The organism is Pseudooctadecabacter sp. (assembly GCF_020627745.1).
In the GTDB taxonomy this organism is placed as follows: Bacteria; Pseudomonadota; Alphaproteobacteria; order Rhodobacterales; family Rhodobacteraceae; genus Octadecabacter.
On sequence record NZ_JAHDGE010000020.1, the window covers coordinates 1 to 54,543 of the forward strand.

Genomic DNA, 54,543 nt, shown 5'->3' on the forward strand with positions numbered 1-54,543 from the left:
CCATAGGCTATCCTTCCTTCGCGCCGAACAATCCCGTCAGGCTGCGTTGCACCAATGACGTAATGCGCGGTTTGCGTTCGGCCACAAAGGGCAGCGGGCGGCAGACCTCCATGGCGGCGACGCCCACGCGGGCGGTCAGCGCGCCGTTGATGATGCCTTCCCCGAACCGGCGCGATACTTTCGACAGAACCCCGCCACCGGCCACCGAACTGATCAGGTCATCGCCCACGGCCACAGCGCCGGTTGCCACAAGATGCGACAGCACCTGACGGGTCAACCGCCATGACCCCAGCGTGCCGGACCGCCCGCCATAGATTTCCGCCACGCGACGGATCATGCGCATATTCGCGGTCAGCGCCGTGAAGACATCCGCAAGGGCCAGTGGCACCACAGCCGTGACCATGGCGACCTGTCGGGCAGCGCCTTCGACCTCTGCGCGGGCGCGGGCATCAAGCGGGGCAAGGATCGTGGTTTCGGCCAGCCCCAGCAGCCCGTCGGCGTCAAAGACATCGGCCTGCCGTTCGGCAAAAGCCTCGCGTCCCCAGCGGGTGTCGTCGCGGCTGCGATAAAGCGCGTCGATCTGTGCGACCGTGGTCCGCGCGGCGGCAAGGTTACGGTCCGCCAGTGCAATGGCCGCCCCGGACTGGATACGGTCCACACGGCGCAACCGACCGAAAGCGGCAAGTTCGCGGACAGTGATCAACAACAAGACAAGGCAGAACAGCGCCACGAGACCTGTGGCGATCCAGCCCAGCACAGGTGAGCGTGCGATCAGACCCGTGACAAATTCCCAAGCGGCGATCCCCGCAAAGAAGACGGTGATTGACGCAAGAAGCCCCCAGAACCACCGCGCCAGCCGGTTGGGACGCCCCGCCGCCAGTGCAGCGGCCTGTTGCATCGCCGCGGGGGCTGCGGCGGCGTCAAGGTCCGGCACGGGGGGGGCCGTGTCGGGACCGGGGGCTGCGGTGTCCTCCAGATCAAACAGGACCGGTCCTTTGGGCGCGTCGGTCATAACAGATCCCCCAGCAGGAATTGCGCGGCCTTATCAAGGCGGATGTGCGGCGGCCCTTCACCCGGTTTGAGGGTCAATGGGGCGGGGGCGAATGACATGATTTCATAATCGGCACCCAACCAGTCGTCGGCACCGGCACGGGCCGGCCCAAGAAGATGCGCGGGGTCCACAGGCAGCGCGCCGGGGTAAAATGCGGCCTGTCTGTCCGCGCCCAGAAGTTGTCCGCGCACCACGCCAATTTCCGCGCCACCATGGGCGCGGCGTTCTTCAACCGTGGTGCGCAGCGCCGCGATTGACATCGCCTGCGTCTGCGCGCCGGAAAAGTCGGCGCGGTCCTTGGCGTCGCGCAACAGCGCCTGGGTAATTGCGGTCAGCTGCGGGTGCTGTTCATGATGCAAATGATCGGCCTTGGTCGCGGCAAACAGGATTTTGTCGATCCTGCGCCCCTGAAACAACCGCGTCAGGAAGGCATTCCGACCGGGACGGAAGGCCTGTAGAATATCGCCCATGGCACGGCGCATGTCCTCGACCGCTTGGGGGCCGCCATGGATCGCGCCCAGCACGTCGACCAACACGATCTGACGGTCAAGCTTTGCGAAATGGTCGCGAAAGAACGGGCGCACCACATTGCGTTTGTAGCTTTCATACCGGCGTTCGAATTCCCGCCACAGGGACTTTCGGCCCGGTTTGTCGATGGGTCCAAGCGGCGCAAAGGTCAGCACGGGCGATCCTTCCAGATCACCGGGCAACAGGAACCGCCCCGGTGTGCAATCGGAAAAGCCTGCCTCGCGCGCAGACGTCAGATGGTCGGTAAAGGTCGCAGCCAGAGCTTGCGCATGCGGCTCGTCCAGTGCAGCCGCAGGGTCCACCCCTTCAAGGGCGCCCAAATAGGCCGCCCCGCCGGGGCGCCCTGCAATGCGCGACAGGACCTCACCCGACCAGGTCGCGAAATCCTTGTCCATCAGCGACAGATCCAGCAGCCATTCCCCCGGATAATCCACGATATCCAGATGCACGGTGCGCGGTCCCTGAAAGGTGCCCATCAGCCCCGAGGGCTGGATCTTGAGCGACAGGCGCAATTCGGACACACGCCGCGTGCCTTGGGGCCAGTGGGGCCGCGTCGCCGTGAGCGCGGCCAGATGGTTTTCATAGTCGAACCGCGCGATGGTATCATCGGGCTGGGGTTGCAGATAAGCGGTCTGTATTTGTCCCGACGCCGCGGCCCTGAATTGCGGCATCCGCCCGCGGTTCAGCAGATTGGCGACAAGCGACGTGATGAACACCGTCTTGCCCGCACGGCTGAGGCCGGTGACGCCCAGACGGATCACCTGATCGGTAAAGGGGGCCGTGATCGTATCGGCCACCGCGCCCACACGCCGGCTGATCCCGTCTGCTAATGTCGTGATGACCAAGGCGCGGCCCTTTCGTTACGTCTGGTGCAAAGATAGGGGCGCATGGTGCCAAAGGGTAGGGATTGATTTTGCCCCCCCTTCCCCCTAAGCCGCGCCCATGCCCCGTTTTGCCCTGAAAATCGAATACGATGGTGCGCCGTTTGTGGGCTGGCAACGCCAACGGGCGCTGACGTCCGTGCAAGGCGCGATTGAGGCGGCTTTGGTCAAACTCGACCCCCGCGACCATACCATTGCGGCCGCAGGGCGCACGGATGCGGGTGTGCACGCCTTGGGTCAGGTGGCCCATTGCGATCTGGCCAAGGACTGGGACCCGTTCCGTCTGTCCGAGGCCCTGAATTACCACCTCAAGCCGCTGCCCGTGTCGATCATCGCATGCGCGCGGGTCGCCGACGACTGGCACGCCCGGTTTTCCGCAACCGAGAGGCGCTATCTGTTCCGTCTGGTCAGCCGCCGCGCGCCGCTGGTCCTTGAGGCCGGAAAGGTCTGGCAGATCGGTCATGATCTGGACACAGGCGCGCTGCAGGCCGGCGCGGACAGGCTGCTGGGACGGCATGATTTCACGACCTTCCGGTCCTCGATCTGTCAGGCCGACAGCCCGCTTCGGACGCTGGATGAATTGCGCGTTGAAACGGTGCCGCGCCGCGACGGCGCACAAGAGATCAATTTCCACGTTCGCGCGCGGTCGTTTTTGCACAATCAGGTACGCAGCTTTGTGGGCACCCTGGAACGGGTCGGCGCAGGCGCGTGGTCGCCCGATGATGTGACCGCAGCACTGCAGGCGCGCAACCGCGCGGCCTGCGGCCCGGTTTGCCCGCCCCATGGCCTGTATCTGGCCGGTGTCACCTATCCGGATGATCCGTTCGACTAGTCATTGTCCGTAAGCCCCGCACCAGCCCCCGCCACACGCGAGGCTTCGGTTTCCGGCACAAGCGTTCTTGCAGCCATGTCCTGAAGATGCGCCAGAAGGTCGGGCCGCAGAACGCGGCGCCCCAAGGGGCGCGGATCGGTGGCCGGCGGCAAAGCCGCACGCGCCATCGTCACCGTCCCGTCGTGTGCGTCTTCGACCGCAACCGTGCCGATTTGCCGGCTGAAGGCTGCCACATATCCTGCAACAAGCGCCGGATCGGCCCTTAACTTCTGGGCCGTTCCGTCCGTGACCAAACGGTCCAGCGCCGAAGGGATCGCCTCAACGGCGCCACTGTCGCACGGACAGCGTGACAGTTCCTCAAGATCGACAAAACCGATTGCCACAGCCAGATCCTCGGCCAGTCCCAGCGGACACCCGCCTCCGCGTGCGGCTTTCAGCACCAGCATTTCGATCTCGTTCGCTGACATTTCCATCACGCTCATCCTGCAAAGGTGGGCAGCCACCAATCGTCCGCCGCGTCAAGTTCGTCAGCCAGAGGTGCGCCCTGACACAGGGTGATCCGCGTCCACCGGTCGGATTTCGGATCAAACTTGGCCGCGCCGAAAAACGCCAGTTTGCAGCGCAACATGTCAATCGGCAGACAGTCCCGCCCGATCAGATTGTCTCTTATTTCTCCATAGGGGGCCGTGACCACCGATTGCACGCGCCGCACAGCCGCACGGTGTTCGGGGTGACGGACCAGAAAGTCTGCGACCGTTTCATCCACTTTGATATCTGCCGCCATCCGGCACACCTGCCGCGCGACATCTAGGGGGCTTTCCCGCTCCGCCCCCGGCTCGGCGTGACGCGTTCCCAATCGCGGCTCTGCTTTGGCCTGCGACACATACCAGAACTGATGACACGCGTCGGGGTCCTCATAATCGCAAATCGCCCAGGCCCAGTGCTGATCCACCAAAGCCCGCAAGGCCCGCCCTGTCATCGCAGGATCAAGATGCGGGCGCCGTTCTGTCGCCATGGCGTCGGTCAGGTCGTCAACACACTCTCCGAAGGGTTCAATCAGCAGCGCAGACAGCAATTCCTGCGTATCCACGGAAAATTCTTCGACGGTGCGGACCAACCGGTCCAGCGGACGTGCCCCCGTCATCACCTCCGGCGTCATCAGCGCGGCCACCTGCGGCCAGTCCTGACGCATCCTCTCGATCCGCGCCTGCCCGATCGCATCGGGGACTTCCCATTCGGCCAAATGCTGGGCCGCGCGCATGGTCAGCCGGTAAATCGCCTCGATCTGCTTTGCGCTCAACGCCTCAATCGCACGCACCCGCGCGAGGGCGGTCTCCCGCGCGGTGATCCACGCGTTCAGCAACATCGGGTGGGACACAAGAAAGGGTGCCATGCCCAGCCCCGTGGAATTGCCGATGCCAAGATGACGTTTCAAACGGGCGTCCAGCGGCGTGCCACCGATGTGGTCCACCAGATCATGGGTGAACCCACGGATCAGCCAGACGGTCAGCATCTCCGCCATGAAGGGCCCGCCAAGGCCGGGACGGTGCGCAAATTCCGCGCGGTCCGCAATGCCGAACTTGCCATTGCCGTAAACCGCCGTGGTGCGCATCAGATAGCCCGTCTGGCGCACCAGATCGGCATCCGGCTGACGGCCTTCGCGCAGGGCCGCAACCACGTGAGCAAACAAGCGCACGGATTTATTGGCGCGGCTTAACACCAAATCGCGCTTGGTATAGCGCGACGCCTCCTGCCTGGGCGCGTCCCTCACGATCCGCGCGACCTCAGCCTCGGATGGCACCCCGTCATAAAGCACATAAGCCGTGTCCCATGCTGTCGCGATCACCCGGTCTGTGCGCATCTCGGGCGGCAAGTCGGTCGATACTGCAACGAGCGAATAGGTATGCCCGCCCAAATCCACCGAATAGACCGCATGCCCGAAACCTTCCGCGTCCACCTCCCAAACCGGCCGCGTAACCTGCGCCTTCTCGGCCGACAAACGACGCAACAAGGTCCGCAAAAACGACAACCGCGTGGGAAACGACGCCCCCATGCGCCGCAGCCGCATCACGACCTCAGGTGCGCGCAGGGGCACCTGTGGCCCCTCTCGACGTTCATCCAACATGACCGGCCTCCTGTCTTGATCCGACCTTTCGCTTCTCTGGTTCAAAAATACCTATAATCCGAACCATCCCTCCACCCCCAACCTTCACCGGCTGGACGCCCCTCAAAACATCATGCGCGCCGCAGGCGCCCATTTTGGTCACGTATCAACCGGGCCGAAGTTTTCGGCGTAAAACCGGTACCAGTTGTCCCCCATGATCCCGTCAACCTCTGCCTCGGACAAGCCCGTGGCGCGCAACCCGTCGCGCAGATTGCCGAAATCACGGTTGTCCTGAAACCAGTCCGGCATGGGCGGGAACCCCGGCGCGTCGGCGGACCCTTCGCCGTAATCCATGGCCTTCGACCACCGCCCCACCCGCATCCATTCGACGATGCTGTCGGGCTGGTCCTGACACAGGTCCGTCCCGATCCCCAGATGTTGCGCCCCGTAGCGGCCCGCCGCCTCGGCCACCATCGCGCAGAATCCGTCAAGCGTGCAGGCGGACCCGTCTTTCAGATGATGCGGATAGACCGAAAACCCCAACATCCCGCCCCGCGCCACCAGGGCGCGCAACACATCATCCCCGAAATTGCGTCGCGCAGGGTGCCACCATGACGGGTTGGCGTGGGTGATGGCGATGGGCCGGGCGGAGGCGTCGATGGCCTCCAACGTCGATCTGTCCCCCGAATGGCTCATGTCGATGACCAGACCCACGCGGTTCATCTCAGCCACGGCCTGTTTGCCGAACCGCGTGAGGCCGGTGTCGTCGTCTTCATAGCACCCCGTCGCCAGCAGGGACTGGTTGTTGTAGGTCAGTTGCATGAACCGCACGCCCAGCTGGTGCACGATCTCGATCAACCCGATGTCGTCCTCGATGGGGCTGGGGTTCTGGAAACCGAAGAAAATCGCGGTGCGCCCGCTGGCTTTGGCCGCGTCAATGTCGGCCGCCGTGGTGGCCCGCATGATCAGATCGGGGAACGCCTCAAACCGGCGGTTCCAGGCCTCAAGCTGCAGTACCATCTCGCGAAAGCTTTCATGGTACGCGATGGTGACATGCACGGCATCCACCCCGCCGGTCCGCATCTGGCGAAAGATTTTCTCGGACCAGTTGGCATATTGCAGGTTGTCGATCAGATAGGTCATGGCGGCACCCTGCCTTTCAAATTGGCCAAACGCCAGAAAAAGTGATCGGCGAAGGAACGCCTGCGTCACTTCAGGCGTTTCGCCTCCGGCGGTTGTTCGTTATCACGATGGACATGGGGATAGAGGTGCCATCGAACATGCGGAAATTACTAACTGTTCTGGCACTGGCTTTTTTACCGCTTCCGGCCTTGTCCCAAAACGTCACTTTGAACGTCACCGGCGGCGATGATGCGCTTGAGACGCGGTTGCAGACAGCGTCACTGACCCTCGCGCTTGAGGACGACGGCGCGCAGGCCCCGCAAGATTACGTGGCCGCCGCCCGTGCCGATTACCGCCGCCTTCTGACGGGGCTTTATGCCGAAGGGTATTACGGTGGCACGATTTCCATTCTCGTGGACGGGATCGAAGCCGCGCGCCTTGATCCTCTGGTGCGACGCGGGTCCGTGTCGCAGGTGGATTTGCGGGTGACGGCAGGCCCGCGCTTTACCTTCGGGCGCGCAGATGTTGCCCCGCTGGCCCCCGGAACGCTTCTGCCCGAGGCTTTCTCGCGCGGCCAAACCGCCGAAGCGCAGGTCATCTCCGATGCCGCCCGTGCGGCGGTGGACGGCTGGCGCGATGCAGGACGCCCCCTGGCCGATGTCACAGGTCAGGACATTGTCGCGCGACATCCCCAGACCGAACTGGACGTCACTGTCAGCGTTGATCCCGGTCCCCGCCTGACCTTTGGCGACGTGCAGGTCGACGGCAACGAAAACGTCAAAACCGACCGCATTCTGGCCATCGCGGGCATAAGGCCAAACCTGTTCAGCCCCGCCGAGATCGCCGAGGCGGAGGCAAACCTGCGGCGCACGGGGGCCTTTGCCTCCGCCACTGTGATCGAGGGGGACAGGGCCGTGAACGGGACCTTGCCGATCACCATTTCAGTGGTCGAACAGCAACCCCGCCGCGTCGGCGCGGGTATCGAATTTTCAACCGTTTCCGGCCTGACCCTGTCGGGCTTCTGGATGCATCGCAATCTGCTGGGCGGCGCGGAACGGTTCCGCGTGGATGGCGAAGTCACAGGGCTGTCGGGGGGCACCGGCGGAATTGACTACAGCCTTGGCGCGACGTTCCTGCGACCGGCGACGTTCCGGTCCGACACGGACCTTTACGCGAATGCGAGCATTGCCCAACTGGACGAGCCTTCGTTTTTCCAGCGCGACATCACCGCCGAGGCCGGGATCATCCGCCGGATCGGCACAGATGTGGAACTTCAATTCGGGCTCGGTCTTGCGGCGGGTGAGGTTTCGGACGATCTGGGGGACCGGTCCTACGCGCTGGTGTCCCTCCCTCTTGAGGGGACGGTGGATCGTCGCAGCGATCCGTTCAATCCCACATCTGGATATTACGCCAACCTGTCCATTGCGCCCTTCGTCGGTCTGGACGGCACCGACAGCGGGGCGCGGATCGTGGGGGACGGACGCATCTACCGCAGCTTTGGCGAGGATGACCGCGTCACACTGGCCTTCCGCACACAGATCGGATCCATCATCGGGGCTGAGGCCGACTCCGTCCCGGCGAGTTATCTGTTCTTCTCGGGCGGGGGCGGCACGGTGCGGGGGCAACCCTATCAGTCCCTTGCGGTTGATCTGGGGGGCGGCAACGAAGTCGGCGGCACATCCTTCTTCGGCGCCCAGATGGAGGCGCGCGTCGGCGTCACCGACACAATCGGCCTTGTCGGGTTTTACGACACGGGCTTTATCGGCACCGATGAGGTTCCTTTTGACAACGGCGAATGGCACGCCGGTGCCGGAATCGGGCTGCGCTACAACACCGGGATCGGGCCGATCCGCCTTGATGTTGCCACCCCGACCACAGGCGACGACGCCGGTGAACGGATCGAAGTTTACATCGGGATTGGGCAGGCGTTTTGATGCGGTATATTTTCCTTTGGGCGGCTGTGATCTGGGCTGCTCTTGCCCCGCCGAATGCCAGTGCACAAACCAATGAAGACGACCGGTCCTTTATCACCGGACTGATCGAAGACGCGATCAACAACGATGAACTGACGGTGCGTCTGATCGGGTTCGAGGGCGCGCTGAGTTCGCAGGCCACCGCTCAGGCGATCACCATTGCCGACCCTGATGGCGTGTGGCTGCGGATGGAGGATCTGGTATTTGACTGGAACCGCTCTGCGCTGTTGGCCGGACGGGTCGAGATTGAAACACTCAGCGCCGAGGTGATCGACCTGATCCGCCTGCCGACGGCACAGCCCGGTGATGAGGCCCCGACCGCCGAGGCCACCCCCTTTGCGCTGCCCGAACTGCCGGTGTCGGTCGACATCCGCGAGGTTCTGGCCAGTGAGATCATCCTGACCGAGGCGCTGTTGGGCGAACCTGTGCGCGCCCGCTTCGAAGGGTCCCTCACCCTCAAGGACGGTGTGGGCGATGCGGACATTTTGCTGGAACGGATCGACGCCAAGACAGGCTTTTTCGACATCGAGGCGCGCTTTGCCTCGGACACACGCGAACTTGCGTTGCTGTTGCGGGCTGAGGAGGGCGAAAACGGGATCGCTGCACGACTTCTCAACTTGCCCGACCGGCCATCGGTCGCGCTGACCATCACCGGCGATGCACCGCTGGACGATTTTGTGGGCAACATCGCGTTGGCGACCGACGGGATCGACCGTGTGACCGGCACGGCGCAGCTTTCGCGCCCGTCCGGCACGGTGGATCAGGTCTTCAAACTGGACCTGAGCGGCGATTTGCAGCCTCTGCTCGCTGACCAGTACGACCGGTTCTTCGGGGTCGAGACGCGCCTGACCGTCGAAGGCACGGCTTTCGGGACCGGCGGGCTGCGCCTGTCCGATCTGACCATCGCGTCCGACCAGCTGAACCTGCAAGGCTCGGCCCAGTTGGATGCCCAGAACTGGCCTGAACGGATCGACCTGCGCGGCCGGCTGGGTACGGCGGATGGCACCCGCGTGCTTCTGCCCGTTTCCGGCCCCTCAACCGAAGTCAGCGGCATGTCCCTGAATGTCCAGTACGACGTGAACGAGGGCAACGCTTGGACGGGATCCTTTGACATCACCTCCCTGCGGCGTGAAGGCCTCGCGATTGATACGCTGGCGCTGTCCGGTGGGGGCATCATCGAACCCGGCGCAGGTGCGGCACAAGGCCGGTTCAGCGCCGATCTGACCTATGCGGCACGGGGACTGGCGCTGGATGATCCGGCACTGGAACAGGCGATTGGCCGTGACATCGAAGGTACCATTGATCTGGGTCGCATCGAAAACGAACCTTTCGTGGTCAATGCACTGACCCTGGTTGGTGCCGGGATCGAGGCTGCGGGCACCGCGATCATCGACGGGCCGGACAACCGGTTTGCCACACGCGCCGACCTGACCATTTCGGCGCAGGATTTCAGCCGTTTTGCGGCCCTGTCCGGTCTTGATCTGCGCGGCGAGGGAACGATTGACCTTGAAGGCACGGCGCAACCCTTTGATGGTATTTTCGACTTTGATTTGCGCGCACAGACCCGCAATCTGGCCTTGGGGCTGGATCAGGTGGACCCCCTTCTGACAGGGCTGACGCAACTGTCGGTGCAGGCACAGCGTGACACGACGGGGATCACCCTGCGGGGCATTGATCTGTCGGGCGACGCCCTGAAGGCCACGGGCCGTGCAGCGGTATCATCCAACGGCGCGACCGCGACCTTTGATGCACAAATCAGCGACATCGGCCTGATCGTGCCGGACCTGTCGGGCGCTGTGACGCTGGATGCGGATGTGGCCACCGATGCAGCCGGGGTCATTTCGCTGACGACCACAGCGCAGGCGCCGGATGCGGATGCCCGCATCAATGCACAGGCGCGTCCGGTTGACGGCGGCTATGATGTGACGTCCACCGCAAGCGTGTCTCTTGCGGAATTGGGAACCTATGATGATCTGGCCGGACGCCCTCTTTCGGGGGGGGCGTCGGTCGATCTGGACGGACGCTACAACACCGCAACCGGTGCCTTTCTGGCCGATGTCGACGCGCGAACCGATGATGTGACCCTTGGCATGCCTCAGGTCGATCCCCTGCTTGCGGGGACGGCCCGTCTGACAGCCGTGGTGGAAGGTGACGAAGATGCCATCACCCTCCGGCAGGTTGATCTGGACGGCGATGCGGTGCAGGCCACTGGAAACGGGACCGTGACCACCGCAGGACAGGCGACAGCCACCTTCGTGGCCCGGTTGACCGATCTGGGCCTGATTGCCCCGCAACTGTCCGGCCCCGCCGTGATCGAGGCCGATGTCTCCACCGACGAGGAGGGAACTATCACGCTGAGCGCCGATGCCGATGCGCCTCAAGCGCAGGCGACGGTCAATGCAGTGGCCCGCCAGATCGACGGCGGGTATGACGTGAACGGGGACGCCGATCTGTCCGTGAACGACCTTCGGCCCTATGGCGCGCTGGCCGGACAGTCCCTTTCAGGTGGGGTGTCCGTGGACGTTGACGGCCGATACAATACCGTCACAGGCGCGTTGCAGGCCGATGTTGACAGCCGGACACGCGACATCGGGGTGGGCACTCCGGTTGTGGACCGCATCCTTGCCGGGCTGGGCCGCGTCAACGCCGACGTCAGCCTGAGCGAAGCCGGACGTCTGCGCCTCGACGCCCTGGATGCTGTGTTTCCCAATCTGACAGTTCGCGGCGATCTTGCGTCCTCCGGTGCCGACACGCAGGCAGACCTGTCCGTGCGATTGCGCGATGTGGCCCTTCTGGCGTCCGACTTTTCCGGACCCTTGGTTGCAGATATCACTGCCCGTCAGGATGCTGGCGGATGGACAGTGTCGGGCACAGCGGACGGGCCGGCGGGCACGTCGGCGCGGGCATCGGGCCGGGTCTCCAACTCCGGTCAGTTGGACCTTGATGTCTCCGGTTCGGCGCCCTTGGCGCTTGCCAACCTCTATATCGCCCCGCGCCAGATCAACGGGCGGGCGAACTTTGACCTGTCCGTCAACGGACCGCCTGCCCTATCGTCCGTGCGCGGCCCGGTGCGTATTGTCGATGCGCGACTGGCGGCCCCGACCCTTGGACAGGCGATTGAAAATCTTAACGGTGCGCTGACACTGGCGGGCGGAACCCTGCGCATTGACCTTGCCGGCCAAAGCAGCGCGGGCGGGGATGTGACCGTCACCGGCCCTGTCGATCTGGCATCCCCGTTTCAGGCCGCCCTGCGGGTCGGACTGTCCGGTATCGTGTTGCGTGATCCCAATCTGTACCGCACCACAGCGGACGGCGCGATCACCGTGGATGGCCCCTTGGCCGGCGGAGCGCGCATTGCCGGACGGATTGATCTGGGGGCCGCCGAGATACAGGTGCCCACCACGGGGGCAAGTGCTTTGGGCAGCCTGCCACAGGTCACGCATCTTGGGCCCCGCACCGATGTGCGGACGACCTTGCAGAGGGCGGGTGTCGGGGTGCAGGCCGACAGCGGCGGACGCGCCGCAGCCGCGGGCCCTGCCTACCCCCTTGATCTGCTGATCCGCGCCCCAAGCCAGATATTTGTGCGCGGACGGGGCCTTGATGCGGAACTGGGGGGTCAGTTGCGGCTGACCGGGACGACCAACGCCGTCATCCCGGTTGGACGATTCGATCTGGTACGCGGACGGCTTAGCATTCTGGGTCAGCGGTTCGAACTTGACGAAGGTTTCGCGCAGCTGCAGGGGGATTTTTCACCCTTCCTCCGGCTGGTCGCGCGGACCGAAACACAAACCGGTACGATCGTCAGCATCGTGGTGGAAGGCGAGCCGGACACCATTGATGTGCGGTTTGAAAGCACACCCGATCTGCCGCAGGACGAGGTGCTGGCGCAGCTGCTGTTCGGTCGTGATCTGTCGTCAATCTCTCCGCTGCAGGCCGTGCAGCTGGCCTCTGCCGTGGCAACGCTGGCGGGATCGGGCAACGGGGGTGTCATCAATTCCTTCCGGCAGGATCTGGATCTGGACGATCTGGACATCATCACCGACGAAGAGGGCAATGCAGCCGTGCGGGCCGGTAAGTACCTGTCCGAGAACGTGTACACGGATGTGACCGTGGGCGCGGGCGGCACGTCCGAGATCAACCTCAACATCGACATCGACCGCAATTTCACCGCACGTGGAACGGTGACGTCGGACGGGGAAACATCTGTCGGGATCTTTTTCGAACGCGACTACTGATAAATTCGAATGGGCTGCGCCCATCCGATCCGGGCGCGCGCTGCGCGCGCGCCCGTTTTTCAGGTATTTGAGAACCAGAGAATTAAAGCCGTGCTAAGCCGTCAAGCCGGGTGATCCAAGGGCGGGATCGTGTTCGGCCACAAAATGACCCGGCGCGATTTCAACCATGCGCGGGCGGTATTGATCCGCGTCGGGGTCATCCACCAGTCTGGACGGCATGAACCGCAACTGGGCACGGCTGTCGAGGGGGCTGGGCAAATCCCCTTCGAGGATGAGCCGGTCTTTCGCCCGTTCAATCTTCGGATCGGGGGTCGGGACCGCCGAAATCAAGGCTTTTGTATAGGGATGCGTCGCATTTTCATAAATCTGGTCGCGGCCTGCATATTCGACCACGCGCCCCAGATAGAGGACCATGATGCGGTGGCTGACCTCCCGGACCACGCTGAGGTCGTGAGAGATGAACATCATCGTCAGGTCCATCTTCTTTTGCAGTTCGATCAACAGGTCGATGACCTGCGCCTGGACGGACACATCAAGCGCCGACACCGCCTCATCGCAAATCACCAGTTTGGGTTCGGTGATGATGGCGCGGGCGATGCCCACACGTTGGTTTTGGCCACCTGAGAGTTCGTGCGGGTATCGGTTGATCATGTCAGGGTCGAGGTCGACCTGCGCCAGCATTTCACGCACCCGGGCGGTGCGGTCGCTCCGGTTCATGTCGGGACGGTGAAGTTGCAGCGGTTCGGCAATCGACGCGCCGATGGTCATGCGCGGGTTGAGGGACGCCAGCGGGTCCTGAAACACGATTTGCAGGTCCTTGCGCAGGCTCCGCATCTGGCCACGTTCCCAACCGGAGATGTCCTGGCCCAGCCATGCGACCGTCCCGTCTGTGGGCGGGATCAGGTTCAGCACCCCGCGTGCAAGGGTGGATTTGCCGCAGCCACTTTCCCCCACAACACCCAGTGTTTCGCCGGGGCGCAGGTCAAACGACACGCCGTCCACAGCCCGAAGCATCTTTGTGCGCCCGAACAATCCGCCTGACATGCGGATCGGAAAATGGACCTTCATGTCGTCGACCTTGAGGATCGGGTCCTGAGGGGCGATGGGTTCAATCGACGGGCGACCGCCGCGGTCCAACTGGTCAATGCGCGGAACGGAGGACAGCAGCATCTTGGTATAGTCGTGCTGGGGGTCATAGAAAATCTGGTCGACCGGTCCGGCCTCGACAATCTCACCTTTGCGCATGACGATGATGCGCTGGCACATGCGGGCAACGACGCCCATGTCGTGGGTGATCAGCGCGATGCCGGTGTTGGTCTCACGCCGCAGATCGTCCATCAGTTCGAGGACTTGCGCCTGCACCGTCACATCAAGCGCCGTCGTAGGTTCATCGGCCAACAAAAGCTCTGGTTCGCAAAGCATCGCCATGGCGATCATCACGCGCTGACGCATCCCGCCGGAGAGTTCATGCGGGTACTGGCGCATCCGGCGCGCGGCCTCGGGGATGCGGACCTTTTCGAGCCAAGCGATGCATTTTTCGTCCGCCGCGCGGCCGGTCAGGCCTTTGTGGATTTGCAGGATTTCGCGCATCTGCTGGCCGATTTTCATTTGCGGTGTCAGGGCCGTCAGCGGGTCCTGAAAGATCATCGACATCTTGGCACCGCGGATTTTTTCAAGCTGGCGCGTGGGCATCGACAGCATGTCCTGGCCGTCAAATTCGATCATCCCCTCTGCACGGCCATTGCGCGCCAGAAGCTGCATGGCCGACAGGGCCGATTGGCTTTTGCCGGACCCGGATTCGCCGACAATGCCCAGACACTCGCCCGGAGCCACGTCAAAGGTTACGCCTTTGACGGCGTCGACCGTGCCGTCGGGGGTTTCGAATTTTACAGTCAGGTCTTTGACCGACAAAATGGGTTTGGTCATATCAACGATCCTTCGGATCGAGTGCGTCGCGCAGGCCGTCGCCCACAAAGAAGAACGCGAAAAGGGTGATGAGGAAGAACGCCAGCGGGAACAGCAGCATCCACAATGTGCCGTTGTTCATCTGCCGCGCGCCCAAGTTGATCAATGCGCCAAGGGACGTGTTGGGTTCCTGCACGCCGAGGCCAAGATAGCTGACGAAACTTTCGAACAGGATAATCTCGGGGATCAGCAGGGTCGCATAGACGATGACGATGCCCGCCAGATTGGGCACGATGTGGCGCAGGATGATGGTGAAGGTCGGCACGCCGGAGGCCACGGCGGCCTCGACGAATTCCTTGTTCTTGATGGTCAGGGTCTGGCCCCGCGCGATCCGCGCCATGTTGAGCCATGAAATCAGGCCGATGCCGATGAACAGCATCAGCAGCGATTGGCCGAAGATCACCAGCATCAGGATCAGAACAAACATGAACGGGATGGACAGCAGGATATCGACTGTCCGCATCATGATGTTGTCCACCCGCCCCCCGACATAGCCCGACACAGCGCCGTAAAGCGTGCCGATAAACACGGCCACAAAGGACCCGACCACGCCGACCAGCAGCGAAATTCCGGTGCCCTGCACCACGCGGGCATACAGGTCGCGCCCGTCCTGATCGACGCCAAAGTAGTGGCCGGTTTCAATGGACGGCACACCGCGATAGGCGTTGGCCCCCATCAACGAAAAGTCCACGAAATCAGGTTCATATTGCGCGATCAACCCGCCGAAGACGGCGAAGACCGTCATCAGGATCAAGGTGATCAATCCCAGCACGGCGGCCTTGTTGCGCAAGAACCGCGCACGGGCGTCCTGCCACAGCGACCGGCCTTTGACGGGGGCGTCAGGCAGTTCCGCAAGAACATCGACTTGTCTGGCTCCGAACATGTTATGCCCCTCAATACCGGATTTTCGGGTCAAGCCACGCGTAGAGGATATCGACCACAAGGTTGAACAGGATGGTCAGCGCGCCGACCAATACGGTGATGCCCATGATGACGGCATAGTCGCGGTTGAAGGCGGAGTTCACGAAGAACTGCCCGATGCCACCGGTTGAAAAGGCCACGTCCACAACGACGGACCCGGTGATCATTCCGACGACGGCCACGCCCACGTATGAGATCACGGGCAACATCGCCGGCTTCATCGCGTGCCGCCACACAACGCGCCGCATGGGCAGGCCTTTGGCGCGGGCGGTGCGGATAAAATTGGAATTCAACGTCTCCAACATCGACGACCGCGTGATCCGTGCAATAGACGCCATGTAAGACGTACTCAGCGCGATGACGGGCATGATCACGTGATCCCATTGCCCGCCGTTCCAGCCGCCGCCGGGCAACCACGGCCCGCCAAAATAAAGCGCAGGCATCAGGGTAAAAAACAGCACCAGCAGTGGTGCCATGACGAAATTGGGCAGGGCCTGTGCGCCGATGGTTATGCCGACGGCCAGATAATCCAGCCACGTGTTCTGGCGCAATGCCGCCGCCACGCCAAGGCTGACACCGACAACCACAGCCACCAGCGCGGACCACGCGCCATAGGTCAACGTCACAGGAAAGCCTTGCGCGATGACGTCATTCACCGTGCGGTCGCGGTACTGGAATGAGGGGCCGAAATCGAAATAAAGGACCACGTTTTTGACGTAGTCGAACATCTGTTTCCAATAGGGCTGATCCAGCCCGTAGCGTTCCAGCACGTTGGCCATGACTTCGGGCGGCAGCGGGCGTTCACTGTCGAAGGGGCCGCCGGGGGCCGCAAACATCAACACGAACGAAAATACGACAAGGATCAACAACGTCGGCACGGCAATGGCCAGACGTCGGACGATATAGGCAAACATGGATCAGTCCCCCAAAAACGACATCCGCGCCGCACCCGATGACGGGCGCGACGCGGTTTCATGCGGTCTAGACCTTATTCACCAGCGGTGATGTAGAGGTCTTTGGAGTACCAGTTCTGAAGGAAGTTTTCCGTGGGCCAGTTGGCCAGGTTCTCGTCCTTCATGCGCACGGAGGCGTAGTGATAGATCGGCAGGATCGCGGTCTCTTCCGAGGCGATCTGTTCGATCTGCTGATAGATCGGCATTGCGTCTTCGGCGGTTTTTGCCTCAGTCAGAAGGGCGTCGATCTCTTCGTTGACGAACTTGCCGTCGTTGTAGGACGAGGCAGAGTTGAAGAGGTCAAGGTAGGTGCTTGGCTCGTTGTAATCCGCACACCAGCCCGCACGCGCGACCTGATAGTTCTGCTCGGACCGGGTATCGAGGTAGGTCGCCCATTCCTGATTGGCCAGTTCGGTTTCGACACCCAAGGTCTGTTTCCACATCTGACCAATCGCAACAGCGATGGACCGGTGGCTGTCGGATGTGTTGTAGAGAATTTCAACCGTCAGCGGTTCACCATCGGTGCCATATCCAGCACCAGCGATCAGTTCTTGCGCTTTGGCGTTCCGCTCCTCTTGGGTCATGTTGGCGATGTCGATGTCGGGGGTTTCCCAACCGGCCACAGCCCAGTGCGTAAAGGTGTAGGCCTCTTTCTGACCACCGGCCAGAATGTTGTCCACGATAACCCCACGGTCAATCGCCAGCGACAGCGCCTCGCGCACGTCGGCGTTTTGCAGTGCCGGGTTGCCGCTGTCGGTGTGGTTGATCAGGTAGTAGTAGGAACACGAGGACGGGAAGCTCAGCGCCTCATCGGGGTATTCCTCGCTCAGACGCGGGAACTGGCCTGCGGGCACATCCATCACCAGATCAAGTTCACCGGCCAGATAGCGGGTCAGGGCCTGATTGCTGTCGTTGATGATCAGGGCGGTGACTTCGTCGATGATGGTGTTTTCATTGTCCCAATACATCTCGTTGCGCACGCGGGTCAGCTTTTCACCGGGCACGTATTCGGACAGCACGTAGGCGCCGTTTGAGACAAAGTTTTCGGGCGACGTGTAATCCTCACCACCGGCCTCAACCGCGGCGCGGTTTGCGGGGAACGTGGTCGGGAAGGTCGTCATCTGCGGGAAATAGGGACGCGGTGCGTCGATCTGATAGACCACCGTGCGGTCATCGGGGGCAGAGATGCCCAGTTCCTCAACAGGCATTTCACCGGCCACAACAGCCGCAGCGTTCAGCACGCCCATCACTTCGACATACCAGGAATACGGGGATGCGGTTTCAGGATCAGCCGCACGCTGCAGACCGTAGACAAAATCACCAGCCACAACCGGATCACCATTGGACCAGACGGCATTTTCACGCAGCGTGAATGTATAGGTCATCCCGTCGTCGGACACCTCGAAGGATTCAGCGACACCCGGCACGGCTTCACCGGCGGCGTTTTCGACCATCAGACCTTCGAACAGGTCGCGCGCCACGGAGGACCCTTCGACGTCTTCAACCAGCTGCGGGTCGATGGAGGGAAAATCGTCGATGATGGAATAGGAGAAACTTTGTTCAGACGCCAGCGGCTCACCTGTTTCGGGGTGTGTGGCATGGCCGTCCGCCCAAGCGGCGCCAGCGCCGGCGATCATCAAGGCGGCGGTCGATGCCAGAAGTTTTGAATGCAGTGTCATTGATATGCTCCCTGTTGTGGACATCCCGCCATCCAGGCTGCGGTGTCCGTTTGCGTTCCTGTGATGCTCACAAGATTGCGTTCAATCCTTGAGGGAGTCGCATAAGGATGCAAGGGGCGCATCAAATTTACCAAACGGTAAATAGCCAAATTGTTTGCAAAAGCGCAAAGGTTGACCAGATTGATCAGTCCAAACCGCCTAATTTCTGGGCAAGTGACGCAATTTCATCAACGCCTTTGCTATGTCGTAGGACACTGAACACAAACGGCAATTCCCCGCGCATCCGTTTGGCATCGCGTTCCATCACGCCCAGATCGGCCCCCACATGGGGCGCAAGGTCGGTTTTGTTGATGATCAAAATGTCCGATTTGGTAATGGCAGGCCCGCCTTTGCGGGGGATTTCCTCGCCCGCTGCCACGTCAATCACATAAAGGGTAATATCCGCGAGTTCCGGCGAAAAGGTCGCCGATAGGTTGTCCCCGCCGCTTTCGATCAGGATGACATCAAGGTCCGGATGGCGCGCACGCATCTCGGCCACGGCGGCCAGATTGATCGACGCATCTTCGCGGATCGCAGTGTGCGGACAGCCCCCCGTTTCCACCCCGATGATACGATCAGAGGGCAGCACCTGCTGGCGCACCAGTTCTTCCGCGTCTTCTTGGGTGTAGATGTCGTTGGTGATCACGCCGACGGAAAAGGCATCCGCCCAATGCCGCGCCAGCTGCGCCGTCAGTGTGGTCTTGCCCGCACCGACGGGGCCGCCAATGCCGATCCGAAGGGGGCCGTTTGGTTTTGTCATGTGCGAAATACTCTCGACGTCAGGGTTTCATGGCGCATCGCGGCGATATCGCTGAGAAAAGCGGTTGCGGACAGGTCCGACAGATCACCGCCTTCAGTGTCACGGGCGATCTGTTGGCAATCGGCCGCCAGTGCCGCGATGATGGTCTGCCCGTCGGTCTGGCCAATGGGGATCAACCGCTGCCCAACCGATACCAGCGAGGTTACAAACGCCTGTAAGAACATCGCCGTCGTCACAGGAAGGGGCAGACCCACCAGTGCCGCCGCCCGCCCCACGGCCACGGGATAGGCCAGATTGCTCAGGTCATGTCCTGTCAAAGATGCGGTGATGTCCGCAAAGGCGCGGCCCAGCAAATCAGCCTCCATCAGGCGTTCCTTGGACGACGCAAATGCGCGCAAATGGGCGTCAATCGGCGCGGCGTCTGGCCCATGATAGGCTGCGGCCAAAAACAGCGCATCATTAAGCCCTGCCCCGTGGTGCAAGACATCCTCGATCCACGTCTGCAACGAAGCCGCATCGGTCACATCGCCGTCCGCAATCGCCTGTTCCAGCCCGTGCGAATAGGCAAAAGCCCCCACCGGATAGGCCGGTGAAAACCACTGGGCGAGGGTCAGAACCGGATCAATGGCCATGATCGCCCCCATGGCTGGCCCCGTGATCATGGCCATGGGTGCGCCCGTGCCCGTAGGCCCCGCCCTCCGGCGTGAATGGCATGGTCACATCCTCCACCTGCGCGCCCAGCTTGCCCAACATATCGCGCATGACTTTGTTGGTCTGGATCAACAGATGATCCGCTTCGATCTGGCAGGGCGTGTGCCGGTTGCCGATGTGCCAAGCCAGCCGCACCAGATCACCGGTGACCTTCATCAACGCCTCATCGGCGGCTTGGATTTCAACGAACGTCCCGTCTGTGGTCCGCAAGGCGTCCCCGTGATCCAACGACGTGGTATGGGCAAAATCCACCAGCACCGACAAACCACCCACGGTTTGCACCACTTTGCGCCGCAAAAACCTTTCATCATAGGTCATCACGCAGACATCCACGGGGTCCGCCCACGCGCCTTGATGCGCGTGATCTTGTGCCGTCATATCCGCCATCAGAACAGGAAATACCGCTGTGCCATGGGCAGGACCTCAGCCGGTTGGCAGGTCAACAGCTCCCCGTCCGCACGGACCTCATAGGTTTCAGGGTTCACCTCAACCACCGGCAACGCATCGTTCAGGATCAGATCCTTTTTGCCGATGTTGCGTGTGTTTTCCACCGCGATGGTCTGCTTGGACAGCCCAAGCCTGTCGCGCAGACCGGCATCCTGCGCAGCCCCCGAAATGAAGCTGACAGAGGTCTGCGGCAAAGCCCCGCCCATCGCGCCGAACATGGAACGCGTGTAAACCGGCTGCGGTGTGGGGATCGACGCATTGGGATCACCCATCTGCGCCACCACAATCGTGCCCGCCATCAAAACCAGTTCAGGCTTCACCCCAAACATCGCCGTATCCCAAAGGACCAGATCGGCGCGCTTGCCTTCCTCGATCGACCCGATGTGCTTGGAAATACCATGGGCAATCGCCGGATTGATCGTGTATTTGGCGATGTAGCGGCGCACCCGCATGTTGTCGTTGTCGCCGGTCTCCTCCGCCAGCCGCCCGCGTTGTTTCTTCATCTTGTCGGCGGTCTGCCACGTGCGGATCAACACCTCACCCACACGGCCCATGGCCTGACTGTCGGACGCGATAATGGAAAACGCCCCCATGTCGTGCAGGATATCTTCGGCGGCAATCGTCTCACGGCGGATACGGCTTTCGGCAAAGGCCACATCCTCGGGAATAGATTTATCGAGGTGGTGACACACCATCAGCATATCCAGATGTTCCTCCAACGTGTTGACCGTGAAGGGCCGCGTGGGGTTGGTGGAACTGGGCAGCACATTGGCATCGCCGCAAATCTTGATGATATCCGGCGCGTGGCCGCCCCCCGCCCCTTCGGTGTGGAAGGCATGGATCGTGCGGCCCTTGATGGCAGCCACCGTGTTTTCCACAAAGCCGCTTTCGTTCAGCGTGTCGGTGTGGATCATCACCTGCACATCCATGTCGTCCGCCACGGACAAACAGCAATCAATGGCACCGGGCGTGGTGCCCCAATCCTCATGCAGTTTCAGGCTGCACGCACCGGCATTGACCATTTCCACAAGCGCCGCCGGCTGGGAGGCATTGCCCTTACCCGACAGGCCGATGTTCATGGGGATGCCGTCAAAGCTTTGCAACATGCGGCCAATATGCCAAGGCCCCGGCGTGCAGGTGGTGGCAAGCGTTCCGTGCGCGGGCCCTGTGCCGCCGCCGAAACAGGTGGTCACGCCGGAATGGAGGCTGTCCTCCATCTGTTGCGGGCAAATGAAATGGATATGGCTGTCCATGCCGCCCGCAGTCAGGATGCGGCCCTCACCGGCGATGGCCTCCGTGCCGGGGCCGACGATGATGTCGACACCGTCCTGCGTGTCGGGATTGCCCGCCTTGCCGATCTTGTGAATCAGCCCGTCGCGCAGCCCCACGTCGGCTTTGTAGATGCCTGTGTGGTCCACGATCAGCGCATTGGTGATGACCGTATCAACGGCCCCCTCGGCGCGGGTGGTCTGTGCCTGCCCCATACCGTCGCGAATAACCTTTCCGCCGCCAAACTTGACCTCTTCCCCGTAGGTCGTGAGGTCACGTTCGACCTCAATAATCAAATCCGTATCCGCCAGACGCACCTTGTCGCCCGTCGTCGGGCCAAACATCGCTGCGTAATCGTGCCGTGAAATCCGTGTCGCCATCCTACAAATCCCCCATCACGGCCTGATTGAACCCGAAAATACGCCGCGCGCCGCCAATGGCGATCAGCTGCACCTCGCGCCGCTGGCCGGGTTCAAACCGCACGGCGGTTCCGGCGGCAATATCCAGACGCATCCCGCGCGCGGCATCGCGGTCAAAGTCCAGCGCGCCATTGGCCTCGGCAAAGTGGTAATGCGATCCGACCTGAACCGGTCTGTCGCCCGTATTGGCCACCATTAAGGTTAACGCCTCGCGCCCGTCGTTGAGCACCAAATCGCCCGCTGCGGGCATCACTTCTCCGGGGATCATTGCGCACCCTCCTGTTTCGTTTTGCCAAAAATACTCAAATCCATCACCGGATCGGATTGTGGACGGTCACCAGCTTGGTGCCATCTGGAAAGGTCGCTTCGACTTGCACGTCATGGATCATCTCCGGCACACCTTCCATGCATTGGTCACGGGTGATGACATGTGCACCGGCCTCCATCATATCGGCCACGGACCGGCCATCGCGGGCCCCTTCGACAACCGCGTCGGTGATCAGGGCAATCGCCTCGGGGTGGTTCAATTTCACACCACGGGCCAGCCGTTTGCGGGCCACCTCTGCCGCCATTGAGATCAGCAATTTATCTTTCTCTCGGGGGGTCAACTGCATTTCAAATCCTCCAGACGCGGGGCAGTGGGTCCGTGCTGAGCCGTTCCAGCACGGGGATCAGGGTTTTACGCAACAAAAAGCTGTCAGCGGCCAGCACCCGCACATGCAGCAGATCGCGCGACATCAGGCTGGCGCCCGCCGTGGACGGAAGCAAGGCGCGAATATCGCCCAGCACGGCCTGCGCATCGGGCGCAAGATAAAGAACCGACGCCAGCGCCACAGCCCCGCCCGCACGGCGCTCCATCTGGCTGGACACATCGCCGGATAAACGGACCGCATCGCAGAACAGCGGAATGCCGTCCTGATACAAGGTGACCCGATCGTCAAAAAGTGCCTGTTGCAGAACCTCCCCCGCCGAATGGCGTCCGAACACCACCGGCTCGACAAACAAAAGCCGACCGGAGGGGGCCACATCGACGGTCATGCGCCGCGAAAACGCCGCGCCGTCAAACAGGATTGTTTCTTGCGGAAGCCAGGACAGGCGCGCCTCAGCGGCCACCGAAAGGCGGGTCGTCACCTGCCCCGGCTGTGCCGACCCCGCGCGGTAGGCCCGTTCCGCAGCCTGGGTGGTTACGGTCAGGTCCGTCCCGTCCCCCGCGCTGAATTCTCCGTCAAACCGGTCCCCACTGGTCACGCCGCCTGCGGTGTTGACCGTGACAGCCTGAAGGGCGCGCCCTTCATGTCGGGGAAAGACCGCCTTGAACGATCCGGCCTGATGCAACCCGTCGATCACAGAGACCCCGCCGCGCAATTTGGCAGACGCCCGAACCACGCCGCGCGCACGCGGCGGGTCGTGCACCGCGGCTGTCGGGCCAAGATCGGGGGAATGCAACATAGGGCAATGGTCTCATCAGTGGCCTAGGGTGTAGCGTGGACCCGCACGGGTCGCCACGATACAGACTGCCCCAATGGGTCCATCCGGTAAAGCCATGATGGCCAGACGCTTGCGTCGCGCAAAATCAAGTCGGTATGCCCGAAAAACGGGCGGTTTCTGGACGCGTATTTGCCGCGACGGCGATGTCAGGATCCGGTGCGCCGTTCGGCCTTGAACGCAACCATCGCTGCCAAATGGTCTGTCAGGTCGGACAGAGCGAAAGGTTTGTCGAGAAAGGAAAACCCTTCGGCCCGCAAATCACGTCCCGCACCGCTGTTGCCGGATGCGAAAATGACCGTCGTGCCGCCTTTGGCCAGCCTGCGTCCAAGGTCCAGACTGGTCTGACCGCCGTCGACGTTGATGTCCAGAAGCGCAAAATCGAAGGTATGTTTTTCTACCAGCTTCTGCGCGCTGGCCAGTCTGTAGGCGATATCTACGCGCGAAAACCCCAAATCTTCGAGGTGATCACCCGTGTCCATCGCTATCAAAGGTTCGTCTTCAAGATAAAGTATCGTACTGTTTTCAAACAATTTTTAGTCCTGCGTCGCGACAGATATTGCCTCATAATCCATTTCCATAACGACTTTGAGGCCCGAAGGTTCCCAAGAATTGTTAACTTTTCCTTCAAGATTTCCCTCAATGGTTAATCCGACCAGACGCGTGCCGAATCCGGATTGGGTGGGGGGCGTCACTTCCGGCCCGCCGGTTTCCTTCCACTCGATGACCAGACGATCGCTGCGGGCGTCCGCAATACGGGTCCACGAAATGTCCACATGCCCGTCCGGTTCGGACAGCGCGCCATATTTCGCAGCGTTGGTCGCAAGTTCGTGGATCGCCATACCGATGGACAACGTCGCTTCGGAACTGACGCGCACCGGCGGGCCCGACAATGTCACACGGTCCTCGCCGTAAACATCGACCGTCTCAAGCCGGAACAACTGGCCTATCGGTGCGGACGACCATGCCTCAGCCGTCAACAAGGAATGGGTCTGCGACAGCCCCTGTATGCGTTTGTTCAGTGTCTCAAAGACTGACCGGTCCGTCGTTGCGTCCCGTGCCGCGCGATTGACCAGCGCTTTGACGTTGGACAACATATTTTTCACACGGTGTTCAAGCTCGTGCATGATATCGCGCAGGGTGTCGGATGTGCGGACCTGATCCGTGATATCCCGTACCGTCACGGACACCGCCGCAATCTCGTCGTTTACTCTGAACGGCACCCAATCGCTTTCCCATTCATGGATGGTCTCTGGGTCGTTGATGGTATGCCCCGTCACCCTTTCGCCGGTGATCGCCTCACCGGTCTGGACGACCTTGCGGACGATGTCTTCGGTCTGGTCCGCCACATTGGGAATGACCTGCCGGATCGTTTTGCCCACGTGCCCTTCAAGGGGCACACCGTTGATATCGGCCAGCTTCTGGTTCAGCCGCGCATACTTCATATCCGGCGTGATCAGCCCCATCGCCAGCGGGCTGTTGGCATAGATCTGGTTGACCTCATGGCTTTGTTCTTCGGCCGCAGCCCGCGCTTCGACGGCCTCGTCAATCGCCTCGCGCAGGGGGGTGATATCCTGAAACGTAAACACCACGCCGCGTTGTTTCTGACCATCCGGAGAGAATGGCATGATCCGAACACGGTAAATGACGGTGCCGTCATCGCTGCGAAATTCTTCCTGAAGTTCCTTTTGTGTGGATATGGACTGGTCGCACAGCGCCAGCAGACGTTTTTGATCTATGCGCGCGCTCAAATCCTTGAGGGGCCGGCCAAGATCGGCCTCTGAAAAACTGAAAATCTGGTCGGTTTCCGGGGTATACCGCAGAAGCGTCAGATTGGACGTCAGGAATACGGTCGGCACCCGTGTGCTGACCACAAAGTTGTCCAGATCAATATTGACCTGATTGAGTTCGCGCAGCTTTTCCTGCAGCTCGTCATTGATCGTCGTCAATTCTTCGTTGGCTGACTGCAGTTCCTCGTTCATCGACATCATTTCCTCGTTGGAGCTTTTCAGCTCCTCGTTTGATGTCTCAAGTTCCTCAACCGTGGTGCGCACGGCCTGCTTGGCCTCGTCCAGTTCGATTTCAAGCTGGCGCAAATAGGTGTCCTGTTTCGACCCCAGTTCGGTGGTCCCGCCCGGCCGGCTTTCCAGCAGCTTCAGATTGTCGTCTAGAACGTACAGGATGGTTCCGTCATTCAACCGGCGGGTTGAAATGATGACCCGTTCCTCCTGCCCGTTGATTGACCCCTGAAATTCGAATTCGGACGTGGTGCCGATCTGGGTATTGGATCGCGACACACGGCGGAATGTAGGTTCAAGTTCGGGGGCGATCACCTCGAACACATTGGTGGTGGTCTTTCCCGGTCGCAACGTCAGATAGCGCGTGGCATTGGGCGACGAATACATCAGCTTGTTGTCGGCATCCGTGTGAAGATAGGCGGGAATGAAATTGTCCAGAATGACACGTTCGACGTCTGTAAAGGCTTCCTGCCGACCCAATCTTTCCTGTTCGGCCGCCTTGCGCTTCATCACGGCACCGGACAACGCCCCAAGGCTCAGCGGTTTGGCCTGCCCCGGACGGCGGCGGAAAATCCGCGCGCGGTTGCTGGTCTCGACGAAATAGCTTGCCAATGCGCTGGGGTTCTCGCTTGGTCCCAAAAACAGATAACCGCCCCCGCGCAGGGCATAATGGAACACGCGCGACGTCAGTTCCTGAAGCGGCTCCTTCAGGTAGATCAGCACATTGCGGCAGGACACCAGATCAAGCCGCGAAAAGGGCGGATCCTTGATAAAGCTGTGCCGCGAAAACCGGACCATCTCGCGCAGTTGCGGGCCGACTTCGTAGCCGTCCTGCGACGGGCGGAAATAGCGCTCAAGAATGCCCTCGGGCATATTCATCGAGATGGATTCGGGGTAGCGCCCCAACCGCGCCGTGGCCAGCGCCTTGTCATCAATGTCCGTGCCGAAAATCGTCACGTTCATCTGCTTGTTCACGCGGCTGATTTCTTCGGAAATCAGGATCGCGAGGGTGTAGGCCTCTTCCCCTGTTGAACATCCCGCAACCCAGACCCGCAAATCACCGTGTTCGCTGGTCTCGGACACCAGATCGGGGATCACTTCGGTCTTCAGCGTTTCGAAATGTTCGGGGTCGCGGAAGAAACTGGTGACATTGATCAGCAGGTCCTGAAACAGGATGTCCGCCTCGTTCTTGGTTTCCACCAGATAGGACAGGTAATCGCGGGGGTCCTGAATGTTGAGGACGGACATGCGCACAGCCACACGGCGGCGCATCGTGGCCTCCTTGTACTGGCTGAAATCGTGGCCGGTCCGGAATTTGACGTGCCGCATGATCCGGTCAAGGAACCCGCCCTCCTTGTCCGAGGATTCGATGGTTCTGGACCGCAAGCTGAAATAATCGCGCACCACGTCGATCATTTCTGCCGCACCCACCACGACATCCGCGGTGTTTTGCTGGATCACGCTTTGTGGCATCCCGTCGTATTGCGCCTCAAGCGGGGTTTGCACGAACACCAGACCGCCCTGCCCCTTGACCTCGCGCGCGCCGTTGGCCCCGTCGCTTCCTGTTCCGGACAAAACGACGGCGACAGCGTTTTCGCCGTGGGACACAGCCAGCGAGGTAAAGAACCGGTCAATCGGGCGGCGCAGCCCGCGCGGGGACGAAAACGCCACCAGTTTCATGACATCGCCGTCCATTTCCAGTTCATGACCGGGTGGCATCAAATAAATGTGCCCCCGTTGGATCTGCATCCCGTCGGTGATGCTATGAACAGGCGTGCGCGTCTTGGCCGCAACCAGTTCCGGCATCAGGCTTTCGTGGTCGGGATCAAGGTGCTGCACCAGAATGATGACCAGATCATGCTGGTTCGGCAGACCTTTCAGAAGGGACTTGAAGGCTTCCAATCCCCCGGCAGAAGCACCCACGCCCACAACAATTGTGTGATCCTGTTCTGACTTTTTCGCGGACATCAGTGCAATTTGCTCTTAATTAGGTAAAACGCAGCCATAATCATTGCACGGTTCATCATGACTGACGAGACCAAAGATTATCTAGACAGTATTGAACCGATCCTTGGCCGTGTCCCCTATGCGATCACCCTGTCTGATCTGACCCTGCCCGATCAGCCCCTCATCTACATGAACAGGCAGTTTTTCGAGATGACAGGCTGTGACGCAAATTACCTTGGCCGGAACTGTCGTTTCCTCCAGTCGGATTTTGACAACGAAGACAGTCGCGCCGAAATCCGCCGTGCATTAAGCGCGGGAGAGCGGACGCAAGTTGTCTTGCAAAACCGGCGCATGACCGGCGAGGCATTTTACAACATGCTTTATATTCAATCCCTTGGCCCCGTCGGCCCTGTGTCAAATCTGGCCATGGGGGCGCAGTTCGAATTGGCAGAGACCGAGGCCCTCACCGTTTTGCGCGATGCGAAAGCGACGAAGATGTGGGGTATACGGACCCGCAGTGTCCTTGATCACGGGCTGCGCATTCGGCTGGAACAGCGGCGAACGGTCATGGAATCGACCATCCGTGTTCTGAAATCATGGGATGTGATGCACCGCATCAAGACAGGGACACTGCTGAAGGGTTGATCGCTATTGCGCCGCTTTTTGCACAGGCGCAGGCTGTTCGAACAGGTCGGGATGCGCTGTTTTGACGCTCTCCGAAAATCCGGTGAAATCCGGCCCCGAAAAGACGGTCACCTCTGTGTCACTCAGGGCCGCAAGATCGTGACGGTCGGCAGCATCAAGGCCCGGTCCGGGCGCGCGCAGCCCGACGGCCCTGATCCGGCCCGGATGGCGGTCGATCACGTCGCGGTAAATCTGGGCATCATGTTGGCCGGTATCGCCCAGCAGAATGGCCGGCAGATCCGGATTGGCGGCCAGAATGGTATCAATGCTGGCCCCTTTGTGGTTGCCGTGGCCTTCGGTGATGAATTTCGTCTCGCTCAACCCCAGATCACGCAGGAACATCGGTCCCTTCACCAATCCGGTGTTGTCGAAAATATCGCTGAGAAAATCATGCAGGTTCCACGGGGAGGAACTGACATAAAACACCGGATTGCGCCCCCCGTCGTGCAGGTCCTGCATCAGGTCGATGCTGTCGGAAAACACCTCACGCGTGGCGGAATTGCCGGTAAATGACGTATAAAGGTTCTTGATCAGCGAATAGGCCCCCGTGCGCAGCATCGTGTCGTCAATGTCCGAAATCACAATAAAAGCCGCATCTTCACGGGGGATCATGACGGGGCACGCCACCTCGGGTCCGTCTTCGACGGTGACCGCACGGCTTGTCCAGCCGGGCGTCAGATCACGCGGAAGGTGCAGAGTGAAATAGCCTTCTTCGTCGGTGCGTGTCGTGACGGATCCCGACCGGACCTCGGCGTCGGCCACCTCGTCCGTCAAAAACAACTCGAACATGTCCCGCAGGTTGGCCAGCTTGGATTGGGTCTTCAACGGGGCGTCACGGTGCAGATGCGACAGAACCCGCCCGCGCAAAACAACGCCCTCGGGCGTGGCATAGCCGATATAGGGGTCAATTTCGCGACCGGCACCGGTGCGGTGAAAAAAGCGGTCGTAAAGACGTTCGGCACGCAGGGACAGACGGTGCAGGGTGCGTTTGATCATGACAGGTCCTTTATGCTGGCAGGTGTCCAACGCACCAGCCGCGCAAAAGTGCCATCACCCTTCGGTTTCGGCGGACTGCGGCGTCACGATATCATATTCAACCAGTTGCTCAGGCAGCAGGACATAGATTTCGTCAGGCGGTGTCACCAGCGCGTGCTGCATCACTTCGGGGTTCACGCCCATGTCGATCAGGTAGGTCATGACCTGCCCCTGACCGCGCTGGATATCCTCAACCGCCAGAAAGGCCGGCAGGATCGTGTTGGTGTCAAAAAAGTGCTGATGCACACCGACTTGTGCGTCGTCATCGACCGTTCGGATCACCCCCGCGGACAACATGTAGGGGCAGGCAGACAGGCAGATGTCACCTGCCTCCATGACGGTGTCCATACCGTCGTCGCGCGCCCGTTGGCCGATGCTGAGGGCATCCGACACCGACCCCCCCGGCGAATTCAGCCGTAAGATGTCGGGAAGGTCGCGCCCGGCCGTTTCCTCGGCCACCAGAAAATCGGCAAACCTGTCAGCATCCCCCGGAGCGATGCGACCGGTGAGGGTCAGACGGCCGCCGTCGCGGTCAAAGGTCAACCGATCCGGCATATCGCTGGTCGATGTAAAAGGTCGTGCCGGATTGCCGTCACGTGCGGGCGACAGGGGCATGTCGGCGGGCCGGTAACGGCGCGTCTGGTCACCTGGATTGACCGGCGTGTCAAAACGCGGCTGCGTGGACGGCAGGCCGATCTGCGGAAGGACGCGCCACAGATCGCCCCCCATCAGCAGCACGGCCAGCACCAGTTGCACCCCCAACACGCCGTAAATCATCCGGCGCACGGGGCGATGACTTTGATCGTCGTCTTCGGGGGTGTCGGTCATGTGTTTTTCGGATCCGGCAAGGGTTTGGGCGGATCAGCCGCGTTGTTCTTGGCGCGGCTCATTGCGGCCTCCATGTCGCCCACGGCGTTCAGGGCTGCGCGCAATTCCGCGATGGTCATCGTGTCCTCGACCCCCACACGTGACTTGCCCGACCGGATCGCCGCATGGGTGATCGCAAGGATGAACACCAGCACCGCAGGCAAAAGGTCAATCGCGATGGCCCCGGCCCAACTGGGCACGAAGTTTTCCGCATAGCGGATGACCGCATCGGCGGTGCTGATGGGGGTATAGATCGTCTCGGACGGGGGAGGCATCGCGATGACGCCCTCGGCGGCACGGCGCAGGGTTTCGGCGCGCTGGCCCAACAGCTGCAGCACCGACTGGATGGTCGACTGCTGGCCCGCACGGCTGGCGGCTGTGCTGCCATCCAGTTCGGGCAACACGACAGAGGCGGACAAATCCTGCGCGGCACGGCTTACCAGCGGGGCGACGGACAGCTGGCGCAACTGGGTGATGACCCCCGACAGGCGCACGGCCTCTTCGGAAAACTGGACGGAGCGGACTTCGATCGGCCCCGGTTCCACCGTCAACTGCCGCATCCGGCTGAGGATGGCATTGCCTTCGGCGAAGGCTGCATTGACCAGCGGTTGCTGGCTGCCGATCTGTGCCTCCAGCCCAGCCAATTCGTCGGATTTCTGCCGCAGCAGGCGGAACACCGCCCCCCGTCCAGCAAGGCCCGACAGATCGCCGGTGGCTTCCTGTTCGCTGAGGTCCTCGAACGACTGGCGCACGCGGGCCACGTCCCGTTCAAGCCCTTGGGCGGACACGGCAATCTCATTGGCGCGTTCAAGGGCGGTTTGATAATCCTGCACCGTGCGCGCCAAGTGTTGTTCCACCGCCGCCGCCCCCGCCAAAGCCGCCGCATTCAGCCACGACGACATGGCGATGATCGCCAGCGACCCGAACAACATCGACACAAACAGCCCCATCCGCGCGCCCACAGTCCGCACCGCGGGCAAAAGCCGCATCAAATAGGACCAGAACACGAAAATGCCGACCGAAACGGCGATGGAATAACTGATGGCGGCAAAAAAGCTCAGCGCGCCGTTGTCATCCAGAAGCGACGTGACACCAAGGTAGGTGTAGATGCCGGATGCCACCGCCAGCACGCCCAAGGCGGCGGCTGAGAAACTGTCAAGCCACCGGATATGCCCCTCAAGCTCGGTCGCATAGCGCACGCCCTGCGCCTCAGCCTGGGTCAAACGTTCGTCTGTCATGGTGCAGTCCCCAAATTCAATGCCTTGATATATGGGGCGAAACCGCATCAGCGCAATCTATCGGGTCCATCGTGTGGCGAACCGGCAGGCGATTGCACAAAAAGGTGATCCCGAATGACCTTGCGCCAAGTATCTACCTAGTAGTAGGCAGGCATTCTCTCAATCGAATAGGTCAGGAACCAATCAAATGAAAATCTACGACACCGAAGGCTTCCCCAACCCCGCCCGCGTGCGCATCGCCCTGGCCGAAAAGAACGCGTCCGAAAAGGTGCAGTTCGTCCCCGTCGATGTCATGGCAGGTGAACACCGCAGGGGGGCCTTCACAGCGAAAAACCCCGACGCGGTCGTGCCCCTGCTGGAACTTGAGGACGGCACCTGCATCTCCCGCTGTACTGCCATCACCGAATATATCGACGCCCACTTCGATGGTCCGTCCTTGACAGGCACCACCCCGAAGGACCGCGCAACCATTTCCATGATGAACCTGCGTGCAGAATCCGGCCTTCTGGACGCTGTTGGGGCCTATTTCCATCATGCCACGCCGGGTCTTGGCCCCGATCTTGAAACCGACCAATGTGCCGAATGGGGCCATAAACAACACGCGGTCGCCACGCGAACCATGGCCTATCTGAATGACGTTCTGGCCGAAAACGACTACCTTGCGGGCAATGCCTTTTCCGTGGCCGATATCACCGCCTTTGCCGGTCTTGCCTTTGCCGATTTCGCAAAGGTGGAAATTCCCGCCGGTCTGACGCATCTTTCCGCATGGCGCACGAAAGTCGCGGCCCGCCCCAGCATCGCGGGCTGACCCTGCATCTAGAAAAAGGACATTATGATGGAACTGAATGCAGATTTCGACAGCCGCGTCGTGGTTCACGCAGACCGGACGGATTGGATCGCCTCCCCCATGCCCGGCGTGGACCGACGGATGCTGGACCGGATTGGCGGCGAAGTCGCCCGCGCCACGACGATCGTCCGCTATGCCCCCGGCAGCGCGTTTTCCGAACACACCCACACCGGCGGTGAGGAGTTTATCGTCCTCAGCGGTGTGTTTCAGGACGAACACGGCGACTTTCCTCAAGGCACCTACGTGCGCAATCCGCCGACCTCCGCGCATACCCCCGGATCACAGGACGGGTGTGTGATCTTCGTGAAGCTGTGGCAATTCGACAAGGATGATCGCACCCAGTTCCGCAAGGACATGGCGCAAGAACTGGGCGGGGCCGTGGATGGCGTCGCCAGCGCCCTGTTGCACCAAGACGCCCGCGAGGTGGTGACATATCACGCCCTGGAACCCGGTGCGGTTCTGACCAAAGACGCCGATGGCGGGCTGGAACTTCTGGTGCTGGACGGAGATGTCACAGAAGGGGGCGACGAACTGGTCGCAAACTCGTGGTTGCGTGTGCCTGCAGGCGGGGCAATCACCGCCACCGCCGGATCACAGGGCGCAAAGATCTGGATCAAGACCGGCCATCTGGCTTATGCGAAAGCGCCCGACGTATGACCTGTGCCACACGAAAGGGAGACCTTTGAAAACTCTCATCATCGGGGGCGGCCTTTGCGGGCTGGCCCTCGCCCGGCTTCTCGACCGAAGCGGGGCAGATGTGCAACTGGTTGAGGCAGAGGGCCGCTTTGGCGGGCGTATTCTGGCGGGCCATCACGGCGGGGCGGCTTTTGATCTGGGTCCGGCATGGTTCTGGCCCGGTCAGCCGCGTATCGCCGATCTGATCGACCAACTGGGCCTCACATCATTCGAACAATTCGCGACCGGCGACCTGATGTTCGAGGACGCCACAGGACAGGTTCATCGCGGACAGGGCTTTGCGTCGATGGAGGGGTCATTGCGTCTGCAGGGTGGATTGACCGCGCTGGTCACGGCCCTTGTCAACAGCCTGCCTCAGGGCTGTGCCCGGTTGAACGCGCCGGTCCGGTCGCTGGACCTTTTGTCCGATGGCATCCGGGCGACCGGTGTGGACGGGGCCAGCTTTACGGCTGATCGCGTCGTTCTGGCAGTGCCGCCACGGCTGGCCCGTACCCTCACCTTGTCCCCCGCCCTGCCGGTCGCGGCACAGGCTGAACTGGGGAATATCCCCACGTGGATGGCAGGACAGGCAAAAGTGGTCGCCGTCTATCCCACCCCGTTCTGGCGCGAGGCCGGTCTTTCGGGCGACGCCATGAGCCGCCGCGGACCATTGGTCGAAATCCATGATGCCTCACCCGCGCAAGGCGGCCCCTTTGCGCTTTTCGGCTTTGTCGGAGTACCGCCCGAAGCGCGGCGTGACGACACGGCCTTGCGCCAGTCTGTCGTAACGCAGCTGACCCGTTTGTTCGGGCCCAAAGCCGCCAATCCGGAAGCCCTTTTTGTAAAGGACTGGGCGCGCGCCCCGCACACTGCGGTTGCAGCCGATCTGACGCCTGTGCACGCGCACCCGACCTATGGCCTGCCCGCGACCCTGCGCGATCTTTGGGGTGGACGGCTCATCGTGTCGGGAACAGAAACCGCGCCGCATTTCGGTGGTTTTCTCGAAGGCGCGCTTGAGGCTGCCGAAGCCGCGGCACAGACCCTCGCCAGAATGGACACGCCGGCATGACAGACACCAAGACCGCCCTTTTGCGCAGCGCGGAACGCGCCGCCAGAACGAAAGGCTTTGACGGCTTCAGCTATGCCGATCTGGCCGCCGATGTGGGCATTCGCAAGGCCAGCATCCACCACCATTTTCCCGCGAAGGCCGATCTGACCCTTGCGGTTATGCAGCGGTATCACGTGGCCTTTGCAGAAACCTGCGACAGGATCGACGCCGCCCACACCACCGGAGGTGCACGATTGCACGCCCTCATCGCGGCCTACCGGTCCGCATTGGGCAACGGCGAAATGGTATGCCTGTGCGTGGCCTTCAGCATCAGTCGCGATCACATCACCACCGATGTGCGCGCCGCCATGGGCGATTTCCGGCAGATGATGCTTGAATGGCTGACCGCCACGTTCACGCGGGGCAACGGCGATGGAACGATTGCGCAGGTGGCCGATCCTGCCGCCGAGGCGCGGGCCGCACTGGCCCTTCTGGAAGGGGCGCAACTGGCCGCGCGGACACAGGCCGACCCCACGGCCTTTGATGCCGCGCTGGCGCTTATGTCGTCGCGGCTTGGCTGAACTGTTACAACCGCACACGCAGACCTGACTTGTCGGTGCGCTGCAATCCATGCAGAACCGGCCCACACAAACGGAGGAGCCCCGCCATGCGCGCAGCCGATGTCATCGCCCAACGCCTTTACGCGGCAGGGTGTCGCTATGCCTTCGGGATGCCGGGGGGCGAGGTTCTGACCCTGCTTGATGCGCTGGATAAAGCCGGCATCACCTTTGTTCTTTGCCGTCACGAAAACGCCGCCGGCTTCATGGCCGAAGGGGTGTACCACCGCACCGGTGCGCCGGGCATCTTGCTGGCCACTGTGGGGCCAGGGGCGCTGAATGGGATTAATGTGGTGGAAAACGCCCGTCAGGACCGCGTGCCCATGATCGTGTTGACGGGCTGTGTGGATGCCGATCAGGCCCAGACCTACACCCATCAGGTGCTGGACCAGCCACAGGTCTTTCGCGCGATCACCAAGGCCACCTTCACCCTGACCGCCGGGGCCGCCCATGTCACCATCGACAAGGCCGTGGGCATCGCCACCGAAGGCCGCCCCGGCCCTGTCCATATCGACGTTCCGATTTCCGTCGCCGACGCACCCGCCACAGGCACCGGCATCTTGCGCGCGGACGCCCTGCCCATGGTGCCCGCCCCCGATGCGCTGGCCGAGGCCCGCACAGCACTGGCATCGGCAAAACGTCCGCTGATCGTCGCGGGCCTTGATGTCGCGTCCGAGGCAGGGGCAGCGGTTGTCACAAAAGCGGCCGAAACGCTTCAGGCCCCCGTTATCACCACCTACAAAGCCAAAGGCACCCTGCCCGAAGACCACCCCCTGTCGCTGGGCGGCGCAGGCCTGTCGCCCAAGGCCGACACGATCCTGATGCCGCTGATTGCACAGGCCGACGTCGTGCTGCTGATCGGATATGACCCGATTGAGATGCGCCCCGGCTGGCAAAACCCGTGGGACCCCGCAACCCAGACGGTCATCGACATGACCGCCGCGCCCAACCACCACTACATGCATCAGGCAAGTCATAATTTCATTGGTGATCCGGTGGCCACTACGGCGGCCATGTTGCCGGACGCGGCCCTGCCGGGCTGGCCCGATGATGCCGTGGCGCGGGCCAAATCTGCCCTGATGGATGCGTTTGCCGCCCGCGGTGATTGGGGGCCAGCCCGCGCAATCGCCGTCTGTCAGGACATCCTGCCGGACGATGCCCTGTTGACCGCCGACAGCGGCGCGCACCGTATCCTGCTCAGCCAGATGTGGCGGGCAAAATTCCCCAAGACTTTGACCCAATCATCCGGCTTTTGCACGATGGGGTGCGCCGTGCCCTTGGCGATGGGCGCCCAGATTGCAGACCGCAACCGCACCATTGTGTCCTTCAGCGGCGATGCGGGGTTTTTGATGTGCGTGGGCGATCTGGCCACGGCGGCCGAGAACAATCTGTCCACGATATTTGTCGTCTTCGTCGACGCCTCGCTGGCCTTGATCGAATTAAAGCAACGGGGTCGCCAGTTGAAAAACACCGGTGTGGATTTTGCGCGCTCCGACGTGGCGGCCATCGGGCGCGCTTTTGGCGGCAACGGCTACACCGTTGATAACGAGGATGATTTACGCGCCGCATTGCGGGATGCGCAAACCTCCGACCGGTTTTCCGTCATTGCGGTCGAGATCGACAAAGGGGCGTATGATGGTGCATTCTGACACGACGGCCGGCGCACTTGACGGGGTGCTGGTGCTTGACCTGACCCGTATTCTTGCCGGTCCCACGGCGACCCAGATGCTCGGTGATCTGGGTGCGACCGTCATCAAGATCGAAAATCCAGCAACCGGGGGCGACGACACCCGCACCTGGGGCCCGCCCTACGTCGAAACGCCCACCGGTGAAAGCGATCTGAGCGCCTATTTTCTGGCCGCCAACCGGAACAAACACTCGGTCGCCGCCGATCTGGGCACCAAGGACGGTCAGGCAGTTGTGCGCAAAATCGCCGCACAGGCGCAAATTGTCATCGAGAACTACAAACCAGGCGGGTTGGCAAAATACGGGCTGGATTACGCCGCCCTGTCGGGCCTGAACCCGTCGCTCGTCTATTGCTCCATCTCGGGCTTCGGGCAAACGGGGCCGAACAGCCACCGCCCCGGGTATGACCTGATGGCGCAGGGGTTTGGCGGGATCATGTCACTGACCGGCGATCCGCAGGGCGACCCGATGAAGGTCGGGGTGGGCATCGCAGATGTGATGTGCGGCATGAATGCAGCCATCGGGATGCTGGCCGCACTGCGCCACGCCGAAGCCACGGGCATCGGCCAGCACATCGACATCGCTCTGGTCGACAGCCAGATGGCGTGGCTGATCAACGAAGGCACGAATTATCTGACCTCCGGCCAGACACCCCGCCGGCGCGGCAACGGACATCCCAATATCGTGCCCTATGACGTATTTCCGACCCGTGACGGGCATTTCATCCTCGCCGTCGGAAACGACCGTCAGTTTCAGGCCATGTGCGACGCCTTTGGACTGACCGGGTTGGCGCAGGACGCCCGATTCCGGACCAATCCCCTCAGGATCGAACACCGTGTTCCCCTGACCGCCGCCCTGACTGAAACATTCAGGACCTTCAGCGCGGACGACGTTCTGGCGATGTTGCAAACCGCAAACGTGCCCTGCGGCCCGATCCATACAGTGGATCAGGCATTGCAGTCCGATCAGGCGCGCGCGCGTGATGTCGTGGTGACTGTTCCGACCGCCGAGGCCACGAAAGGCGCGGTAGACCTTTTGGGAAACCCCCTCAAATTGTCGAAAACGCCCGTCGCCTATGCGAAGGCACCGCCACGGTTCGGCGCAGATACGGACCGGCTGGACGACATTCTGAAGGCGCACGCAGAAAGCCGCGCATCACAAAAAGTTCAGGGCTGATCACATTTCCGCGCCATAACGGCTTGGTGAGGGGCATCCGCCGCGCGGCCCCTGTATCACACCTGTAACCGCGCCTCCCCGCGCTTTTCATAGGTTGTCCGATGCTCTGCGATATCTGTCTGTGCCCCACATCTTTGTCCGATCCCGAGGCCGTTGAGGCATGGAACGGCGTCATTCACGGTATCCTGTCCCACGGGCGCGCGACCGGTGATCATCTCACGCGTCTGCTGACGCTGAACCCCGAATTTGCCATGGGCCACGCCATGAAAGGTCTGGCATGCCTGATGCTGGGCCGCCGTGAACTGGTCACGGCCGCGCGCGATGCCCACCGCGAGGCAAAACGCCTTGTGGCGCAGGGCGGGGCCTTGGAACGTGAAAGGCTGTGGGTCGATGCCTTGGGCGATTGGCTGGCAGGGCGGCCCAGCGCGTCGATCGCGCGGATGGAAGACTGTATGCGCCTTGCGCCCCATGACACGATTTCAATGAAATTGTCCCACGGTATCCGGTTCATGCTGGGCGACAGCCACGGCATGTTGCGGTCCGTGGAAACCGCCCTGCCCGCCCACGGGCCAGATCATGCGCTTTACGGATATGTGCTGGGATGTCACGCCTTCGCGCTGGAAGAAACCGGCCAGTACGACCGGGCCGAACGGCAGGGCCTGCGCGGTCTGCAGTTTGCCCGCGATGACGCATGGGGGCTGCACGCGGTGGCCCACGTCTATGACATGACCCACCTGACCGATCAGGGCATTGCACTTATCGACAGCAACGCCGCCGCTTGGGATCACTGCAACAACTTCCGCTTCCATGTCTGGTGGCACAAGGCACTGCTGCATCTGGATCAGGGCGATATCACCACCGTGCTGGACCTTTATGATACCAAGGTCCGCGACGAAAAGACCGATGACTATCGCGACTTTTCCAACGCATCCTCGCTGTTGATGCGTCTTGAAATTGAAGGCGTCGATGTGGGCGACCGATGGACAGAACTGGCCGATCTGGCCGAAAAGCGCACCGATGACGGGTGCCTGACCTTTGCCGACATGCACTATATGCTGGCGCTGATCGGTCAACGACCCGAAGCGGCCGACCGTCTGATTGCCCGCGTGGCCGCGGACGCAGGGCCGGCCGATGAAACCTCGGCCGTTATGATGACACCGGGTATGGCCACGTCCGAAGGCCTCGCCGCTTTTGGCGATGCCGACTACGATCGGGCCTTTTCCCACCTTCAGCGCGCCCAGCCCGATTTTCAGACCATGGGCGGCAGCCACGCCCAGCGTGATATCTTTGAACGTCTGACGATCGAGGCGGGATTGCGCGCGGGACGCTCGGCTGAGGCCAAAGTCCTGTTGCGCAATCGCACTGCGCTGCGTAACGGTCACGAGGATACGTTCGCTGCGACCCGCATGGCGCAGATTGAAAAAATGCAATCCATGGCCGCGTCTCACACCGCAGCCGAGTGATACTTGTCGGGAATGTGTACGTGATTTCACCCCAAACCGCACCGGCATCCGCCCCGGCCCCACGGGCTGTCCGGGATGTGCGTCTTGATTTCTTTCGCGGCGTTGCGATGTTCATCATCCTGTTTGCACATACGCCAGGCAACTGGGTGACGTTATGGATTCCCGCGCGCTGGGGCTTTTCGGACGCGACGGAAATGTTTGTGTTCTGTTCAGGAATGGCCAGTGCCATCGCCTTCGGCGCAACGTTTGACCGGGCAGGCATCCTGCTGGGGTCGGCCCGCGTGGTGTTCCGCATCTGGCAGGTGTACTGGGCGCACATCGGGACGTTTTTCGCGACAGCCGCCCTGATGGTTTATTTCACCGATCTGGACATCACTGGCCGCAACTACTGGGGCAACCTGAATATGTGGATGCTGTTTGTGGAAAGTGACCTTTGGGACAATCCCAATATCCTTCTCAGCGTAATGACCCTGCAATGGGTGCCCAACCTGTTCGACATTCTGCCTATGTATATGGTGATCCTTGCGATGATGCCGGTGGTGATGATGCTGGGCCGTGTCCATTTCGGGCTGGTGGTGGCCGCGTCACTGGTCACGTGGATCTTTGCGCAACGCGCCTTGTCGGACGCATACGGCCTGCCCTATTTCAACTTCACCGCAGAACCCTGGGTGGGCGATGACAACTGGCAACGACGCTGGTTTCTGAACCCGTTTGGCTGGCAGCTGGCATTTTTCACGGGCTTTGCATTCATGCGCGGCTGGCTGCCCAAACCGCCCGTCACATGGTGGCTGGTTGCGATCTGCGCCGTGATCGTTGTCGCAAACATCCCCCTGTCCAGCATCGGGGTCCGGGTATTCGATCTCGATTTCGCGCGCGACTGGCGACAGGACAACGCCGCATGGTTTTCCAAAACCGATTTCGGCCTCTTGCGTTTTGTCCAGTTTCTGGCCCTCGCCTATCTGGGCTGGGTCATTGCCGGCGACAAGGGCAACCGCATCCGCGCGGGAACATCACGGCTGGGGCGCGTCTGGGCACCGGTGCTGGCCGCCATCCTCAAGGTCGGGCAGCAATCGCTTGCGGTCTTTGTCGTATCCATTCTTGTGGGCCGGTCGCTTGGGTTTGTCTTTGATATTGTTGGCCGATCCTATTGGACGATGACGTGGGTCAACGCCCTTGGCATCGCCCTTTTGATTGCGACGGCCTACGGGGCGGCGTGGATGAAACAGCAACCTTGGCGCACAGCGAGGCCCCATGCTGCGGCGTGAGTTCATAGCATCTCTCGCGGCTTTGGCAGCCGCGCCCGCCATGGCGCAGGACGCCCCGCTGCGGGCCATCGAACTGGGTGCACAGACGCCATTTGACCCCGCTGATGTGGTGGCACTGGCGCGTGATCTGGCCGCCCGTGCCTATACCGCCCCCCAGCAGGTCCCCGCGCAATGGACCGACATCACCTACGAAGACTATATCTCCATCTGGTTTGCAGACCGCTATGCGCTGTGGAACGGGGAAGACGACACGCCCCTGCGCCTCGATGTCTTTGCGCCCGGCCTGTATTTTCCCACTCCGGTCGTCATTTCCGTCGTCGAAAACGGCATCGCCCGCCCGACCCTGTTCAACCTTGACCTGTTCGACAAGACAGACAAATTTCCCGACCTGCCCGTCGATGACAGCTTGGGCTTTTCCGGCCTTCGCCTGCGTGCCGAACTGGAACGGCAGGGGATTTATCAGGAATTTGCGGTCTTTCAGGGCGCCAGCTATTTCCGCGCCATTGGCACCGGCAACACCTACGGGCTGTCCGCGCGCGGTCTGGCGATTGATACCGCCGAACCCTCGGGCGAAGAGTTTCCCGATTTCCGCGCCTTCTGGCTGGAAAAACCGCGCGAGGGGGAGGCCACATTTACCCTTCATGCGCTGCTCGACAGCCCCAGTTGCACAGGGGCCTACCGGTTTGACATCACGCCAGGCGCCCGTCAGGTCATGGATATCACTGCGACGATTTTTGCCCGCAAGGATATGGACCACATCGGCATCGCACCATTGACGTCGATGTTTCAGTACGACCAGACCAACCGCCACCGGTTCACGGATTTCCGGCCAGCTGTGCACGACAGTGACGGGCTGCAAATCGTCAACGGTGCCGGCGAAACACTCTGGCGGCCGCTGGCCAACCCTGAACGTTTGCAGATCAGCGCCTTTGTCGACGACAATCCACGCGGCTTTGGCCTGTTGCAACGTGCGCAGGATTACAGCGATTTTGCCGATCTTCAGGCGTTGTACCACAACCGCCCCGGCGCATGGATCGAACCGCTGGGCGACTGGGGTCGCGGAGCCGTAACGCTGGTGGAAATCCCCACAGAGTCAGAGATTTACGACAACATCGTCTGCTATTGGCGCCCCGAAGGCGGTCTGGCGGCTGGGTCAGAAACCGAACTGTCGTACCGTCTGACATGGGGCCGCGATATGACATACGGCAGCGGGGTGCCTGTCCTTAATACCATGATCGGATCGGGGTTCGATAACCGTGGCACTGTGGTCGTCATCGACTTTGCGGATGGCGCGGATGTGCCTGACGATCTGTCCGACATCGACATCCGCCTGTCGTCCTCGGCGGGCACCCTGACGCCCGGTGTTTTGCAGCGAAATCCCGAAACCAATGGCCCGCGCCTTGCCTTCAATTTTGACGCAGGCGATGCCACCCTGATCGAATTTCGCGCCCAGCTGCGTGTGAACGGCGCACCGTTAAGCGAAGTCTGGCTTTACCGGTGGACAGCATGACCACTTATGCCGCGGCCCACATGCCCGCCCGTGCACCATTGCAAATGCCGGCGCAGACCTTTGCGCAGACAGGAACACGGCGTCAGATGACCGGCCCGCGCCGAATTGCCGACAAACTCTGGCGCGTGGCCGCATTTCTGCCAACAGTGCTCCTGACGGCAGTGATGTGCCTGTCGCTGGCTGATTATTTCGCTCAGGGCGGCGTTGCACCGGCCGAAGGCGCGGTTCTGGGTCTGGTTGCCCTGACCTTTATCTGGCTGGTCTTTTCGGTGAACACAGCACTTTTGGGGGCCCTGCGCGTGGCTGTTGTCAGACCCTCTGCCGGTCTTGCGCCCTGCCCCCCCTTGCGTGAGATTGCCCTGCTTATACCCGTCTATAACGAAACCCCGTGGGATGTGTTTGGCAACGCCTCCGCTATGTTGAAGGAATTGCGCGCCAGCCCCCAGGGCGACCGCTACACCCTGTTTATCCTGTCCGACACCCATACCGCAGACGTCGCAAGACAGGAGGAACGTGCCTTTGCCGCCCTTCAGGCGGAATTCTATCCCGCCAAAGTGGCCTACTACCGCCGCCGTGCCGACAACATCGACAAGAAAGTCGGCAACATTACCGACTGGATCGAAAACTGGGGCGCGGCCTATGAGGCGATGGTCATTCTGGACGCAGACAGCCTGATGAGTGGCGCCGCCATCCGTCAACTGTCACAGGCGCTGGCCGAAGACCCCGATGCGGGCCTGATCCAAAGCCGCCCGACCCTGATCGGGGCCACAACTCTTTTCGGCCGCGTGCAACAGTTTTCCAATTCGGTTTACGGCTGGCTGTCCGCCGAAGGTCTGACCAGCTGGGCCCAGCATGAGGGCAACTATTGGGGGCACAATGCCATCATCCGCACGCGGGCATTTGCCGAAAGCGCGCGTCTGCCGTATCTGCGGGGCCGCAAAGGGGCGCGTCACCTGATCCTGAGCCATGATTTCGTTGAGGCGGGAATGCTGCGCCGCGCGGGTTGGGCCGTGCGCCTGCTGCCACGGCTGGGCGGCAGTTTCGAGGAAACACCGCAAACCCTGATCGACTACGCCCTGCGCGACCGCCGCTGGTGTCATGGCAACATGCAACACCTGCGTCTGCTGGCCGCGCGGGGATTTCATGTCATATCGCGGCTGCACCTGCTGCAGGGAGCGCTGGCGTTTCTGATGTCTCCGGCATGGCTGGCGGTCGTGATCCTGTGGTCCTTTGTGGGGACAACCGCCGCACCGCCCAGCGCCTATTTTTCGACCTCCAATCCCCTGATGCCCGTCTGGCCTGCGCAACAGATCGACGTGGCGTGGGTCTATCTGGCCTTCGTCTACGGTATGTTGCTGCTGCCCAAGATTGTGGGGGCAGTGATTTTCGGCCTGCGCCGCCGCACCCGCGCGGCCTACGGATCACCGCGCATGTACGTGGGTTCTATCCTGTTTGAACTGGTCCTGTCCGTTCTTTACGCGCCCATCATGATGGTTCAGGGCACCATAGCGACGCTCTTTGCAGCAACGGGCCGCCAGCCTGCATGGACACCGCAAAACCGGGGCACCACGGGATACAGCTGGGCTGCGATTGCACGGTTCCATTGGGTTGAAACGCTGCTGGGGACGGCCCTTCTGGCGGGCATTCTTCTGGCTGATGTGTCGTGGCTGATCCTGCCAATCGCCATCAGCCTTGCCGCCGCTGTCCCCCTTTCGCGGCTCAGTGCGCTGCCCATCACACGGCTGTCCAAAGGGGCGTTGCAACTGGACACACCGCACACCTTGATCGAACCGCACATCGTCCGCCTCGCGCGCCGCGAACGGGCCGCGATGAAGAAAACCCTGTCGGACCCTGTGCCCCCGATCGCGGCAGAATAATCTACAGGCCCTCGTACCAATCGGCCACAAGTTTGGGCCATGTCTGCGGAATCACGTGCCCGCGCGCAAACACCGCCAGCCGAAGATCGGATCCCTCGCGACACTGGTCCCAAATGCGCAGCCAGTAATCGTTGCTAACCTCGCGCCGGTCGGGATTTGCATAATCGCACCCGTTGGCTTGCCGGAAAATGTCCATCGCGCGAAAGACGTCTCCTTGCGCGAAAGCATCAGGATCACTCAAGGGCAGCCGGTTGACCACGCGGCCCTCAATCGGCACCGTCCCGTCGGTCCAGCCATGCACATGCAACATCCGGACAGGTCCCGCGCAGCTATCTGGATGGGGCCGCCAGAATGATCCGCCCAAGGGCGCGTAGGCCGAAAATGCCTCCGGTCGCAGACAGGCGGTATAGGCGACCATGGACCCGCCGATGGAAAATCCGGCCAGCATGATACGGTCCCCGTCAAGGCCATGCCGGACGATCGCATCATCGCGCACGGCCTCGAGGTGATCAATTTCGGCCTCCTGCCCGCCCGAACGCGGATGGAAATTCCAGCTTCGACCCGTGCGCCCCTCACGCGGCTGCCCGTCGGGGGCGATCACGGCAAAGCCACGGGCCAGAAAGGCGTCGACCATCGCCGTATTGCGCAATGCCCCACGGCCACTGCCGCCAAATCCGTGAATGAACATCACCGCAGGGGGCGGGCTGCTGCTGTCGGGCCGTGCGATATAGTAATCCCGTCCGCCCACTGTGCAGGCCGTGTCGATGGAACAGCCCACCGCCGCGCTGCCAACCACGGATGCGACAAGCGCACCGATGCAGGCCCGTATCATGGTCGCACCACGGGAAGGCCCCGTTCCAGCCACCCCGGCCCCGCGCGGGACCCAAGCATGCCTTCGGGCACGTCGATGATGTCGGTCAACCCTGCCTGCGCCAAACGTCTGGCCGTGCGCGCCGACCGCACGCCACGGGCGCAAATAAGCGCGACAGGCCGGTCGCCGACACGGGCGGCCAGCACTTGGGCCACGAAATCCTCATCCCGCATGTCGATGCCAACGGCAAATTGTCCGATGCCGGTCGCGTCCCATTCATCGGGGCGACGGACATCGACCAACAGGACGTCACCGGCCTGCGCCGCGGCATGGGCCTCATCGGGGGTCATCTCCGCGCTGTCCGACTGGGCGCGCCCGACCACGCCCATCATGGCCGCGGCCCCGGCCGCCACGCCGCCCAGCACCAGAACCCGTCGATGTGTCAGGACATGCTGCATCGCTGCCTCCTCACTGAGGTGTGTTTCGCCTGTGAGGACAATGCATGCTTAAAGCGCATTTGATAAGACACCCGACCCGTCACATTGACGTGTCCAACCTGCGATCCGGACATGACACAGCCCAAAACAGCCGCCGCCCTTTTGATCCTCCGCCTCAGCATTGGGGCATTCTTCGGGGTCTGGGCCTCGTTGAAATTCTACCGCCCTGAATGGTTCGAAAACGTCTTCACCAATATGTACGGGCTCGATTTTGTCACCCGTGACCTGTCAACCTACGTCGGCACCTTTCAACTGGTGGTCGTGGCCCTTTTTGTGGTGGGGCTGTTGCGCACGTTCAGCTATGGCGCACTTGTGCTGATGCAAGGCGCGGGCGTTCTGGGGTCCCTGCCCAACCTGATGAATTTCACCAGCTATCCCAACAACCTGATGTGGGCCGCTGTCCCTGCTTTGGGTGCGGCGCTGGCCCTGTTCATCCTGCGCCACGATGACACCCTGACCCTTGACGGATGGCGTGCCCGCCGCGCGGGCTAGTCCTTCGACGCGACCGCCTTGCGCATCTGTTCGGTCAGGGTTTCTTTGGTGAACGGCTTTTTCACCACCTGAGACGGGGGATATTGCGACAGGATCGTGTCCACATCGCCATATCCCGTCGCCAGAACAAACGGTATCCCCAGATCATGCAGCTTTTGTGCCGCTGGCAAAGACGTCTGGCTGCCAAGGTTCACATCAAGGACGGCCGCCGTGATCTTGCCTGCGTCAAGCACCTGAAGCGCATCATCAACGGTGCTGGTCAAGGCGACATCAGTGGCACCCAGATGGGTCAGGATGTCGGAGGCGTCCATCGCGATCACCATGTTGTCTTCAAGAACCAGAACCGGCCCCGACAGGATCGGCCCGTCCGTCGGACCGGTCGCACCAACCGCGCTATCGTCCGCGTTCTCTGACAGGACACCTGCCGTGACAAATCTGGACGGGATCATCAAATCCGCCTCAAAACCGGACAGTTTGAAATGCGTCTGGACCGTGCCACCCAATTCGAATGGAATCGTCCTGTCGATGATGGTGGATCCGAAGCCGCGCCGCGTCGGGGCCTGCACCGGCGGCCCCCCTTGTTCGCGCCACGTCACAAGAAGCGCGCCATCCTCTGCGATGGCCAGATCAATCGACAAGCGCCCGGACTGGTCGGTCAACGCGCCATATTTTGCGGAATTCGTGACCAGTTCATGGATCACAAGCGCCATGGTCGAAAACGCCTCGGGTGCCAGAAGCGGCGCATCGCCCGTGATCGTAACGCGGCCTTTCTGGCCTGCCAGATAGGCGTCCACCTCAACTTCGATCAGGTCGCGCAACGCACTGGGTGACCACGCCTGTCGGGTCAACTGGTCATGCGCCCGCGCCATGGACTGGATCCGCCCGTCCAGCACCTTGGTGTAGCTTTCAATCGTGGCCCGTTCCGATTTGCTTTGCGAAATCAGACCTTGAATAAGATTGAGGATGTTGCGCACGCGGTGGTTCAGTTCCGCCACCAGAAGCTCTTGTTTCTCTGCGGCGGCCTTCCGGTCTGCCGAGGCCTCATCCGTCAGTTTCAGAACAATCTCGATCAGGGAGATCCTCAGCGCCTCAGCCGCCCGCAACTCGCTTTCTGACCAGGTGGCAGAGGTTTCGCGCACCATCTCGGACCAGGCATCAAAACTTTTGCGCGGGGTCAGGCGCACGCCGTTCGGTCCGACATCTACCGGCTTGTTCGGATTGCCCGCCCATTTGACGGACTTCACAATTTCGCGGCGGAAAAAGACGATATAATCACGCGGAGTGCGCGATATCGGCACAGCCATAAGGCCGGCAACCCTGTCCGCCATCGCGTCACCTGCAGGATAGACAGACGACAACTGATGGGTCTGGAAAATCTTGCCTGTGGGGGCCGTGTTCAAAAACCGCGCCAGCCGCTTGAATTCCTCAGCCGTGGGCGCCGCGCCGCGCGCGGTGTAGCGACCTTCTGAAAACACAGCGACACCGTCGCAGGATACGATCTGGGTCAATTCGTCCGCGATCACCTCAAAGCTGTTGATCAGATCGCCACCCGCTGACAGCCGCACCATCAACCGGTCATGCAAGGCCCGCGCGTCGCGTTCTTCCTCGCGGATTTCGGCCTCGACCTTGCTGCTGAGTTCGTAGGAAAAGAATTGCGCAAACAGCTCGATCGCCGTGCGTCGTTCGTAATCGACATAATTGCCGGACCTGTGATGGCAGGCAAACAACCCCCACAATTCCCCGTCCTTCAGGATCGACACCGACATGGACGCCGCGACGCCCATATTGCGCAAATATTCCAGATGGATCGGCGACACCGCACGCGTCACCGAAAGCGACAGGTCAAGCCGTTCGCCATTGGGGTTCTTTTGCGGAACGATGGGCGAAACCGCACCGTCCACATCTGCAATCAGACGCAGGATGCTGCGTTTGTACAATGCGCGCGCCTGCTTGGGGATGTCGCTGGCAGGATACCGCAAGCCAAGGAACGGCTCCATGTCCCGTGCCAGACGTTCTGCGATCACCTCACCCGATCCGTCCTCGGCAAAGCGGTAAACCATCACCCGGTCAAATCCGGACAGGACCTGCATCGCGGTGGCTGCCTCCTGTGCGGCGGCCAGAACCGTATCCTTACGGGCCACCCGCGCAATCAGCGGCTGGACAAGCGCCAGATCATCCCGGTTACGCTGGGCGATCTTGGGTTCGAATTCGAAAATAAAGGTCTCACCCGTGCTGTGTATCGACACATCAAACAATGTCCCGTTTCGCAACACGTCATAGCCGAACAGACGGCTGACACCGGCCGCTGATGTGCTGATCTGCAGCTTGGATCGCAGGTCATGGATCGTGCCGGCATTCAAAAGTTCGCTTAACCTTTGTCCCACGGACGCGTCGGGATCAAGGCCCAGCAAGTCCGCGCAGTTTTGCGACATGTGACTGATCATCATGTCGGACGACGTGGAAATCAGACACCCGTAGGACTGGACATGCCCCAACAGATGGATCTGTTCCTTGTCGCAATTCGTCAGATCAACCTGCAGGTCGTCGTCGTCCATTTTGAAATCTGTCCGGCTCATGAGGCACGCACCTTATCTGTCATGTCTGTGTTGGCAACCGCCAGCGCCGCCCGCAGGAAAAGCCCGAAGAGGGCAGAGGTGTCGCGCACAATCGTTTCGGCGCGGGGGCTGTCAGAGGGTACATCCGCAAGGGCATCACACACGGCGCGCCAACGCCCCTTGACCGGTTCAAGCGTAAAGTAGGCATTCGCAGTATTCACAACCGCATCACCGGACGAGGCCCACCGCCGCGCCAGAATTTTGCTGCCCAGACGGGACCCTTCAATCAGGTAAGCGCAGGCCAGCCCATCAATCGGGCCCGAGATGACCGGTGAAAGGTCGGTGGGCCGCCCGCCAAGCACTTTCAGGTCGGCGTCGATGCGGTCGATCATATCGGTGAGGCCGGCGGCCGTGTCGCTGTCTTGATCGCTCACATGGCGCATCTGACTGAAACAGGCGTGATGGACTTCAAGAAAAAGGCGCAGCCCGTCCCGCGTTGCCACGTCAAATTCGGACAAAGCATGGTCCACGCGGGAATGATCCAGCTGGGTGCGGTCCTTGAGGATATGACGAAAATCCGGTGCCATTCTTGGTGAAGGACTCCTTTCCCGTACCCCAGCGGTCTTAACTTAAAAGACAACGGCAGGTGGCGTCCAGCCTTCCTTACAGTCATCGTCTGTTTTAGCTGACAGGGGCCGGGCGGCAAAAGTCTGGTAAAGTCAAAGGGCAAGCGCCTCAAGCAAGGCCGTACGATCTGTTTCGGCTTTGGGAAAGGACGACTTTATCTCGCCCCGCTGCATGACGTGAAAATGGTCCGCATTGGAAAAGGCAAATTCGAAATTCTGCTCCACCAGAAGGATCGCCATATCGCCGCGATCGCGCAAAACATTCAGCGTCCGGCCGATCATCTGGATGATATTGGGCTGGATGCCTTCCGTCGGTTCGTCCAGCAACAACACTTTGGGCCGCGCAATCAGGGCACGGGCGATGGACAGCTGCTGTTGCTGCCCGCCCGACAAATCCCCACCGCGCCGCGCCTTCATTTCGGCCAGCACCGGAAACAGATCGTAAATGTCATCCGGCACGCGGTGATCGGATTTCGGCAGACAGGCAAAGCCGGTTTCAAGGTTTTCCTGCACCGTCATCAACGGAAAAATCTCGCGCCCTTGGGGGACGTACCCCACGCCTGCCTTCGCGGCATTCGCCGCTTTGCCGGACGCAAGCGTGCCCCCGTCAAGGGTCACTGTGCCCGTCGCGAAAGGATGGCGGCCCGCAATCGCCTTGAGCAAGCTGGTCTTGCCGACCCCGTTCGTGCCCGTCACACAGGTGATCCGGCCCACGGGCGCGGTCAACGTCACATCGTGCAAAATCTGGCTTTGCCCGTATTTGAGCGTCAGCCCCTTAATGTCCAGCATCTGATCGCCCCAAATACACATCAACCACCGTCGGGTCCTTCGTCACATGGTCAAGTGACCCTTCCGCCAGGACCGATCCTTCGTGCAGCACGGTCACTTTACAGTTCAACCGGCGCACAAATTCCATGTCATGTTCGACCACAATCACCGCACGGGTTTCTGCCGCCTTGCGCAGGATGTCGGTGGTGTGCTCGCGTTCCTGGGCGGTCATACCGGCGGCGGGTTCATCGACCAGAAGCAAACGTGGGCTTTGCGCCAGCAGCATCCCGATTTCCAGCCATTGTTTCTGCCCGTGGCTCAACTCCCCCGCGGGGCGGGTCAGGTGATCGGTCAGGTTGATTTCCTCTGCGATCTCCTCGATCCGGGCGGCCCCTGCGGTGGTCTTGCGATAAAACAGCACCGCAAAGGGACCGCGCGGATTTCTCAGCGCCATGGCCAGATTTTCGCGCACGGTCTGCGCCTCGAACACTGTGGGTTTCTGGAACTTGCGGCCAATGCCCAACATGGCAATCCGGCTTTCGGACATGCCAAGAAGGGACCGGTTGTCTTCCCCGAACAGGATCTTGCCTTCGTCCGGTTTGGTCTTGCCGGTGATGATATCCATGAAGGTGGTTTTGCCTGCCCCGTTGGGGCCAATGACGGCACGCAACTCAGGTTCGCCAATTTGCAGGGACAGATTGTTGATGGCCTTGAACCCGTCAAAGGATTTCGTAATGCCGGACATTTCCAGAAGCGATTTCATGACTTGCGCACCAATTTGTCAAAGAGCCCGCCTATGCCTTGGGGCGCGAACAAGGTGACAGCCACAAAGGTCAGCCCCAACAGCACCAGCCACCAATCGACCCAGTTGATCACATAAAAACCAAGGTCCACGCTGGGCGCGCCGCCGCCTGTGAACCAGCTGGACAACAAAGACACCACAGCCGCCCCGATGACTGCCCCGTAAAGCCGCCCCCGCCCGCCGATGGCGACCCAGACCGCCAGATAGATCGACGCGATGGGCGCGATTTCCGCCGGATTGATGATCCCCGCCTGCGGGTAATACAGCGCCCCCGCGATCCCCGCGATCACCGCCGTCAGCGTAAAGACGAACAGCTTATAGCTTTCGACATGGTAGCCCAAGAACCGCACGCGGCTTTCATCGTCGCGAATGGCCTGAATGATGTTGCCCAGCTTGCTGTCGGTGATCCATGCAAACAGCAGGTAGCCCAGCGCCAGTGCGGCCGCCGACGTCAGAAAGAACGCGATTGAAACAACATCCTGTCCCGTGTCATCGAACCCCGGAATGTTTTGCAACCCGGACAGCCCGTTGTTGCCCCGCAAGCCGCTGTCGTTCTGGAACAGATACAGCGCCAGCGCCAAAGTCATGGCCTGCGTCAGAATAGACAGATACACGCCGGTGACACGGCTGCGAAACGCCAGCCAGCCAAAGACCAGCGCCAACAGGCCGGGCACCAGCACCACCAGCGCCAGTTGGATCCACAGATGATCGGCAAAGGCCCACAAAAGCGGGAATTCCGATGACCCGACGACGCCAAAAATCTGGTTGCCAATGGCGTCCGACACCTCCTGCGGGGTGGGTGGAATGACCTGCCCGGCAAGGCTGTCGATCACAATGATCTCCGTGCGCGCATACATCAGCCACATGCCGATGGCATAGCCGCCGATGCCGAAGAAGGCGAAGTGCCCAAGGCTCAGGATGCCGCAATACCCCCAGACCACGTCCATCGCGATGGCGACCAGACATAGGCACAGCGTCTTGCCCAGGGTTTTGACAAAGGACGTCGATATCAGGCCCACGCCCGATGCCTCCGACAGGACCGCGACGATGGCCGTGAACAGCCCCAAGGCGGCGAGGAAATACAGCACCGAAGGATTGCGCGCGACGAAAGACTTGCGTGTTGGTGTCATGGTTTAATCCGCCGCCGCACGGCCCTTGGGCGCGACAATGCCCTTGGGTCGGAATTGAATGAACAGGATGATGAACAAGATCATGTAGGTCTGGGCCGCCAGCGTGTTGGACGGGTTCAGGAATTCGATCCCCTTTTGCAGGAACCCGATCAGACCGGCCCCCGCCAAAGTGCCCCAGACGTTACCGACCCCGCCCACAACCACGGTCATGAAGGACTGCACGATGTAATCCGCGCCCATCTCTGACGTGACTTTCGCATAAAGGCCGATGGCCACACCGGCCACGCCCGCAATCCCTGATCCCAGCCCGAAGGTCAGCATGTTGATGCGGTCGGGATTGATCCCCATGGACGCCGCCATACCGGGGTTCTGCGTGACCGCCCGCACCTCAAGCCCCAGCCGTGTGCGTTTGAGGATATAGAGCAACGCCACCAGAAAGATCAGCGCCATCACGAAGATCGCAATGCGGATCGTGCTGATCTGGATGACGTCGGAAATCACCCAAGCGCCGCTCAGCCAATCGGGCGACGTGAGGGGGCGTGCCTGCGTGCCAAAGATGTTCTTGGCGATCTGTTGCAGGGCGATGGAAATGCCGAACGTGGCCAACAATGTCTCAAGCGGGCGGTGATAAAGGTGGCGGATGATCAAGCGTTCCATCGCCACCCCTGCCCCGAAGGTCAGCGCAAAGGCCAGCGGCAAGGCGACCAGAATGGACACGGTGTAATCCGGCACAAACAGTTGCACCACATAGCCCGTATAGGCGCCCATCATGATGAATTCGCCATGCGCCATGTTGATGACGCCCATTTGGCCAAACGTAATGGCAAGCCCGATGGCCGCCAGAAAATAAATCGACGCAAGGGACAGCCCGTCCAGCGTCATATCCACCGTTTGCGCCCAGCCCACGCGGGTCTCGACTGTGTCGAGGGTCGCGCGGGCGGCTTGGGTGACGGCGGTGTCGGTTTCGACATATTGGGCGAAAAAGACGTGGGATTGCAGGGCTGCGGCCACGTCGTCTTGCGTCACCAAAGGCGGCACCAGATCAGCACGGGCCAAAGCGGCGTAGGCGTCTTCACGTGCCGCGTCGGTGTTCAGCGATGCCACGGGCACCGTGCCCACGCGACCCTCTGCGATATTGGCCTCAAGGGCTGCGCGGATGTCACCGGCGCTGACCAAAGCGGGGGCCAGACCCGCGTCGACCAGAATTTGATAAGACGCCTCGGGCGCATCTGCGGGGTCGTAGAGTTCAGCGATATTCACGTCAGGTAGGGTTTCGGCGACCTCATCCGTGGTTGCCAAAATCTGGCTCAGCACCGCGCGTGCCTCAACCGACGTGTCAGCGGCCAGCGTTTCGATCGCTGTTACACGTGCCGCAGTGTCCTCACTAAAACGGGCGGTCAGGAAGGTGATGAGTTGCTCTTTGCGGGCACGGATGCCTGCGTCGGCTTCGCCCTCCAGCGATGCAATCAGGGGTGCAAGTTGTTCGGCCTCCCCCCTGCGCGCGATACTCTCCAACGCAGCTTGTCGGCGCGCAGGGTCGGGATCGGACAGTTGGAACTGCACGAGGGCCGTGCCGATCACCCGCCGCACGCCGCCGTTGGGGCGCAGCTGGGTAAAGCCGCCTGCATCCACCGACGTTTCATCGCCTGTGTCCACATCGCGAATAATCAGGGCATCGCCCTCTTCGGCACCAATGTAAAACAGCCCCGTGGCATCATCCTGCCAGACATTCCGCCCGGCCCATTCTTCCAAAAACACCGGCACTTGCGGCAGGCCGGAGGCCACCAGATCGTCCAACATCACGCTGACCGACCGACGCGACGGCTTGGCCACCTCATCCGCGTGGGTCTGCAGCAAGGCCTGCAAATCTTGGGCCGCGACGCTGACGGCAGACAGCAGCATCAGGATCATGCCGAACACAAGGCGCATCATCGGGGGGGACTTTCTGAATTCGGGGAAAGGTCTTCGAGGGACAGGGCGCGGCAAAAACCGCCGCGCCCCATCGCACGTCTTAGTAGTTCGAGGTCAGCTGAACGCAGGTCTCGGTTTCGGTGTTGTACATGCCGCAACCAAGGTCCTTCCAATCGGAGGTCAGGACTGCGGATTCAGGCAGGTAGTCCGTCCATGCGTCGCCGGGCACTTCGGATGTCTGGCTGATGATGTCGAACTGGCCGTCCGCTGTGATCTCACCGATCAGAACAGGCTTGGCGAGGTGGTGGTTCGGCAACATAACCGCCGTGCCGCCTGTCAGGTTCGGGAATTCCTGCCCGTACATCGCGGTGCGGACCGCATCGACATCCGTGGTGCCTGCGTCTTCAACCGCGTTCACCCACATGTTGAAGCCGATATAATGGGCCTCCATCGGGTCATTGGTCACACGCTCATCGCCCATGGCGGCCTTCCATGCGGTCACCCACTCGTCGTTCAGCTCGGATTCGGCGGACTGGAAGTAGTTCCAAGCGGCCAGATGCCCCACAAGGTCGGACGTATCCAGACCCGACAGTTCTTCCTCACCCACGGAGAAGGCGACCACGGGAATATCGTCGGCGGAAATGCCTGCCGCAGCCAGTTCTTTATAAAAGCCGATGTTGGCATCGCCGTTGATCGTGGAAATCACGCCCACCTGGCTGCCGTCCGCGCCCAGTTCAACCACATCGGCCACAATCGTGGACCAATCGGAATGACCAAACGGCGTATAGTTCACGAAGATGTCCTCTTCGGCGATGCCATTGTCGATCAGGTATTGTTCAAGGATGTTGTTGGTCGTGCGCGGGTAGACATAGTCGGTGCCCAGCAGCGCGAACTTTTCAACGCCCAGCTCTTCCAGGAAATAATCCGTCGCAGGGATCGCCTGCTGGTTGGGCGCGGCACCTGTGTAGAACACATTGCGCGAGGATTCCTCGCCTTCATACTGCACGGGGTAGAACATCAGCCCGTTCAATTCTTCCAGAACCGGCAGCGCGGATTTGCGCGACACGGAGGTCCAGGACCCGAAAATCACGTCAACTTCGGACACGGTCAGCAATTCGCGCGCTTTTTCCGCAAACAAGGGCCAGTCAGAGGCCGGGTCAACAACAACTGCCTCGATCTCGCATCCCAAAAGGCCGCCTGCCTCGTTTTGCTGGGCAATCAGCAGTTCCATGGTGTCTTTGAGGGTCGTCTCGGAAATGGCCATCGTGCCGGACAGTGAATGCAACACGCCGACTTTGATCGGGTCGGCACAGTCTGCCGCTGCGGCACCGGCGACCATCAGGCTGAACGCTGTGGACAGGGTAAGTTTTGTGGTGGTCTTCATGGATGTATCCCCATTGGGCGTGCGGTCACACGGTCGCGGGGCTTGACCTTGTCAGCCCGACATCCGATCTATTCCGCACAGCGATTGCTGTAGTTGCGAGTGGGATTGATCCTGCAAGACGCCCCACTCGCGACGCTTTCCGATTGAAAGCCCGTGCACCATCCGTCGGCATTGCTAAGTGGGCAAGTTTGAGGGGTTGCGTCGTCGGGCCGATCCGCCTCACCGCCTGATTTTTACGCG

Annotated in this window: 45 protein-coding genes; 15 read left to right on the forward strand and 30 right to left on the reverse strand. The window is 61.4% G+C overall.

Annotated features, from left to right (window positions below; translation table 11 throughout):
* Positions 1-7: 7 nt before the first annotated feature.
* Together QZ653_RS09280 and QZ653_RS09285 are read right to left on the reverse strand one after the other, a co-directional pair.
* On the reverse strand, positions 8-1,012 hold the full coding sequence (locus QZ653_RS09280; RefSeq protein ID WP_296419776.1) for a YcjF family protein: 1,005 nt from the start codon (positions 1,010-1,012) through the stop codon (positions 8-10).
* Positions 1,009-2,424: a YcjX family protein gene (locus QZ653_RS09285; protein WP_296419777.1), complete on the reverse strand. Its 1,416-nt coding sequence runs from the start codon at positions 2,422-2,424 to the stop codon at positions 1,009-1,011. The genes QZ653_RS09280 and QZ653_RS09285 overlap by 4 nt, the downstream gene beginning before the upstream one ends.
* 97 nt (positions 2,425-2,521) lie before the next feature.
* Here QZ653_RS09285 and truA point away from each other — a divergent pair, with 97 nt between their 5' ends.
* Positions 2,522-3,292, forward strand: coding sequence for a tRNA pseudouridine(38-40) synthase TruA (truA, locus tag QZ653_RS09290; RefSeq protein WP_296419778.1), 771 nt, complete (start codon positions 2,522-2,524; stop codon positions 3,290-3,292).
* Here truA and QZ653_RS09295 read toward each other — a convergent pair.
* The 3 genes from QZ653_RS09295 to QZ653_RS09305 all read right to left on the reverse strand — a co-directional run bounded on the left by QZ653_RS09295 (position 3,289) and on the right by QZ653_RS09305 (position 6,539).
* Entirely contained in the window at positions 3,289-3,765 is a 477-nt protein-coding gene (locus QZ653_RS09295) for a DUF3726 domain-containing protein (RefSeq protein ID WP_296419779.1), read from the reverse strand. The genes truA and QZ653_RS09295 overlap by 4 nt on opposite strands.
* 5 nt (positions 3,766-3,770) lie before the next feature.
* Positions 3,771-5,417: a hypothetical protein gene (locus QZ653_RS09300; protein ID WP_296419780.1), complete on the reverse strand. Its 1,647-nt coding sequence runs from the start codon at positions 5,415-5,417 to the stop codon at positions 3,771-3,773.
* Between the two features lie 138 nt (positions 5,418-5,555).
* A complete protein-coding gene (locus tag QZ653_RS09305) occupies positions 5,556-6,539 on the reverse strand; it encodes a membrane dipeptidase (RefSeq protein ID WP_296419781.1) in 984 nt (327 codons plus the stop codon).
* A gap of 137 nt (positions 6,540-6,676) precedes the next feature.
* On the opposite strand from QZ653_RS09305, the gene QZ653_RS09310 reads away from it, so the two are divergent.
* Complete coding sequence (locus QZ653_RS09310) at positions 6,677-8,452, forward strand: autotransporter assembly complex protein TamA (RefSeq protein ID WP_296419782.1); 1,776 nt, start codon at positions 6,677-6,679, stop codon at positions 8,450-8,452.
* Entirely contained in the window at positions 8,452-12,726 is a 4,275-nt protein-coding gene (locus QZ653_RS09315) for a translocation/assembly module TamB domain-containing protein (RefSeq protein ID WP_296419783.1), read from the forward strand. The genes QZ653_RS09310 and QZ653_RS09315 overlap by 1 nt, the downstream gene beginning before the upstream one ends.
* Before the next feature lie 93 nt (positions 12,727-12,819).
* Here QZ653_RS09315 and QZ653_RS09320 read toward each other — a convergent pair whose 3' ends face one another.
* From QZ653_RS09320 to QZ653_RS09380, 13 genes are all read right to left on the reverse strand, one after another.
* Positions 12,820-14,652, reverse strand: coding sequence for an ABC transporter ATP-binding protein (locus tag QZ653_RS09320; protein WP_296419784.1), 1,833 nt, complete (start codon positions 14,650-14,652; stop codon positions 12,820-12,822).
* Position 14,653: 1 nt separating this feature from the next.
* Entirely contained in the window at positions 14,654-15,574 is a 921-nt protein-coding gene (locus QZ653_RS09325) for an ABC transporter permease subunit (RefSeq protein WP_296419785.1), read from the reverse strand.
* 10 nt (positions 15,575-15,584) lie between these two features.
* Entirely contained in the window at positions 15,585-16,526 is a 942-nt protein-coding gene (gene oppB, locus QZ653_RS09330; protein WP_296419786.1) for an oligopeptide ABC transporter permease OppB, read from the reverse strand.
* 74 nt (positions 16,527-16,600) lie between these two features.
* Entirely contained in the window at positions 16,601-18,244 is a 1,644-nt protein-coding gene (locus QZ653_RS09335) for a peptide ABC transporter substrate-binding protein (RefSeq protein ID WP_296419787.1), read from the reverse strand.
* A gap of 184 nt (positions 18,245-18,428) precedes the next feature.
* Complete coding sequence (gene ureG, locus QZ653_RS09340; protein ID WP_296419788.1) at positions 18,429-19,043, reverse strand: urease accessory protein UreG; 615 nt, start codon at positions 19,041-19,043, stop codon at positions 18,429-18,431.
* Positions 19,040-19,711, reverse strand: a complete 672-nt coding sequence (locus QZ653_RS09345) for an urease accessory protein UreF (RefSeq protein ID WP_296419789.1) — start codon at positions 19,709-19,711, stop codon at positions 19,040-19,042. The genes ureG and QZ653_RS09345 overlap by 4 nt, the downstream gene beginning before the upstream one ends.
* Positions 19,665-20,141 (reverse strand): urease accessory protein UreE, encoded by a 477-nt coding sequence (locus QZ653_RS09350; protein WP_412766006.1) that lies wholly within the window; start codon positions 20,139-20,141, stop codon positions 19,665-19,667. Before QZ653_RS09350 ends, QZ653_RS09345 begins: the two co-directional genes overlap by 47 nt.
* Complete coding sequence (gene ureC, locus QZ653_RS09355; RefSeq protein ID WP_296419790.1) at positions 20,141-21,850, reverse strand: urease subunit alpha; 1,710 nt, start codon at positions 21,848-21,850, stop codon at positions 20,141-20,143. Before ureC ends, QZ653_RS09350 begins: the two co-directional genes overlap by 1 nt.
* A 1-nt stretch (position 21,851) precedes the next feature.
* Entirely contained in the window at positions 21,852-22,157 is a 306-nt protein-coding gene (locus QZ653_RS09360; RefSeq protein ID WP_296419791.1) for an urease subunit beta, read from the reverse strand.
* Positions 22,158-22,200: 43 nt separating this feature from the next.
* Positions 22,201-22,503 (reverse strand): urease subunit gamma, encoded by a 303-nt coding sequence (locus tag QZ653_RS09365; RefSeq protein ID WP_296419792.1) that lies wholly within the window; start codon positions 22,501-22,503, stop codon positions 22,201-22,203.
* 1 nt (position 22,504) lies between these two features.
* On the reverse strand, positions 22,505-23,338 hold the full coding sequence (locus tag QZ653_RS09370) for an urease accessory protein UreD (RefSeq protein WP_296419793.1): 834 nt from the start codon (positions 23,336-23,338) through the stop codon (positions 22,505-22,507).
* 185 nt (positions 23,339-23,523) lie between these two features.
* On the reverse strand, positions 23,524-23,907 hold the full coding sequence (locus tag QZ653_RS09375; protein ID WP_296419794.1) for a response regulator: 384 nt from the start codon (positions 23,905-23,907) through the stop codon (positions 23,524-23,526).
* A gap of 3 nt (positions 23,908-23,910) precedes the next feature.
* Complete coding sequence (locus QZ653_RS09380; RefSeq protein WP_296419795.1) at positions 23,911-27,360, reverse strand: CheR family methyltransferase; 3,450 nt, start codon at positions 27,358-27,360, stop codon at positions 23,911-23,913.
* A 57-nt stretch (positions 27,361-27,417) separates the two neighbouring features.
* Between QZ653_RS09380 and QZ653_RS09385 the strand changes: the two genes are divergently transcribed.
* Positions 27,418-27,984, forward strand: coding sequence for a PAS domain-containing protein (locus QZ653_RS09385; RefSeq protein WP_296419796.1), 567 nt, complete (start codon positions 27,418-27,420; stop codon positions 27,982-27,984).
* 3 nt (positions 27,985-27,987) lie between these two features.
* Here the strand turns inward: QZ653_RS09385 and QZ653_RS09390 are convergent, their stop codons facing one another.
* Genes QZ653_RS09390 through QZ653_RS09400 form a run of 3 tightly spaced genes read right to left on the reverse strand, consistent with a single transcriptional unit; the run spans position 27,988 to position 31,163 of the window.
* Positions 27,988-29,019: an App1 family protein gene (locus tag QZ653_RS09390; RefSeq protein WP_296419797.1), complete on the reverse strand. Its 1,032-nt coding sequence runs from the start codon at positions 29,017-29,019 to the stop codon at positions 27,988-27,990.
* A gap of 54 nt (positions 29,020-29,073) precedes the next feature.
* The gene (locus tag QZ653_RS09395) at positions 29,074-29,886 is read right to left on the reverse strand and encodes a hypothetical protein (protein ID WP_296419798.1); all 813 of its coding nucleotides are present in this window, start codon (positions 29,884-29,886) and stop codon (positions 29,074-29,076) included.
* Entirely contained in the window at positions 29,883-31,163 is a 1,281-nt protein-coding gene (locus tag QZ653_RS09400) for a hypothetical protein (RefSeq protein WP_296419799.1), read from the reverse strand. Before QZ653_RS09400 ends, QZ653_RS09395 begins: the two co-directional genes overlap by 4 nt.
* Before the next feature lie 187 nt (positions 31,164-31,350).
* Between QZ653_RS09400 and QZ653_RS09405 the strand changes: the two genes are divergently transcribed.
* The 10 genes from QZ653_RS09405 to mdoH all read left to right on the forward strand — a co-directional run bounded on the left by QZ653_RS09405 (position 31,351) and on the right by mdoH (position 43,327).
* Entirely contained in the window at positions 31,351-31,971 is a 621-nt protein-coding gene (locus QZ653_RS09405; RefSeq protein WP_296419800.1) for a glutathione S-transferase family protein, read from the forward strand.
* Between the two features lie 27 nt (positions 31,972-31,998).
* Complete coding sequence (locus QZ653_RS09410; RefSeq protein ID WP_296419801.1) at positions 31,999-32,667, forward strand: cupin domain-containing protein; 669 nt, start codon at positions 31,999-32,001, stop codon at positions 32,665-32,667.
* A 25-nt stretch (positions 32,668-32,692) separates the two neighbouring features.
* Positions 32,693-33,754, forward strand: coding sequence for a flavin monoamine oxidase family protein (locus QZ653_RS09415; protein ID WP_296419802.1), 1,062 nt, complete (start codon positions 32,693-32,695; stop codon positions 33,752-33,754).
* Entirely contained in the window at positions 33,751-34,314 is a 564-nt protein-coding gene (locus QZ653_RS09420) for a TetR/AcrR family transcriptional regulator (protein ID WP_296419803.1), read from the forward strand. Before QZ653_RS09415 ends, QZ653_RS09420 begins: the two co-directional genes overlap by 4 nt.
* Before the next feature lie 86 nt (positions 34,315-34,400).
* Positions 34,401-35,999, forward strand: coding sequence for a thiamine pyrophosphate-binding protein (locus QZ653_RS09425; protein WP_296419804.1), 1,599 nt, complete (start codon positions 34,401-34,403; stop codon positions 35,997-35,999).
* Positions 35,986-37,212: a CaiB/BaiF CoA transferase family protein gene (locus tag QZ653_RS09430; protein WP_296419805.1), complete on the forward strand. Its 1,227-nt coding sequence runs from the start codon at positions 35,986-35,988 to the stop codon at positions 37,210-37,212. Before QZ653_RS09425 ends, QZ653_RS09430 begins: the two co-directional genes overlap by 14 nt.
* Positions 37,213-37,313: 101 nt before the next feature.
* Positions 37,314-38,675 (forward strand): tetratricopeptide repeat protein, encoded by a 1,362-nt coding sequence (locus tag QZ653_RS09435; RefSeq protein WP_296419806.1) that lies wholly within the window; start codon positions 37,314-37,316, stop codon positions 38,673-38,675.
* 20 nt (positions 38,676-38,695) lie between these two features.
* A complete protein-coding gene (locus QZ653_RS09440) occupies positions 38,696-39,940 on the forward strand; it encodes an OpgC family protein (protein WP_296419807.1) in 1,245 nt (414 codons plus the stop codon).
* Positions 39,927-41,450, forward strand: coding sequence for a glucan biosynthesis protein (locus tag QZ653_RS09445; RefSeq protein WP_296419808.1), 1,524 nt, complete (start codon positions 39,927-39,929; stop codon positions 41,448-41,450). The genes QZ653_RS09440 and QZ653_RS09445 overlap by 14 nt, the downstream gene beginning before the upstream one ends.
* The gene (gene mdoH, locus QZ653_RS09450; protein ID WP_296419809.1) at positions 41,447-43,327 is read left to right on the forward strand and encodes a glucans biosynthesis glucosyltransferase MdoH; all 1,881 of its coding nucleotides are present in this window, start codon (positions 41,447-41,449) and stop codon (positions 43,325-43,327) included. The genes QZ653_RS09445 and mdoH overlap by 4 nt, the downstream gene beginning before the upstream one ends.
* A 1-nt stretch (position 43,328) precedes the next feature.
* Here the strand turns inward: mdoH and QZ653_RS09455 are convergent, their stop codons facing one another.
* Together QZ653_RS09455 and QZ653_RS09460 are read right to left on the reverse strand one after the other, a co-directional pair.
* Positions 43,329-44,159 carry an alpha/beta hydrolase family esterase gene (locus QZ653_RS09455; protein WP_296419810.1) on the reverse strand — a complete coding sequence of 277 codons (831 nt, stop codon included), beginning with the start codon at positions 44,157-44,159 and terminating at the stop codon, positions 43,329-43,331.
* Positions 44,156-44,596 carry a rhodanese-like domain-containing protein gene (locus tag QZ653_RS09460; RefSeq protein WP_296419811.1) on the reverse strand — a complete coding sequence of 147 codons (441 nt, stop codon included), beginning with the start codon at positions 44,594-44,596 and terminating at the stop codon, positions 44,156-44,158. Before QZ653_RS09460 ends, QZ653_RS09455 begins: the two co-directional genes overlap by 4 nt.
* A 111-nt stretch (positions 44,597-44,707) precedes the next feature.
* On the opposite strand from QZ653_RS09460, the gene QZ653_RS09465 reads away from it, so the two are divergent.
* Entirely contained in the window at positions 44,708-45,127 is a 420-nt protein-coding gene (locus QZ653_RS09465) for a hypothetical protein (RefSeq protein WP_296419812.1), read from the forward strand.
* Here QZ653_RS09465 and QZ653_RS09470 read toward each other — a convergent pair.
* From QZ653_RS09470 to urtA, 7 genes are all read right to left on the reverse strand, one after another.
* The gene (locus QZ653_RS09470) at positions 45,124-47,703 is read right to left on the reverse strand and encodes an HWE histidine kinase domain-containing protein (protein WP_296419813.1); all 2,580 of its coding nucleotides are present in this window, start codon (positions 47,701-47,703) and stop codon (positions 45,124-45,126) included. The two genes, QZ653_RS09465 and QZ653_RS09470, sit on opposite strands and share 4 nt — an antisense overlap.
* A complete protein-coding gene (locus QZ653_RS09475; RefSeq protein WP_296419814.1) occupies positions 47,700-48,269 on the reverse strand; it encodes a biliverdin-producing heme oxygenase in 570 nt (189 codons plus the stop codon). Before QZ653_RS09475 ends, QZ653_RS09470 begins: the two co-directional genes overlap by 4 nt.
* A 132-nt stretch (positions 48,270-48,401) precedes the next feature.
* On the reverse strand, positions 48,402-49,097 hold the full coding sequence (urtE, locus tag QZ653_RS09480; RefSeq protein ID WP_296419815.1) for an urea ABC transporter ATP-binding subunit UrtE: 696 nt from the start codon (positions 49,095-49,097) through the stop codon (positions 48,402-48,404).
* Positions 49,084-49,839, reverse strand: coding sequence for an urea ABC transporter ATP-binding protein UrtD (gene urtD, locus QZ653_RS09485; protein WP_296419816.1), 756 nt, complete (start codon positions 49,837-49,839; stop codon positions 49,084-49,086). Before urtD ends, urtE begins: the two co-directional genes overlap by 14 nt.
* Positions 49,836-51,008: an urea ABC transporter permease subunit UrtC gene (urtC, locus tag QZ653_RS09490; protein ID WP_296419817.1), complete on the reverse strand. Its 1,173-nt coding sequence runs from the start codon at positions 51,006-51,008 to the stop codon at positions 49,836-49,838. Before urtC ends, urtD begins: the two co-directional genes overlap by 4 nt.
* Positions 51,009-51,011: 3 nt before the next feature.
* Positions 51,012-52,940, reverse strand: a complete 1,929-nt coding sequence (gene urtB, locus QZ653_RS09495) for an urea ABC transporter permease subunit UrtB (RefSeq protein ID WP_296419818.1) — start codon at positions 52,938-52,940, stop codon at positions 51,012-51,014.
* Between the two features lie 79 nt (positions 52,941-53,019).
* Positions 53,020-54,303, reverse strand: a complete 1,284-nt coding sequence (gene urtA, locus QZ653_RS09500; RefSeq protein ID WP_296419819.1) for an urea ABC transporter substrate-binding protein — start codon at positions 54,301-54,303, stop codon at positions 53,020-53,022.
* Positions 54,304-54,543 lie beyond the last annotated feature (240 nt).

Bases quoted from the DNA above. Each gene is read 5' to 3' on its own strand.
- QZ653_RS09280 (WP_296419776.1), bottom strand. From the start codon at position 1,012: ATGACCGACGCGCCCAAAGGACCGGTCCTGTTTGATCTGGAGGACACC.
- truA (WP_296419778.1), top strand. From the start codon at position 2,522: ATGCCCCGTTTTGCCCTGAAAATCGAATACGATGGTGCGCCGTTTGTG.
- QZ653_RS09295 (WP_296419779.1), bottom strand. From the start codon at position 3,765: ATGGAAATGTCAGCGAACGAGATCGAAATGCTGGTGCTGAAAGCCGCA.
- QZ653_RS09300 (WP_296419780.1), bottom strand. From the start codon at position 5,417: ATGTTGGATGAACGTCGAGAGGGGCCACAGGTGCCCCTGCGCGCACCT.
- QZ653_RS09305 (WP_296419781.1), bottom strand. From the start codon at position 6,539: ATGACCTATCTGATCGACAACCTGCAATATGCCAACTGGTCCGAGAAA.
- QZ653_RS09310 (WP_296419782.1), top strand. From the start codon at position 6,677: ATGCGGAAATTACTAACTGTTCTGGCACTGGCTTTTTTACCGCTTCCG.
- QZ653_RS09315 (WP_296419783.1), top strand. From the start codon at position 8,452: ATGCGGTATATTTTCCTTTGGGCGGCTGTGATCTGGGCTGCTCTTGCC.
- QZ653_RS09320 (WP_296419784.1), bottom strand. From the start codon at position 14,652: ATGACCAAACCCATTTTGTCGGTCAAAGACCTGACTGTAAAATTCGAA.
- QZ653_RS09325 (WP_296419785.1), bottom strand. From the start codon at position 15,574: ATGTTCGGAGCCAGACAAGTCGATGTTCTTGCGGAACTGCCTGACGCC.
- oppB (WP_296419786.1), bottom strand. From the start codon at position 16,526: ATGTTTGCCTATATCGTCCGACGTCTGGCCATTGCCGTGCCGACGTTG.
- QZ653_RS09335 (WP_296419787.1), bottom strand. From the start codon at position 18,244: ATGACACTGCATTCAAAACTTCTGGCATCGACCGCCGCCTTGATGATC.
- ureG (WP_296419788.1), bottom strand. From the start codon at position 19,043: ATGACAAAACCAAACGGCCCCCTTCGGATCGGCATTGGCGGCCCCGTC.
- QZ653_RS09345 (WP_296419789.1), bottom strand. From the start codon at position 19,711: ATGGCCATGATCACGGGGCCAGCCATGGGGGCGATCATGGCCATTGAT.
- QZ653_RS09350 (WP_412766006.1), bottom strand. From the start codon at position 20,141: ATGGCGGATATGACGGCACAAGATCACGCGCATCAAGGCGCGTGGGCG.
- ureC (WP_296419790.1), bottom strand. From the start codon at position 21,850: ATGGCGACACGGATTTCACGGCACGATTACGCAGCGATGTTTGGCCCG.
- QZ653_RS09360 (WP_296419791.1), bottom strand. From the start codon at position 22,157: ATGATCCCCGGAGAAGTGATGCCCGCAGCGGGCGATTTGGTGCTCAAC.
- QZ653_RS09365 (WP_296419792.1), bottom strand. From the start codon at position 22,503: ATGCAGTTGACCCCCCGAGAGAAAGATAAATTGCTGATCTCAATGGCG.
- QZ653_RS09370 (WP_296419793.1), bottom strand. From the start codon at position 23,338: ATGTTGCATTCCCCCGATCTTGGCCCGACAGCCGCGGTGCACGACCCG.
- QZ653_RS09380 (WP_296419795.1), bottom strand. From the start codon at position 27,360: ATGTCCGCGAAAAAGTCAGAACAGGATCACACAATTGTTGTGGGCGTG.
- QZ653_RS09385 (WP_296419796.1), top strand. From the start codon at position 27,418: ATGACTGACGAGACCAAAGATTATCTAGACAGTATTGAACCGATCCTT.
- QZ653_RS09390 (WP_296419797.1), bottom strand. From the start codon at position 29,019: ATGATCAAACGCACCCTGCACCGTCTGTCCCTGCGTGCCGAACGTCTT.
- QZ653_RS09395 (WP_296419798.1), bottom strand. From the start codon at position 29,886: ATGACCGACACCCCCGAAGACGACGATCAAAGTCATCGCCCCGTGCGC.
- QZ653_RS09400 (WP_296419799.1), bottom strand. From the start codon at position 31,163: ATGACAGACGAACGTTTGACCCAGGCTGAGGCGCAGGGCGTGCGCTAT.
- QZ653_RS09405 (WP_296419800.1), top strand. From the start codon at position 31,351: ATGAAAATCTACGACACCGAAGGCTTCCCCAACCCCGCCCGCGTGCGC.
- QZ653_RS09410 (WP_296419801.1), top strand. From the start codon at position 31,999: ATGGAACTGAATGCAGATTTCGACAGCCGCGTCGTGGTTCACGCAGAC.
- QZ653_RS09420 (WP_296419803.1), top strand. From the start codon at position 33,751: ATGACAGACACCAAGACCGCCCTTTTGCGCAGCGCGGAACGCGCCGCC.
- QZ653_RS09425 (WP_296419804.1), top strand. From the start codon at position 34,401: ATGCGCGCAGCCGATGTCATCGCCCAACGCCTTTACGCGGCAGGGTGT.
- QZ653_RS09430 (WP_296419805.1), top strand. From the start codon at position 35,986: ATGGTGCATTCTGACACGACGGCCGGCGCACTTGACGGGGTGCTGGTG.
- QZ653_RS09435 (WP_296419806.1), top strand. From the start codon at position 37,314: ATGCTCTGCGATATCTGTCTGTGCCCCACATCTTTGTCCGATCCCGAG.
- QZ653_RS09445 (WP_296419808.1), top strand. From the start codon at position 39,927: ATGCTGCGGCGTGAGTTCATAGCATCTCTCGCGGCTTTGGCAGCCGCG.
- mdoH (WP_296419809.1), top strand. From the start codon at position 41,447: ATGACCACTTATGCCGCGGCCCACATGCCCGCCCGTGCACCATTGCAA.
- QZ653_RS09455 (WP_296419810.1), bottom strand. From the start codon at position 44,159: ATGATACGGGCCTGCATCGGTGCGCTTGTCGCATCCGTGGTTGGCAGC.
- QZ653_RS09460 (WP_296419811.1), bottom strand. From the start codon at position 44,596: ATGCAGCATGTCCTGACACATCGACGGGTTCTGGTGCTGGGCGGCGTG.
- QZ653_RS09465 (WP_296419812.1), top strand. From the start codon at position 44,708: ATGACACAGCCCAAAACAGCCGCCGCCCTTTTGATCCTCCGCCTCAGC.
- QZ653_RS09470 (WP_296419813.1), bottom strand. From the start codon at position 47,703: ATGAGCCGGACAGATTTCAAAATGGACGACGACGACCTGCAGGTTGAT.
- QZ653_RS09475 (WP_296419814.1), bottom strand. From the start codon at position 48,269: ATGGCACCGGATTTTCGTCATATCCTCAAGGACCGCACCCAGCTGGAT.
- urtE (WP_296419815.1), bottom strand. From the start codon at position 49,097: ATGCTGGACATTAAGGGGCTGACGCTCAAATACGGGCAAAGCCAGATT.
- urtD (WP_296419816.1), bottom strand. From the start codon at position 49,839: ATGAAATCGCTTCTGGAAATGTCCGGCATTACGAAATCCTTTGACGGG.
- urtC (WP_296419817.1), bottom strand. From the start codon at position 51,008: ATGACACCAACACGCAAGTCTTTCGTCGCGCGCAATCCTTCGGTGCTG.
- urtB (WP_296419818.1), bottom strand. From the start codon at position 52,940: ATGATGCGCCTTGTGTTCGGCATGATCCTGATGCTGCTGTCTGCCGTC.
- urtA (WP_296419819.1), bottom strand. From the start codon at position 54,303: ATGAAGACCACCACAAAACTTACCCTGTCCACAGCGTTCAGCCTGATG.